Source organism: Geobacter sp. SVR (genome assembly GCF_016865365.1).
In the GTDB taxonomy this organism is placed as follows: domain Bacteria; phylum Desulfobacterota; class Desulfuromonadia; order Geobacterales; family Pseudopelobacteraceae; genus Pelotalea.
In genome coordinates, this window is sequence record NZ_AP024469.1 from 735,001 (window position 1) to 792,671 (window position 57,671).

51 protein-coding genes, 2 rRNA genes and 1 pseudogene (2 of these 54 only partly in view) are annotated in these 57,671 nt (G+C 57.9%); 15 read left to right on the top strand and 39 right to left on the bottom strand.

The annotated features are described in order from the left end of the window. A 23S ribosomal RNA gene (locus GSVR_RS03490) occupies nt 1–1,812 on the top strand (it extends 1,141 nt beyond the left edge of the window). A 141-nt stretch (nt 1,813–1,953) separates the two neighbouring features. Continuing rightward, nucleotides 1,954–2,070 (top strand): 5S ribosomal RNA (gene rrf, locus GSVR_RS03495). 408 nt (nt 2,071–2,478) lie between these two features. On the opposite strand, the gene GSVR_RS03500 is transcribed toward rrf, so the two are convergent. Beyond that, a complete protein-coding gene (locus tag GSVR_RS03500) occupies nt 2,479–2,841 on the bottom strand; it encodes a helix-turn-helix domain-containing protein (RefSeq protein WP_173202104.1) in 363 nt (120 codons plus the stop codon). 183 nt (nt 2,842–3,024) lie between these two features. Between GSVR_RS03500 and GSVR_RS03505 the strand changes: the two genes are divergently transcribed. The 11 genes from GSVR_RS03505 to hisB all read left to right on the top strand — a co-directional run bounded on the left by GSVR_RS03505 (nt 3,025) and on the right by hisB (nt 15,379). Next, complete coding sequence (locus tag GSVR_RS03505) at nt 3,025–4,662, top strand: methyl-accepting chemotaxis protein (protein ID WP_173202103.1); 1,638 nt, start codon at nt 3,025–3,027, stop codon at nt 4,660–4,662. Between the two features lie 82 nt (nt 4,663–4,744). Further along, the gene (locus tag GSVR_RS03510; protein WP_173202102.1) at nt 4,745–5,110 is read left to right on the top strand and encodes a response regulator; all 366 of its coding nucleotides are present in this window, start codon (nt 4,745–4,747) and stop codon (nt 5,108–5,110) included. Nucleotide 5,111: 1 nt separating this feature from the next. Then, on the top strand, nt 5,112–5,726 hold the full coding sequence (locus GSVR_RS03515) for a chemotaxis protein CheX (protein ID WP_173202101.1): 615 nt from the start codon (nt 5,112–5,114) through the stop codon (nt 5,724–5,726). After that, nucleotides 5,723–7,069, top strand: a complete 1,347-nt coding sequence (locus GSVR_RS03520) for a diguanylate cyclase (RefSeq protein WP_173202100.1) — start codon at nt 5,723–5,725, stop codon at nt 7,067–7,069. The genes GSVR_RS03515 and GSVR_RS03520 overlap by 4 nt, the downstream gene beginning before the upstream one ends. Nucleotides 7,070–7,189: 120 nt before the next feature. Then, nucleotides 7,190–7,618, top strand: a complete 429-nt coding sequence (locus GSVR_RS03525) for an NADH-quinone oxidoreductase subunit A (protein ID WP_173202099.1) — start codon at nt 7,190–7,192, stop codon at nt 7,616–7,618. A 94-nt stretch (nt 7,619–7,712) separates the two neighbouring features. Beyond that, complete coding sequence (locus GSVR_RS03530; protein ID WP_173202098.1) at nt 7,713–10,085, top strand: NADH-quinone oxidoreductase subunit B/C/D; 2,373 nt, start codon at nt 7,713–7,715, stop codon at nt 10,083–10,085. 335 nt (nt 10,086–10,420) lie between these two features. Beyond that, nucleotides 10,421–11,674 (top strand): UDP-N-acetylglucosamine 1-carboxyvinyltransferase, encoded by a 1,254-nt coding sequence (gene murA / locus GSVR_RS03535; protein WP_173202097.1) that lies wholly within the window; start codon nt 10,421–10,423, stop codon nt 11,672–11,674. A 94-nt stretch (nt 11,675–11,768) separates the two neighbouring features. Further along, complete coding sequence (hisG, locus tag GSVR_RS03540) at nt 11,769–12,410, top strand: ATP phosphoribosyltransferase (protein ID WP_173202096.1); 642 nt, start codon at nt 11,769–11,771, stop codon at nt 12,408–12,410. A gap of 18 nt (nt 12,411–12,428) precedes the next feature. Beyond that, nucleotides 12,429–13,727, top strand: coding sequence for a histidinol dehydrogenase (hisD, locus tag GSVR_RS03545; RefSeq protein ID WP_173202095.1), 1,299 nt, complete (start codon nt 12,429–12,431; stop codon nt 13,725–13,727). Then, nucleotides 13,727–14,779 (top strand): histidinol-phosphate transaminase, encoded by a 1,053-nt coding sequence (hisC, locus tag GSVR_RS03550; protein ID WP_173202094.1) that lies wholly within the window; start codon nt 13,727–13,729, stop codon nt 14,777–14,779. The genes hisD and hisC overlap by 1 nt, the downstream gene beginning before the upstream one ends. Nucleotides 14,780–14,791: 12 nt before the next feature. Further along, a complete protein-coding gene (hisB, locus tag GSVR_RS03555) occupies nt 14,792–15,379 on the top strand; it encodes an imidazoleglycerol-phosphate dehydratase HisB (RefSeq protein ID WP_173202093.1) in 588 nt (195 codons plus the stop codon). 88 nt (nt 15,380–15,467) lie between these two features. Here the strand turns inward: hisB and ybgF are convergent, their stop codons facing one another. Then, entirely contained in the window at nt 15,468–16,298 is an 831-nt protein-coding gene (gene ybgF / locus GSVR_RS03560) for a tol-pal system protein YbgF (RefSeq protein ID WP_173202092.1), read from the bottom strand. Between the two features lie 238 nt (nt 16,299–16,536). On the opposite strand from ybgF, the gene GSVR_RS03565 reads away from it, so the two are divergent. After that, a complete protein-coding gene (locus GSVR_RS03565) occupies nt 16,537–18,579 on the top strand; it encodes a sodium-translocating pyrophosphatase (RefSeq protein WP_173202091.1) in 2,043 nt (680 codons plus the stop codon). 118 nt (nt 18,580–18,697) lie between these two features. Here the strand turns inward: GSVR_RS03565 and GSVR_RS03570 are convergent, their stop codons facing one another. The 4 genes and pseudogenes from GSVR_RS03570 to GSVR_RS22325 form a co-directional block, all read right to left on the bottom strand. After that, complete coding sequence (locus GSVR_RS03570; RefSeq protein WP_173202090.1) at nt 18,698–19,018, bottom strand: cytochrome C; 321 nt, start codon at nt 19,016–19,018, stop codon at nt 18,698–18,700. 55 nt (nt 19,019–19,073) lie between these two features. Beyond that, complete coding sequence (locus GSVR_RS03575; RefSeq protein WP_173202089.1) at nt 19,074–19,571, bottom strand: ferritin family protein; 498 nt, start codon at nt 19,569–19,571, stop codon at nt 19,074–19,076. 95 nt (nt 19,572–19,666) lie between these two features. Continuing rightward, nucleotides 19,667–20,440 (bottom strand): ThiF family adenylyltransferase, encoded by a 774-nt coding sequence (locus GSVR_RS03580; protein ID WP_173202088.1) that lies wholly within the window; start codon nt 20,438–20,440, stop codon nt 19,667–19,669. A gap of 338 nt (nt 20,441–20,778) precedes the next feature. Further along, nucleotides 20,779–20,949: pseudogene (locus tag GSVR_RS22325) on the bottom strand (glycosyltransferase family 9 protein); the annotation flags it as partial. A 124-nt stretch (nt 20,950–21,073) separates the two neighbouring features. Between GSVR_RS22325 and tnpA the strand changes: the two are divergent. After that, a complete protein-coding gene (tnpA, locus tag GSVR_RS03590; RefSeq protein ID WP_173196373.1) occupies nt 21,074–21,511 on the top strand; it encodes an IS200/IS605 family transposase in 438 nt (145 codons plus the stop codon). A 51-nt stretch (nt 21,512–21,562) separates the two neighbouring features. On the opposite strand, the gene GSVR_RS03595 is transcribed toward tnpA, so the two are convergent. The 33 genes from GSVR_RS03595 to GSVR_RS03755 all read right to left on the bottom strand — a co-directional run. After that, entirely contained in the window at nt 21,563–22,264 is a 702-nt protein-coding gene (locus tag GSVR_RS03595) for a glycosyltransferase family 9 protein (protein ID WP_203978781.1), read from the bottom strand. Beyond that, nucleotides 22,261–22,872: a DUF4254 domain-containing protein gene (locus GSVR_RS03600; RefSeq protein WP_173202086.1), complete on the bottom strand. Its 612-nt coding sequence runs from the start codon at nt 22,870–22,872 to the stop codon at nt 22,261–22,263. The genes GSVR_RS03595 and GSVR_RS03600 overlap by 4 nt, the downstream gene beginning before the upstream one ends. A 15-nt stretch (nt 22,873–22,887) precedes the next feature. Beyond that, the gene (gene waaC, locus GSVR_RS03605) at nt 22,888–23,976 is read right to left on the bottom strand and encodes a lipopolysaccharide heptosyltransferase I (RefSeq protein ID WP_239077445.1); all 1,089 of its coding nucleotides are present in this window, start codon (nt 23,974–23,976) and stop codon (nt 22,888–22,890) included. A gap of 142 nt (nt 23,977–24,118) precedes the next feature. Beyond that, on the bottom strand, nt 24,119–25,159 hold the full coding sequence (locus GSVR_RS03610) for a hypothetical protein (RefSeq protein ID WP_173202085.1): 1,041 nt from the start codon (nt 25,157–25,159) through the stop codon (nt 24,119–24,121). A 9-nt stretch (nt 25,160–25,168) separates the two neighbouring features. Next, complete coding sequence (locus GSVR_RS03615; protein WP_173202084.1) at nt 25,169–26,638, bottom strand: MBOAT family protein; 1,470 nt, start codon at nt 26,636–26,638, stop codon at nt 25,169–25,171. A 15-nt stretch (nt 26,639–26,653) separates the two neighbouring features. After that, entirely contained in the window at nt 26,654–26,890 is a 237-nt protein-coding gene (locus tag GSVR_RS03620; RefSeq protein ID WP_173202083.1) for an acyl carrier protein, read from the bottom strand. 5 nt (nt 26,891–26,895) lie between these two features. Next, on the bottom strand, nt 26,896–28,503 hold the full coding sequence (locus GSVR_RS03625; RefSeq protein ID WP_239077446.1) for an AMP-binding protein: 1,608 nt from the start codon (nt 28,501–28,503) through the stop codon (nt 26,896–26,898). Nucleotides 28,504–28,555: 52 nt separating this feature from the next. Beyond that, entirely contained in the window at nt 28,556–29,422 is an 867-nt protein-coding gene (locus GSVR_RS03630) for a DUF6492 family protein (RefSeq protein WP_173202082.1), read from the bottom strand. A gap of 1 nt (nt 29,423) precedes the next feature. Continuing rightward, nucleotides 29,424–30,752, bottom strand: a complete 1,329-nt coding sequence (locus GSVR_RS03635; protein WP_173202081.1) for a glycosyltransferase — start codon at nt 30,750–30,752, stop codon at nt 29,424–29,426. After that, the gene (locus GSVR_RS03640; RefSeq protein WP_173202080.1) at nt 30,749–31,870 is read right to left on the bottom strand and encodes a glycosyltransferase family 9 protein; all 1,122 of its coding nucleotides are present in this window, start codon (nt 31,868–31,870) and stop codon (nt 30,749–30,751) included. Before GSVR_RS03640 ends, GSVR_RS03635 begins: the two co-directional genes overlap by 4 nt. Further along, on the bottom strand, nt 31,867–32,631 hold the full coding sequence (locus GSVR_RS03645) for a glycosyltransferase family 2 protein (RefSeq protein ID WP_173202079.1): 765 nt from the start codon (nt 32,629–32,631) through the stop codon (nt 31,867–31,869). Before GSVR_RS03645 ends, GSVR_RS03640 begins: the two co-directional genes overlap by 4 nt. Nucleotides 32,632–32,650: 19 nt before the next feature. Beyond that, a complete protein-coding gene (locus GSVR_RS03650; RefSeq protein WP_173202078.1) occupies nt 32,651–33,727 on the bottom strand; it encodes a glycosyltransferase in 1,077 nt (358 codons plus the stop codon). 74 nt (nt 33,728–33,801) lie between these two features. Continuing rightward, nucleotides 33,802–34,812: an NAD-dependent epimerase gene (locus GSVR_RS03655; RefSeq protein WP_173202077.1), complete on the bottom strand. Its 1,011-nt coding sequence runs from the start codon at nt 34,810–34,812 to the stop codon at nt 33,802–33,804. A 1-nt stretch (nt 34,813) separates the two neighbouring features. Continuing rightward, the gene (locus GSVR_RS03660) at nt 34,814–36,100 is read right to left on the bottom strand and encodes a nucleotide sugar dehydrogenase (RefSeq protein WP_173202076.1); all 1,287 of its coding nucleotides are present in this window, start codon (nt 36,098–36,100) and stop codon (nt 34,814–34,816) included. Between the two features lie 78 nt (nt 36,101–36,178). Next, on the bottom strand, nt 36,179–37,246 hold the full coding sequence (gene waaF, locus GSVR_RS03665) for a lipopolysaccharide heptosyltransferase II (RefSeq protein ID WP_239077447.1): 1,068 nt from the start codon (nt 37,244–37,246) through the stop codon (nt 36,179–36,181). Next, nucleotides 37,243–37,470 carry a Trm112 family protein gene (locus GSVR_RS03670; protein ID WP_203978782.1) on the bottom strand — a complete coding sequence of 76 codons (228 nt, stop codon included), beginning with the start codon at nt 37,468–37,470 and terminating at the stop codon, nt 37,243–37,245. The genes waaF and GSVR_RS03670 overlap by 4 nt, the downstream gene beginning before the upstream one ends. Before the next feature lie 92 nt (nt 37,471–37,562). Next, nucleotides 37,563–38,648 (bottom strand): tetraacyldisaccharide 4'-kinase, encoded by a 1,086-nt coding sequence (lpxK, locus tag GSVR_RS03675; protein ID WP_173202075.1) that lies wholly within the window; start codon nt 38,646–38,648, stop codon nt 37,563–37,565. After that, entirely contained in the window at nt 38,645–39,934 is a 1,290-nt protein-coding gene (locus GSVR_RS03680) for a 3-deoxy-D-manno-octulosonic acid transferase (RefSeq protein WP_173202074.1), read from the bottom strand. Before GSVR_RS03680 ends, lpxK begins: the two co-directional genes overlap by 4 nt. Then, entirely contained in the window at nt 39,922–40,629 is a 708-nt protein-coding gene (locus GSVR_RS03685; RefSeq protein ID WP_173202073.1) for a phosphatase PAP2 family protein, read from the bottom strand. Before GSVR_RS03685 ends, GSVR_RS03680 begins: the two co-directional genes overlap by 13 nt. Then, nucleotides 40,626–41,543: a lysophospholipid acyltransferase family protein gene (locus GSVR_RS03690; protein WP_173202072.1), complete on the bottom strand. Its 918-nt coding sequence runs from the start codon at nt 41,541–41,543 to the stop codon at nt 40,626–40,628. The genes GSVR_RS03685 and GSVR_RS03690 overlap by 4 nt, the downstream gene beginning before the upstream one ends. Next, a complete protein-coding gene (locus GSVR_RS03695) occupies nt 41,540–43,288 on the bottom strand; it encodes an ABC transporter ATP-binding protein (RefSeq protein WP_173202071.1) in 1,749 nt (582 codons plus the stop codon). Before GSVR_RS03695 ends, GSVR_RS03690 begins: the two co-directional genes overlap by 4 nt. Continuing rightward, a complete protein-coding gene (gene lpxB / locus GSVR_RS03700; RefSeq protein WP_239077448.1) occupies nt 43,285–44,448 on the bottom strand; it encodes a lipid-A-disaccharide synthase in 1,164 nt (387 codons plus the stop codon). The genes GSVR_RS03695 and lpxB overlap by 4 nt, the downstream gene beginning before the upstream one ends. A 90-nt stretch (nt 44,449–44,538) precedes the next feature. Continuing rightward, nucleotides 44,539–45,633, bottom strand: a complete 1,095-nt coding sequence (locus tag GSVR_RS03705) for a DegT/DnrJ/EryC1/StrS aminotransferase family protein (RefSeq protein WP_173202070.1) — start codon at nt 45,631–45,633, stop codon at nt 44,539–44,541. Nucleotides 45,634–45,714: 81 nt separating this feature from the next. Continuing rightward, entirely contained in the window at nt 45,715–46,653 is a 939-nt protein-coding gene (locus GSVR_RS03710) for a Gfo/Idh/MocA family protein (RefSeq protein ID WP_173202069.1), read from the bottom strand. Continuing rightward, nucleotides 46,650–47,429 carry an acyl-ACP--UDP-N-acetylglucosamine O-acyltransferase gene (lpxA, locus tag GSVR_RS03715; protein ID WP_173202068.1) on the bottom strand — a complete coding sequence of 260 codons (780 nt, stop codon included), beginning with the start codon at nt 47,427–47,429 and terminating at the stop codon, nt 46,650–46,652. The genes GSVR_RS03710 and lpxA overlap by 4 nt, the downstream gene beginning before the upstream one ends. Before the next feature lie 49 nt (nt 47,430–47,478). Beyond that, nucleotides 47,479–47,922, bottom strand: coding sequence for a 3-hydroxyacyl-ACP dehydratase FabZ (fabZ, locus tag GSVR_RS03720; RefSeq protein WP_173202067.1), 444 nt, complete (start codon nt 47,920–47,922; stop codon nt 47,479–47,481). A 128-nt stretch (nt 47,923–48,050) separates the two neighbouring features. After that, a complete protein-coding gene (gene lpxD / locus GSVR_RS03725; RefSeq protein ID WP_173202066.1) occupies nt 48,051–49,091 on the bottom strand; it encodes a UDP-3-O-(3-hydroxymyristoyl)glucosamine N-acyltransferase in 1,041 nt (346 codons plus the stop codon). Nucleotides 49,092–49,100: 9 nt separating this feature from the next. After that, complete coding sequence (locus GSVR_RS03730; protein ID WP_173202065.1) at nt 49,101–49,616, bottom strand: OmpH family outer membrane protein; 516 nt, start codon at nt 49,614–49,616, stop codon at nt 49,101–49,103. 29 nt (nt 49,617–49,645) lie between these two features. Continuing rightward, the gene (gene bamA, locus GSVR_RS03735) at nt 49,646–51,904 is read right to left on the bottom strand and encodes an outer membrane protein assembly factor BamA (RefSeq protein WP_173202064.1); all 2,259 of its coding nucleotides are present in this window, start codon (nt 51,902–51,904) and stop codon (nt 49,646–49,648) included. Nucleotides 51,905–52,003: 99 nt separating this feature from the next. Further along, on the bottom strand, nt 52,004–52,690 hold the full coding sequence (locus GSVR_RS03740) for an ABC transporter ATP-binding protein (protein WP_173202063.1): 687 nt from the start codon (nt 52,688–52,690) through the stop codon (nt 52,004–52,006). Next, nucleotides 52,683–53,945 carry a lipoprotein-releasing ABC transporter permease subunit gene (locus GSVR_RS03745; protein ID WP_173202062.1) on the bottom strand — a complete coding sequence of 421 codons (1,263 nt, stop codon included), beginning with the start codon at nt 53,943–53,945 and terminating at the stop codon, nt 52,683–52,685. The genes GSVR_RS03740 and GSVR_RS03745 overlap by 8 nt, the downstream gene beginning before the upstream one ends. Nucleotides 53,946–54,024: 79 nt before the next feature. Beyond that, on the bottom strand, nt 54,025–55,500 hold the full coding sequence (gene lysS / locus GSVR_RS03750; protein WP_173202061.1) for a lysine--tRNA ligase: 1,476 nt from the start codon (nt 55,498–55,500) through the stop codon (nt 54,025–54,027). A 124-nt stretch (nt 55,501–55,624) separates the two neighbouring features. After that, nucleotides 55,625–57,671, bottom strand: partial view of an Rne/Rng family ribonuclease gene (locus GSVR_RS03755; RefSeq protein ID WP_239077449.1) — the 3' portion only. The gene runs 182 nt beyond the window's last position; only the last 2,047 of its 2,229 coding nucleotides appear in the window; its start codon lies off the right edge, out of view; it ends in the stop codon at nt 55,625–55,627.

Here is a 57,671-nt window from a genome sequence, read left to right on the forward strand (position 1 = left end):
AATAGCTCACTGGTCGAGTGGGTCTGCGCGGAAAATGTAACGGGGCTAAGCGTAGTACCGAAGCTACGGGTTGGCGTCTTAAGACGCCAGCGGTAGAGGAACATTGTGTAAGCCTGTGAAGGTCGACCGTGAGGACGGCTGGAGGTATCACAAGAGATTATGCTGACATGAGTAGCGAAAATGCGGGTGAGAAACCCGCACACCGTAAACCCAAGGTTTCCTCCGTAAAGGTAATCTGCGGAGGGTTAGTCGGTCCCTAAGGCGAGGCCGAAAGGCGTAGTTGATGGGAAACAGGTTAATATTCCTGTACCACCTGTTGTTGCGATGGGGGGACGGAGAAGGGTAGGCGATCCGGGCGCTGGTTGTCCCGGTTCAAGCGTGTAGGCGGGAGAGGCAGGCAAATCCACCTTTCCATTAACGCTGAGACGTGATGACGAGAGCGTATGCTCACAAAGTCGTTGATCCCATGCTTCCAAGAAAAGCCTCTAAGCTTCAGACAGCAGGTGACCGTACCGTAAACCGACTCAGGTGGGTGAGGAGAAAATCCTAAGGTGATTGAGAGAACACTGGTTAAGGAACTCGGCAAAATGACACCGTAACTTCGGGATAAGGTGTGCCCTCATTAGGTGTAGCGATTCGCACGTGAAGCCGAAGAGGGTCGCAGAGAAATGGCGGTAGCGACTGTTTACTAAAAACACAGGACTCTGCTAAGTCGTAAGACGATGTATAGGGTCTGACGCCTGCCCGGTGCTGGAAGGTTAAGGGGATTTGTTAGCGCAAGCGAAGCTTTGAACCGAAGCCCCAGTAAACGGCGGCCGTAACTATAACGGTCCTAAGGTAGCGAAATTCCTTGTCGGGTAAGTTCCGACCTGCACGAATGGCGTAACGATTTCCGCGCTGTCTCAACCAGTGGCTCAGCGAAATTGAATTCTCGGTGAAGATGCCGAGTACCCGCGGTAAGACGGAAAGACCCCGTGAACCTTTACTATAGCTTGACAGTGACATTCGGAATAGCTTGTGTAGGATAGGTGGGAGACTATGAAGCTGGCACGCTAGTGTCGGTGGAGTCGTCCTTGAAATACCACCCTGGTTGTTTTGGATGTCTAACCTGGGCCCGTAATCCGGGTCGGGGACACTGTCTGGTGGGTAGTTTGACTGGGGCGGTCGCCTCCCAAAGAGTAACGGAGGCGCGCGAAGGTTCCCTCAGCCCGATTGGAAACCGGGCGTAGAGTGCAATGGCATAAGGGAGCTTGACTGCGAGACCCACAAGTCGAGCAGGTACGAAAGTAGGTCATAGTGATCCGGCGGTTCTGTATGGAAGGGCCGTCGCTCAACGGATAAAAGGTACTCCGGGGATAACAGGCTGATCTCCCCCAAGAGTTCACATCGACGGGGAGGTTTGGCACCTCGATGTCGGCTCATCGCATCCTGGGGCTGAAGTAGGTCCCAAGGGTTTGGCTGTTCGCCAATTAAAGCGGTACGCGAGCTGGGTTTAAAACGTCGTGAGACAGTTTGGTCCCTATCTACCGTGGGCGCAGGATACTTGAGAAGAGCTGTCCTTAGTACGAGAGGACCGGGATGGACGTACCGCTAGTGTTCCAGTTGTGCCGCCAGGCGCAGTCGCTGGGTAGCTATGTACGGAAAGGATAACCGCTGAAAGCATCTAAGCGGGAAGCCTCCTTCAAGATTAGGTATCCCTGGGTGTAACAACCCCTGAAGGCCCGTTGTAGACCACAACGTTGATAGGCTGGGTGTGTAATCACAGCAATGTGTTTAGCTGACCAGTACTAATCGGCCGTGAGGCTTGACCATAAAAATGAAATACGGCTCGGGGGAAGGTCTCCTTCCCCCAGGCCGGATATATCCACCAGATATACAGCCTGAACAAACACCACGAATGCAATTGATAACGATTTGTAGAGACGTTTGCCCAAATGTCTTTACTGCCGATTTCTCGGTGGCTATGCCGAGGGGGCCACACCCGTTCCCATCCCGAACACGGAAGTTAAGTCCCTCAGGGCCGATGATACTGCACGGGCAGCTGTGTGGGAAAGTAGGTCGCCGCCGGGAATAAATAGAGAAGCCCCCATCAGATCAGAACTGATGGGGGCTTTTTGTGTTTAAAGCCGCATATCTGACACAAGCAGGCGGTTTTTCATGGAGCACGGCAAGTCGGCCCTGATCCCGGCGTCCAATCGGATGCGGCCATGGTGCCACTCCTGTCCCTTCTGCCATCAGAAACGGGTGGTCGAATCCGGTGAATGATCTTGCCGCCGCCGTTTCCCATCAATAATCTGTTTTTCCCCTCTTCAGACTCACCCGCCGAAAACAGTCGTGATCTGCGCCCACAGCCGTATAATCGTGATAGTAGCTCCCCAAACCTACAAGCACAGAGAGGGACAGGCACGTTGCCTGTCCCTCTCTGCATTCAACGCCCGCTCTTCCTGGTAAGGGACGAGGCGGCTCGATGTGGTGATTTCAGGATTTTTCGGCGGCAAGGCGGGCGACGCTGACGATCACTGTCCGATCACGTCTGTCTGAAATCTTCCTGAAATATTTGAGAAGGTTTTTTTCCTCAGGGGCAGCGTACGGTGCTTGGGGTTCCGCAACGGCGGATACGGAAACCGAAGCAAAAAAAGAGGCCACCGGCAGACCCAGGAGATCGGCAATAACCTGGATGTTCTCTACATTGAGCTTGTTTGAGCCGTTCTCGTAGCGCTGCACCTGCTGATAGGAGACGTTGAGCATTTCGCCCAGGCGCTCCTGGGAAAGTCCCAGTTCCTGCCTGCGACGCTTGATCGTTTCACCGATCTCGCTGCTGGTGATGATTCTCTTTTTCATGGCAGTACTATACCAGAGATGTTTTCTCTGCAACTACCACACAAAAAGTGTTTAAATTCGTTGACTAAAACCACGTAAAAAGTGTATACACGCCACGTGAGGCATGTCTACAACGAGGCCGAAGGAGAGGCTTCATGACGGTTCCGAGTGTGTTTCGTTCATTTACATAATGAGGAGATACGGATGAAGTTCAAGCGCTATCGCAACTGGAGCATTTTCACCAAAACAATCAGTATCGCGCTGGTGTCCGCGCTGTTGCTGATACTGGCAGCAACCCTGCTGATACCCTTCACCCGCGACCTGATAATGAAGGAAAAACAGCATGCCCTGGCAATGTACCTCCAACAGGCGACGAGCCTGCTGGGCTCCTTTCAGAAGCAGGTCGAAGCCGGCAGCCTGACCGTGGACGAGGCCAAGAGGCAGGCTGCCGAACGTCTTGCCGCCATTCGGTACGACGGCGCGAATTACCTGTGGATACAGGATCTTGAAAGCAGGATGGTCATGCACCCCATCAAGCCGGAGCTCAATGGCAGGGACATGAGCCAGGAAAAGGACGTCAACGGCACTTATTTTTTCGTGAAGATGACCACAGTTTGCAAAGACAAGGGCAAGGGGTTCGTTCTGTACCAGTGGCCAAAGCCAGGAAATGCCACGCCGGTTCCCAAGCTCTCCTGTGTGGAACTCTTCCGTCCCTGGGGCTGGATTGTGGGAACCGGCATCTATATCGACGATATCAGCAGCCAGATGCACAAGATTCAGATCGGGATGGGCGCCGCATTATGCATCATGTTGGTGCTGACCATGCTGCTGACATATTTCATATCGCGCAGCATAACGGTTCCGGTCATCAGTTTGGCCGGTCAGGCAAAAAAGGTGGCCAATGGAGAGCTGAACATCGAAATATCCTCGTGTTCGGGAGACGAAATCGGGCAGTTGACCTGCTCCTTCAAAACCATGATCGAAAACTTGCGCACGATCATCGGCCACGTATCGGACACCTCCAGCCAAGTGGCTACAGCAGCCACCCAATTGAAGTCCACGGCCGGACGGATCGCCGCGGGCGCCGAGGAAATCGCCGCTCAGGCCGGCACCGTGGCCACTGCCAGCGAAGAGATGTCGGCCACATCGGGCGACATTGCCCGGAATTGCCAGATGGCCGCCGAAAGTGCCAAGAGTTCTTCCCAATCGGCTTGTAATGGTGTTGAGGTTGTCGAGAGAACAGTAGTGGTCATGGGGCAGATCGCCGACAAGGTGCAGGAATCGGCAAAAACGGTTGAAAGCTTGGGAGCCCGCAGCGACCAGATCGGGGAAATTATTGGAACCATCGAAGATATCGCCGATCAGACAAACCTGCTTGCGCTGAATGCCGCCATCGAAGCGGCCCGCGCCGGAGAGCAGGGCAGGGGCTTTGCCGTTGTTGCCGACGAGGTGCGCGCACTGGCGGAGCGCACGACAAGAGCCACCCGCGAGATCGGCGAAATGATCAAGACCATTCAGCAGGAAACCAGGGGGGCCGTGGCAGCCATGGAACAGGGGGTTCGTCAGGTGGAAAATGGCACCGCCGAGGCAGCCCGGTCCGGCGAAGCGTTGCAGGGCATCCTGACGCAGGTCAACGCAGCAGCCATGCAGGTCAGCCAGATTGCCACGGCAGCGGAGGAACAGACTGCCACGACAATGGAAATATCCGGGAACATATACCAGATCAATACAATCGTAGGCGATACCGCCGGCTGCGCCCACGAGGCGGCCACCGTTGCCAGCCAGCTCAACGGCAATGCCGAGGAGTTGCAACGGCTGGTGCGACAGTTCAAGTTATCGTAGGAAGGATACCTTGACAGATGCATTGCCCTGATGCAATAATTTCCCCCCTTTTTTGTCGAACCATATTCAAAGGAATCCGATCATGGCATTGATCCTCTTGGTGGATGATTCGAGCTTTGCCCGCAATCTCACCGGCAAGATACTCAAGAAGGCCGGGCACGAGCTGATGGAGGCGGAGGACGGGATAGCGGGGCTGAAAGCCCTGACGACGCGCACTCCCGACTGTATCATCGCAGACATGCTCATGCCGGGGATGGACGGCCAGAAGCTTCTGCTGGCACTGCGCAACGCCAATAACCGGATACCAGTCATCATCCTGACCGCCGATGTTCAGGAGAAGACCCGCAACGACTGCCTGGAACTGGGCGCCCGTGATGTGCTGCACAAGCCGCCCCGCCCGGAAACCCTCCTGGCTACCGTAGAGAATGTTCTGGCGAAGGGGGCGTAATGTGAACACAACATCCCCCGAACTGAAGGATGCGCTCCGCGAGATCATCAACATCGGCGTTGGCAAGGCTGCCGGGATGCTCAACGGGCTGCTCAACAACCACATCACCCTTGATGTTCCGCGCGTGGATATCATTCCATTCAGGGACATAGACCGCGAATTGGGCGTCGTGCGGTCAACCAGCGTATCGGCGGTCAGGCTCAGGTTCAGGGGTCCTATCACCGGCGTCTCTTCCCTGGTCTTTCCCCCTGATAGCGCCGCCAAGCTCGTTGATGTTCTCGTTGGAGAGGAGTCCTTTTCCGACGACCTGGATGCCATCAAGATCGGCACACTCAGCGAGGTGGGCAACATCATCCTCAATGCCGTCATGGCCGCATTCGGCAACATTCTGGAGACGCGCCTTACCTATTCCATCCCCTCCTATGTGGAGGGGAGCGTCTCTTCCGTGTTGCATATGGACTTGGAGGAAGACGCCCCGGTGCTCTCCGCCACCACCCGGTTCATCGTGGAAAGCGACCGCATCGAGGGGGAGATCATCCTGTTGTTCGAGATCGGGTCCTTCGACATACTCAAACGCGCCATCAATGCAGCCATGGAACCTGTACTCAAGCTATGAACGGCCACGCGAAAATCGACGATTGCTTCATCATACTCGATAATCTCCCCCTGGGGGCGATTGTGCTGAGCCGCGATTTCACTGTGATCTGCTGGAATGCGCTGCTGGAGGAGTGGACCGGCATCCAGCGGGGAGAGATCGTGGGAAAAACCATCACCGACTATTATCCGCATCTGGCGGACAGCCGTTATACCGACCGCATCATCCCCCTGTTCGACGGCGGACCGTCTGTTGTCTTCTCTTCCCAGCTGCACCGCAGGTTCATCCCCACGTCATTTCCCAATGCCAGGGAGCGCATCCAGCATACCACGGTGACCCCGCTGTTCCTTGGAGGGGAGCTCCATGCCCTTGTGTCCATCCAGGATGTGACCGACCTGACCAGGCTCGCCCAGAATTCCCGAACCCTGCACACCCAGGCGCTGCGGGAGATCGAGGAGCGGAAAAAGGCCGAGGTTCAGCTCAGGCTCGCGGCATCGGTGTTTGCCAGCACCAGCGAAGGCATCTTCGTGACCGACGCCAACGGGGTGATTATCTCGGTCAACCCGGCCTTTGAACAAATCACCGGTTACAGCGCGGCCGAGGCGGTGGGCAACACTCCGCGCATCCTCAAATCCGGGAAGCACGACCAAGCCTTCTACGCCCATATTTGGAACAGCATCCTCAAGGAAGGCCTGTGGACAGGGGAGATCTGGGAACGGCGTAAAAGCGGTGAGATCTATCCCCAGGACATGACCATCAGCGCCATCAGGGACGAGAACGGCTTTATCCGCAAATTCGCCGCCATTTTCAGCGACATTACCGAACGGAAGAAGATGGAGGAAGAACTCCGCTACCTCTCCATGCGCGACGGACTGACCGGTCTTTTCAACCGCCGCACCTTCGACGAGGAGTTGGAAAACGAGTGGCGCCGGGCACTGCGGGCACCGGCCCCCTTTTCCCTCATCATCCTGGACATCGACTATTTCAAGGATTACAACGATACCTACGGCCACCAGGAAGGTGACCGCTGCCTCGGAGCCGTTGCCAACGTAGTCAATTGTGCGGTGCGCCGACCCGGAGACCTTACGGCGCGGTATGGCGGCGAGGAATTCGTGGTGCTGCTGCCCATGACCACCTCCGCCGATGCGGCCATCATTGCCGAGGGGATCCGGAGGGACGTGGAGGCGCTGTCTATCGGACACAGGACATCAAAGGTGAGTGGGGTGGTGACGGCGAGTTTCGGTGTCGGAACCGTCATCCCCACGCGGGACCGCTCGTTTACCGAACTTATCAGGGTGGCCGATCATGCCCTGTATGTCGCCAAGTCAAAGGGAAGGAACCGGATCATGTGCCATAAGGCGTAAGATGTGACCGCGGCAACGACTACCCTGCTGCGTGCAGTGCTGCAACTCCCCGGCGTGCTCCTGAAACCCTGCCGTTAAATACTGTTTAATCGTCACCACACTTCTGATATACTTCTCAGCATGCTTGCCGATTCCTTCTATTCTCTTCTGATCTATGGAGCTGTCACGGTAGCCCTCATCGGCGGCCTGCTGATGGCTGCCTGGTGGCTGGGTGCCAAACGCCGGTCGGCAGCCAAGGGAAGTCCGTTCGAGTCGGGTGTATTTCCCAGCGGTTCGGCGCGTCTGGCTTGGCCAGTCCCTTTTTACCTGGTTGCGATCTTCTTCATCATCTTCGACGTCGAGACGGCCTTTATTTTCACCTGGGCCGTTGCCTGGGATCTTCTGGGACCGGTTGGCCTGATGCAGATAACTGTCTTTATTGTTTTGCTGACTGCTGGTCTGGTCTGGCTCTGGCTCAAAGGGGGACTCGACTGGGGACCGGCAAAAAGCAGTGATCAGGGATCAGGGACCGGGGACCGGGAAACCCGAAAGGCTTTTGGTTCTCCCTGAAAAGACTGCAACGTGTGTTCTCCATGTCTCTGTGTCTCCCTGTCATGCTACGGGTTTTTCCGGTCCCTGATCCCGGTCCCTGAAAGGCAGCCCAATGCCGGAACATCTTGAAAACAACATTATCCTCACCCGCCTGGATGACCTGATCAACTGGGGACGCTCCAATTCCCTCTGGCCGATGTTCTTCGGACTTTCCTGTTGCTTTGTCGAAATGATGACCTCCTTTACGTCTCGGCACGATATTTCCCGTTTCGGTGCCGAAGTGCTCAGGGGCACGCCGCGCGAGGCCGATCTGATGGTGATTGCCGGCACCGTCTTCACCAAGATGGCCCCCTCCATCCTGCACCTCTACGAACAGATGGCTGAGCCGCGCTGGGTGATTTCCATGGGCAGCTGCGCCAATTCCGGCGGCATGTACGATGTCTACAGCGTGGTCCAGGGGGTCAACCAGATTCTTCCGGTGGACGTGTATGTCCCCGGCTGCCCGCCGCGCCCGGAGGCCTTTCTTCAGGGGCTGATGCTGCTGCAGGAGAAGATCCGCAAGGAGGAACGTCCTGCCCGACCGGTGTTGCACATGCGTGGTGGCAATCAAGGGACCACGGTGCCGGTCCTCGTGCCCGGGGAGAGCAAGTTCAACGATCCCCGTGGGCCAGGCATGGAAGCGATCCCGGTCCGGGGTACGTCGGTCAGACACCCACATTTCTGGCTGCCTCGCTCCGACGAAATGTGGCGTCCGCCTGCTGCCCGGCATGAGTATTCGGACTTCGGACTGCCTCAGGAGGTGAGCGAGCTGTTTGGAACCGACGTTAGCGTTGATCCTGCGGCCACTGACATGCTCACCCTGCGCACCCGTCCTGACTTGGTTCCCCAGGTGCTGCAGCATCTCAAGAATCGTTCCGGTGCCCGTTTTCAACGTCTGGAAGACATTGCCGCCGTCGATGATTCGTGCAGACGCGACAGATCGCAATACCGAGACTTTACCGTCAACTATCACCTGCTTTCCTTTGACCAGCCTGGATATGTCCGCATCAAGACTGAACTTGAAGGCGATTCACCGGAACTGCCCAGTATCACCTCCCTGTTTCCAGCCGCCTCATGGTACGAGCGTGAAGTCTATGACATGTTCGGCATTCGTTTCAACGGTCACCGCAACCTGCGCAGAATCCTGATGCCCCATGACTGGCAGGGGCATCCTCTGCGCAAGTCGCATCCTTTCCGTGCCACCGAAATGCCCCCGTACACCGTGGAGGATGCCCGGCGTCACAAAGCGTTGCCTGCCAGCGACTTCTTCGAGCGCGTGTCCGAGGGGGAGCTGATATTGAACCTGGGACCGCAACATCCCGGTACTCACGGTGTTCTGCGCTGTATTCTCAAGCTGGATGGTGAGCAGATTACGGATGTCGATTTCGATATCGGCTTCCATCATCGCGGGGCCGAGAAAATCGCCGAACGCCAGCATTGGAACCAGTTCATACCCTACACCGATCGCATCGACTATCTGGCCGGGGTGCAGAATAATCTGGCGTATGTCAACTCGGTCGAACGTCTGTGCGGTATTCAGATTCCCGATCGGGCCGTATTCATTCGCATCATGCTGGCCGAGCTGTTCCGGATCGCCAATCATCTGGTCTGGCTGGGCACATTTGCCGCCGATGTGGGCGCCATGACGCCGGTTTTTTACACTTTTACCGATCGGGAGATGATTTTCGATATCGTGGAGATGATCACCGGCGGCAGGATGCATCCGGCCTGGTTCCGTATCGGCGGAGTGGCCGAGGATCTGCCCGAGGGGTGGCAAACGCCGGTCCAGGCTTTCCTGGCCTGGATGCCCGGGCGCCTCAAGGAGTACGAACAGCTTGTCAATGGCAACCCGATTTTCAGAAAACGACTGGAGGGAGTTGGGGCCATTTCATGCGAAGAAGCCAAGGAATGGGGGCTTTCCGGACCGAACCTGCGGGCATGCGGTATGGATTGGGATCTCCGCAAGAAGATGCCCTATGCCGGCTATGAACGGTTCCAGTTCGATGTGGCAGTGGCAGAGGGGGGGGATTCTTGGGCCCGTTATCTGGTGCGGATGGAAGAGATACGCCAGTCCTTGCGCATTGTGGAACAGGCCCTGCGCGGCATGCCAGGAGGCCGCTGGATAACGGATGATTACCGTTATGTTCTGCCTCAGAAGCCGGACACCCTGAAGGACATCGAGTCCTTGATCCACCATTTTGTCAACAGCACTCGCGGTATGGCCCCGCCGAGGGGAGAAAACTATAGCGCCATCGAGGCCCCCAAAGGGGAAAACGGTTATTTCGCCGTGTCTGACGGCCTGAATATCCCATACCGCCTGCGCATTCGCACCCCCAGCTTTCCTCATATCCAGGCCCTGCCGACGATGAGCCGTGGCTGGCTGGTGGCCGACTTCCTGGCTATCCTGGGCTCGGTCGATTTTGTACTGGCGGACCTGGACAGATAAGGAAGCGGACCATTGAGCTGAAGCCGCAACACCCGCTTGGCATGTCTGGCGCATGTTCCCATGCAGCCGCATACAAGCCTTCAACGTCGCTTCTTACCTTTATGATTATTATCCCAGGCAGGCTTCTGATACCTCTCCGATCGAATTCTTGACTCATTACAGGCCCCTGCGATACTCGGCTCACTAGGCCAGCCGCGTTCCGTGATTTCCCGGATGTTATCGCAGATATGTCGCGCACCTTTTTTGTACGCTGCAGCTGTTCGGGCTCATTTCCGTTTTACAACAGCAGGGGCATGGTCTACTATAGAAAAATTTATCGCAAAAGGTGACTCAGAGTGGACAAACTCATTATCAAGGGCGGCAACAAACTGAAAGGGGATGTGCAGGTCAGCGGCTCCAAGAATGCAGCCCTGCCCATTTTCGTTTCAACCATATTGGCCCCGGGCAAGAACGAGATCCGAAACGTACCGTTCCTGCGCGACATAAATACGACCATCAAGGTGCTGGAGAGCTTGGGGGCGCAGGTCGTGGGGAACGGCCATATCGTTACGATTGATACCGCCGGCATCAACAGCTGTGAAGCTACCTACGAGTTGGTCAAAACCATGCGCGCCTCGGTACTGGTGCTCGGCCCCCTGCTGGCACGCTTCGGCAAGGCCCGCGTCTCGCTTCCTGGCGGCTGTGCCATTGGAGCCCGGCCGATCAATCTCCACCTCAAGGGGCTCCAGGCTCTGGGGGCCGAAATAAACCTAGAGCACGGATATGTCGAGGCCAAGGCCAAGCGGCTCAAGGGTGCGCGGATCAATTTCGACATTTCCACGGTCGGAGGTACGGAACATCTGATGATGGCGGCAGCCACGGCCAAGGGTGAAACCATCCTGGAAAACGCTGCCCGGGAGCCGGAAATCGTCGATCTGGCGCAGATCCTCAACCAGATGGGAGCCAGGATCGAAGGAGCCGGAACCGATACCGTGAGAATTCAGGGGGTGACGGAACTTTTCCCGACCACCTATTCGGTCATGCCGGACCGGATCGAGGCCGGCACCTTCATGATAGCTGCCGCCATTACCGGCGGCGATATCAGGATCAGCGGTATGAAACCCGAACACCTCGATGCACTGGTGTTCAAGCTGCAGGATGCCGGCGTCGAGATCACCAGCCGGGACAACGTGGTGCGGGTCAAAGCACCCAAGAAGCTCAAGAGCGTCAACATCAAGACCAGGCCCTATCCCGGATTCCCGACCGACATGCAGGCCCAGTTCATGGCTCTGATGTGCCTGGCCGAGGGAGCCAGCGTCATTTCCGAGAATATCTTCGAGAACCGTTACATGCACGTCTCCGAGTTGCTGCGGTTTGGTGCGGATATTGTGATAGAGGGCAATTCAGCCACGGTCAAGGGGGTCAAAAAACTCTCCGGAGCGCCGGTAATGGCGACCGATCTGCGCGCCTCAGCTTCGCTGATCCTGGCAGGCCTGGCAGCCGCCGAAACCACCGAGATCTCGCGCATCTACCACTTGGACCGCGGGTACGAGTCGATCGAGAAAAAGTTGGCCGCCTTGGGTGCGGATATCGTAAGAGTAAAGGAGTGAGGAAACAGGGACCAGGGATTGGGGACCAGGTGTCGGCAACGTCAAAAGATCGTGCCGCTCCCGGTTCCCAGTTTCCGGTCCCCGATCCCTGAATATGAACGACTGGATTACCATTGCCATTCCCAAGGGACGCATTCTGGAGGAATCGGTCGAGCTGTTCGGCAACATCGGCATCGATTGCCGCGAGCTGCTCTCCGACTCCCGCAAGCTGATCTTCGAGAACCCGGCCCAGAAGATGCGTTACATGATCGTCAGGGCCACTGATGTGCCCACGTATGTGGAGTTCGGCAGCGCCGATCTGGGCATCGTCGGCAAGGACACCCTGATGGAGCAGGGCAAGGATGTCTATGAACCGCTGGACCTGAAATTCGGCTACTGCCGCATGATGGTGGCGGAACCTGCCAACCTTGCCAAGAATGACGATCCCTCGGGCTGGTCCCATATCCGTATAGCCACCAAATATCCCCATGTGGCAGAGAGTTACTTTGCTGCCAAGGGTATCCAGGTGGAGGTCATCAAGCTGTACGGCTCCATCGAGCTTGCGCCGCTGGTGGGGCTGTCCGAGCGGATCGTGGATCTGGTCTCCACCGGCGAAACCCTGAAACAGAACGGCTTGGTGGAGGTGGAAACAATCGCGGAAATCACCACACGGCTGATCGTCAACAAAGCCAGTCTCAAGACCAAACACACGCGCATTACCGAAATCATCCAGGGCCTGGAGCGGATCCTGCAATAATCCTGAAAAGGTGAATCCATGCTGTTCCTCGATATAGCCGATAGTAATTTCGATGCCCAATTTGCCGCAATCCTGGCGCGTAGCGAGGAGACCGGTCGCGAGGTTGAACAAGTCGTCCTGGACATTATTGCTGATGTACGTCGGCGTGGTGACGCGGCGGTGATGGACTTGACGAAACGCTTCGACAGACTCGAGGCGACTTCCCTGGCTGAGCTGGAAGTGAGTGAAACGGAGATCGAGGCTGCTTTCAGTCAGGTCGGAGAAAAGGACATCGCCGCCCTGCAGTTGGCGGTGGAGCGGGTGGCTAGGTTCCACGAAAAGCAGAAACAGCAGACCTGGCTTTCCACGGAAGAGCCGGATGTCATGCTGGGGCAGAAGGTGACCCCCCTGGCTCGGGTGGGGATCTATGTGCCGGGTGGCAAGGCCAGCTATCCCAGCAGCGTGATCATGAACGCCGTACCGGCCCGGGTGGCAGGGGTGGGCGAGATCATCATGGTTGCGCCGACGCCGGGGGGGGAGATCAACCCACACGTGTTGGTGGCTGCCAGGCTTTCCGGTGTGAACCGCATTTTCCGCATTGGCGGCGCTCAGGCTGTGGCGGCGCTGGCCTACGGCACCGAGACCATTCCGCGGGTGGACAAGATTACCGGACCGGGCAACATCTATGTGGCAACCGCCAAGAAGTTGGTCTTCGGCCAGGTCGGCATCGATATGATCGCCGGACCGAGCGAGATCCTGGTCATCAGCGACGGCAGCGGCACGCCGGCCCACATTGCTGCCGACCTTCTGTCCCAGGCCGAGCACGACGAGCTGGCCTCTTCTATTCTGATCACCACTGACCGTGCATTCGGCGAGCGGGTCGCTGCCGAAGTGGAACTCCAGCTGGCGGCGTTATCGCGGGAGACGATCGCCCGTGCATCGTGGGAACGCTACGGTGCGATCATTATTGCCGGTTCGCTGGACGAGGCCATCGCCTTCTCCAACCGCATCGCCCCGGAGCACCTGGAGCTGGCGGTGAGCGACCCCTTTGCGATCCTGCCGCAGATCACCAATGCCGGCGCCATTTTCATGGGGCACTGGACACCGGAAGCAGCCGGCGACTATCTGGCCGGTCCCAACCACACCCTGCCGACCGGCGGCACGGCGCGCTTTTTCTCGCCGCTCTCCGTGGATGATTTCGTCAAGAAATCTTCGATCGTCTACTTCTCGGAAAGCGGGCTCAAACGTCTGGGCGAAAAGATCGTCCGCATCGCCGGCCTGGAGGGGCTGGAGGCGCACGGGAAGTCGGTCAGCATCAGAACGGGGGATTTTACCTGATGATTACACTGCGCCCCACTATCGCCGCCATGAACGGCTACGTCCCCGGTTACCAGCCCCCTGACATCGCCTCATGGATTAAGCTGAACACCAACGAGAATCCTTATCCGCCGTCCCCCAGGGTGATAGAGGCGATCAGGGAGGAGCTCGGCAGTGACGGCGCCAGTCTGCGCACCTATCCCTGCGCCTCCAGCCAGAAGCTGCGCGAGACCGCCGGGGCCCTCTATGGTTTCGACCCCTCCTGGATCATCATGGCCAACGGTTCCGACGAGGTGCTCAACAACCTGATCCGTGCCTGTGCAGCGGAAGGGCAGGAGGTGGGGTACGTGCATCCCTCCTACTCGTATTATTCGACCCTTTCCGAAATCCAGGGTGCCGTGGTCCGTACCTATGGCCTGACCGGTGATTTTCGCATCCAGGACTTCCCGGAGCGTTACAGCGGAAGGATCTTCTTTCTGACCACTCCAAACTCTCCGCTCGGTTTCGCCTTTCCGATAGATTACATCGAGCATCTGGCACGGAGCTGCAGTGGCCTTCTGGTGGTAGACGAGGCCTATGCCGATTTCGCAGGGACCAACGCCCTGGAGCTGGTAAAACGGTACGACAACGTGGTCGTGACCCGAACGCTCTCCAAAAGTTATGCCCTGGCAGGCATGCGCATCGGGTTGGCCATTGCCCGCCCCGAGATCATTGCTGCACTGGACAAGATCCGCGACCACTACAACCTGGATCGTCTTGCCCAGGCTGCCTGTCTGGCGGCACTGCAGGATCAGGAATACTTTCGCGATGCCTGCCGTCGGATAATCGAAACAAGGGAATGGTTCACAACTGAACTGCGCGGAATCGGCTACGAGGTCATTCCCTCCCAGGGTAACTTCGTGTTTGCCGCCCCCCCTGACCGGAACGGTAAGCGGGTCTACGACGGTCTTTACACCAGGAAAATACTGGTACGCCTGCTCTCCGACTCTTTGCTGGCCCATGGCTTGCGCATTTCGATCGGGACACGGGAGGAGATGGAGCTTACTTTGGCAGCCATGGCTGAGATCGGATAACAGGAGGAAAGCATGTCACGAACAGTATCTCTGGAGCGTTGCACCCAGGAAACCAGGATCAAACTCTCGCTTGAGATCGATGGTACCGGTCAGGGCCGCATCTGCACCTCGGTTCCCTTCCTTGACCACATGCTCAATCTGTTTGCGCGGCATGGGCTTTTCGATCTGTCGGTGGAGGCCTGTGGGGATATCGATATCGACTTCCATCATACGGTGGAGGATATCGGCATCGTATTGGGAGATGCATTCAAGCAGGCGCTGGGGGATAAGAAAGGTATCCGGCGCTATGGGCAGGCCACGGTTCCAATGGACGAAACCCTGGCCAGTGTGGCAGTGGACATTTCCGGCAGACCCTACTTGGTCTACCACGCGACGCTGCCGAAGGTGAAGATTGGCGATTTCGACGTGGAGCTGGCCCGCGAGTTCTTCCAGGCCTTTGCCAATAATTGCGGGCTCAATCTGCATATCAATGTAATATACGGTGATAATGTACACCATATTCTGGAGGCCTGTTTCAAGGCCTTTGCCCGCGCAATGGACATGGCCACCCAGCAGGATGCAAGGGTGCAGGGGGTCATGTCCACCAAGGGAGTACTGTAGCGCAGGTTCTGCCGTCACGCCTGCAGTGGAGAAAAAAAAAGAGCGACCTTTTGCGGGCCGCTCTTTTTAATTCCAGTACCGTCGTCTTTCAGATTTCTTTCAGCAGTTCCTTTGCCTTCTTTGTCTCTTCGCTCTTGGGGTACATCTCGGTCAACTTTTTAAGGACATACCTTACGCTTTTTGCGTCGTTAATGGCACGGAAGGCCATGGCCTGCTTGAGCATGGCTGCCGGTACTTTTTCCTTGTTCGGAGAACCTTTGATGACTTCCTGGAAGGCAAGAATAGCGGCTTCGTAATTCTTCTCGCTGTAGTAGGTTTCACCGATCCAGTAATTGGCGTTCGAGGCCAGGTCGTGTTGGGGGTGTTGCTCGAGGAACTTCTGGAAGAGCTCCCGCGCCCCTGCCATGTCACCACTCTTGAAGGTATCCAGCCCCTTGAGGTACAGCGCATCGGGCGAGGTGGCAGCTTCCTTGGACGTTGGTTGCTCGGCCAGTCTTTTGGCAATGTCGTCCAGGGTTTTTTGGAGCTTGAGGGTGCGGTCCTCCAACTGGATTATGCGTTTATCCACATCTTCGCGGTAACGGCTGAATTCCTCTGTCGGTTTCTTAAGGGCTTGCGTGGCATCGTCCACTTTGCCGCTCAGGGCCTGGATATCCCCTTTGGTGCCGTCGATGGTGGCCTGAATATCCGCAGCTATTCTGCGAACAGCGGCCACATCACTCTTGAAGGTCTTCTCAATCGAACCGAGCCCGGTTTTGGATTCATCACGAACCCCCCCCAGGTCTTTTTCCACTGAAAAAAGGCGGGTCTTGACCGCATCCATGTCGTTTCTCACGGCATCCAGTGCACCCTGACTGGCGCATCCGGATAAGGCGCCCAAAACAAGAGACAGCGCGGCGACACGGACGGTAATTCTCATAGGAATATCTCCCTTGGCTGAGATGAATGGTATTTATATAGCATGGAGCGCCGGTCGATACAAGACCGGGAAGAACTGCGGGCAAGGGGAGCTGTCTGATGAAGGGCGCTGTGTGCCCGGCTGGCTACCGATAAACAAAACGGTTGACAAATAAGGCGATTTCCATTAACAATTTTCCGTTTTGCATTCGATTGGAAGACCGCCTTACGGCTACCATATAAAGGGAGGAATCGACACAATGGAACAGTATGCAGTCTACTTTGCCTTGGCTTGTGCCGCAGCGGCCGTAGCCTATGGTCTGATCTCCGCACAATGGATTCTGGGGCTGCCCCAGGGCAACGAGCGGATGAAGCAGATCGCCGCAGCGATCCAGGAAGGGGCCGGCGCCTACATGAAGCGTCAGTACACCATCATTGCCGTGGTCGGTGTGGTCATGTTCGTAGCCCTGTTTGCCACGCTGGGTGTAAAAACCGCCATCGGCTTCGCTATTGGCGCGATCTTTTCTGGTCTGACCGGTTTCATCGGCATGTTCGTATCCGTCCGTGCCAATGTGCGCACCACCGAGGCTGCTAAAAGCGGCATCGTCAAGGCACTCGATGTCGCCTTCAAAGGTGGCGCCATCACCGGCATGCTGGTGGTCGGTCTGGGGCTTCTGGGCGTGGCCGGGTACTACATGGTGCTGCAGAAACTGATGCCGGACGCTCCGGTCAAGGAAGTGGTCAGCCAGTTGGTCGGTCTCGGCTTCGGCGGTTCGCTGATCTCCATCTTCGCCCGTCTGGGTGGCGGTATCTTTACCAAGGGCGCCGATGTCGGCGCCGACCTGGTGGGCAAGGTCGAGGCCGGCATACCCGAGGATGACCCTCGTAACCCGGCCGTAATCGCGGACAACGTGGGCGACAACGTCGGCGACTGCGCCGGTATGGCTGCCGACTTGTTCGAAACCTACGCAGTAACCCTGATCGCCGCCATGCTGCTGGGTGCGATGGCCTTCAACAACTTTGCCGGAGCAGTCAGCTATCCGCTGATCCTGGGTGGCATCTCGATCGTTGCCTCCATCATCGGCACCTTCTTCGTCAAGCTGGGGGGCAGCCAGAAAATCATGCCTGCTCTCTATAAAGGTCTGATCGCCTCCGGCGTTCTGGCCTGTATCGCCTTCTGGTTTGTTACCGCCCAGATGTTCCCGGTTGGCAACCCGACCGGTTATTCGGCCACCAATATCTTCATCTCGGCCATCGTCGGCCTGGTAGTAACCGGCGCCATCTTCTGGATCACCGAGTATTACACCGCCACCGAATACGGCCCGGTCAAGCACATTGCCCAGGCCTCCACCACTGGCCACGGCACCAACGTCATTGCCGGTCTGGGCGTGTCCATGAAGGCCACCGCGGCTCCGGTCATCGTCATTGCTGCCGGCATCATCGTCGCTTTCCAGTGCGCCGGTGTCTACGGCATTGCCATCGCCGCCGTCTCGATGCTCTCCCTCACTGGTATTGTCGTTGCCATGGACGCCTATGGCCCGATCACCGACAACGCCGGCGGCATCGCCGAGATGTCCGAACTGGATGACTCGGTCCGTGCCGTTACTGATCCGCTCGACGCGGTCGGCAATACCACCAAGGCCGTCACCAAGGGCTATGCCATTGGCTCGGCTGGTCTGGCCGCCGTGATCCTGTTCACCTCCTACGTCGACGAGCTGAAGATGGCCGGAAAAGCGATCACCTTCGATCTTTCCGATCCCTACATCATCGTCGGCCTCTTCATCGGCGGCATGCTGCCCTATTACTTTGCCGCCATGTGCATGGAAGCGGTCGGTACTGCCGGCGGCGCCGTTGTCGTCGAAGTTCGCCGTCAGTTCCGCGAGATCAAGGGCATCATGGAAGGTACCGGCAAGCCGGACTACGCCTCCTGTGTAGATATCGTCACCAAGACAGCCCTCAAAGAAATGGTCATCCCCGGCCTGATCCCGATCCTGGCCCCGGTCATCGTCGGTTTTACCCTCGGCCCCAAGGCGCTGGGCGGCGTAATCGTCGGCACCATTGTTACCGGCATTTTCGTGGCTATCTCCATGACCACCGGCGGCGGCGCCTGGGACAATGCCAAGAAGTACATAGAGGACGGTCATCATGGCGGCAAGGGGGGCGAAGCACATAAGGCCGCCGTTACCGGCGACACCGTGGGTGACCCCTACAAGGATACTGCCGGCCCTGCTGTCAACCCGATGATCAAGATCATCAACATCGTATCGCTTCTGATCGTGCCGCTTTTGGCAAAAATGATGTAAAAGGTATCTCCGGTCTTCCGGAATATGGATAAAGAAAAACGGCCCGAGTGATCGGGCCGTTTTTTTAGGTGAGTGGAAAAGACGTAGAATTAAATGATGCCTTGGCTGTGAGATCAGATTACTTTTTCTGTTTGAGTGGCGTTTGCTGCTTCCAGTAAATACCCAGCACGTCGCGTTCTTCGGCGCTCAGCGCGGCGCCCCGTTTTTCCATCTCCCGTTCGATTCTCATCATATCCTTGCGCGCATGCAGGGCTGTATCGATCACTGCTGCGCTGTGACAGCGGGTGCATTTACTGGCAATGATACCCTGAGCTGCAGAGAAGTCGCCCCCTTTTACACTGCCCAGGTCAGTGCCGGCCGGAGGCGGCTCCACTGCCGGCAGAGTGGTTGCAGAAGCGATGGATACGATGGTCAACAGCGTTGCAAACTGCTTGTTCATTGGGTAACTCCCGCAGGTAAAGACTGACGGCCGAGCCGGCAGGGGTATCGGGCCACTATTCCCGAACGTAAATGTTCTGGTCGGTTTCATGCACCATGGTCATGACATGGGCATATTCCGATTCGATCATATCGTAGTGCGCCTGTGTCTCCTTGACCACCCGCTCGAAAATGCCCCTGACCATCGGATCGACTACACCCTGGGCCATCTGGGTGTAATGCCCGACGCATTCCCTTTCTTCGATCATTGCCAACTCCAGTGCCCGCTTCTCGATTATCTCCCCATCGATTGCCTTGATCAGCTTTATGTAAGTGGGATTCATTTCGTCGGGGGGCGAATTGATGAAACTGGTGATGTCGCCGAACTCCTGGCCCTGATAATGCGAGAAAAAGGCCTTGATATGGCCGATCTCTTCATTGGCAAGCAAATCGAATACTTTTTTGGCACGTTCATTGGTGGTGAGTGAGGCAGCTTTGCGATAGAAATCCATGCTGTCCTTTTCGGCTTGAATAGCGAGCTTCAATGCTTCCTGGACGGTGTATTCCTTCCCCATGTTCCCTCCCCGTACATAGATTAAAGTGTTCTCTAAATTATAATCTTAAAAAACAAATCTTCAATACAAAATGCGCACGGGGGTGTAACGGCATCTCAAGGGTGGCTTTCCAATAGGTGGTTTATCACCACTCCGGCCATGGTCAGGCCGAAGATGGAAGGGATGTAGGAGATCGTACCCAGGATCACCCGACGGTGTTCGCAACGGAAGACTTGGTCTTCGCGATTAGGGCAGATGCAGTCGGCACCGCAGGCGCTGGAGCTGGCGGGATCGAGTTCGCGGTGTTCCTCGGTGGAATAGACCACCTGCACTCCGCCGGCAATACCGGCCTGGCGCAGTATCTTGCGCATGCTACGGGCCATGCGGCAGTTGTGGGTGGCAGAAATATCGGCCACGTGGATCTTGGTCGGGTCGAGCTTGTTGGCGGCCCCCATGCTGGAGATGACCGGGATGTCCCGACGGATGCATGTGGTGATCAGGGCACTTTTGGCGGTGAAATGATCAATGGCATCCAACACGTAGTCCGGCCGCGGTGCAAGCAACTCTTCGGCATTTTCCGCAGAGAAGAACGCCTTGACCGGCATGATATCAGCTTTGGGATTGATGTCGGCCAGACGCCGGGCCATGACCTCGACCTTGGGCTGGCCGACGGTGCTGGTGAGGGCATGCAGCTGGCGGTTGATGTTGGTCAGGCAGACGTCGTCGAAGTCGACCAGGGTGATGTGCCCGACGCCGGCCCGTCCCAGGGCCTCAGCGGCATAACTACCCACGCCGCCGACACCGCAGATCATCACCCGCTTGTCGCGAAGAATATCAAGGCCGCTACGGCCGATCAGCAGCTCGCTGCGCGAGAAACGATGCAAGCTCATGGTGCTATCTCCTGTGGTACTGATATTCGATAAATGGTAGCTGGGAATAATACGGAGAAACGACAAGGCGGAACATATCAAAGTCTGAAAGGGAACGCTGCAAGGCCGGGCGAATCCGAACGTGGATCTGCCAAAACAGCGTGCCGGTTACTCCGTTTCTGGCATCAGATGCTACTTCACGATCCTGTCAGCAGTTTCCGCGCCAGCCGGGCAATCTCTTCGGCGGGGATGCGGCTGACCGAATCGTCCCGGGAATCGGGTTTACGCAGATTGATAGCGGATGCAGTTTCCAAGATCAGGTTGCGTTCCGTGGGACAGATGCAGACCGGTGTGGCCCCGAACAGAGTAATGGAGGGGATCCCGCAGGCCCAGGCGATATGGGTTGGTCCGGTATCCCCGCCGATGACCAGGTCTGCCCGTCCGATGGCTGCCTTGAGCTGGTTGAGTGTCAGGGGCGGCAGGACCCGGACATGGGGCGACTGCTCCGCGATCTGTTCCGCAACGGCGCGTTCCTGTTGATTTCCTTAGGGTAAACCCCGGCTCTGCCGGGGACCCCAATAGTTTGACAGTTCCTGAAATATGTAGAAGCCTCCCTAACGTGAACCGCTCAAAGTACACGAAAAGGAGGCTTCAATGGACGACACACAAAGTTTATGCCACACGAAATGGGATTGCAAGTATCACGTTGTATGGATTCCAAAATGTCGCCGCAAGGTGCTGTTTGGTCGAATCCGGAAATATCTTGCCGACTTGTTTCATAGTCTAGCCAGGCAGAAAGAGTGCAAGATAGTGGAAGGGCACCTTCAACCTGATCATATTCACATATTGATATCGATCCCACCAAAATACTCCGTTGCACAGGTGATCGGTTTCATCAAGGGCAAAAGTGCAATCCATATTGCGCGAATGTACCTTGGTCAGAAGAAGAACTTTGCTGGTATGAGCTTTTGGGCACGTGGCTACTTTGTATCCACTGTCGGTGCTGACGAGGAAACAATTGCCAACTACATCAGGAACCAGGAAGACGAAGACAAACGTCTGGATCAATTGACATTTTTGCCCGAAGAATGACCACCACTCGTGGTGGTCAGATAATCTTTTGAAAAAACCGCTTCGAGCGGTTCACGACTTTGAAAGCCCCCGGCTTTGCCGGGGATGCTTACTGCCGTGGCAAACGAGGATGTTTTCCCCCAGCAGTTCCGCCAACTGGACAAAGCCCTCCGCTGGATAGTTCTTGTAACCGGCGCTGGTCCCGACCACGAAGATGATGTTGCGCCGTTCCCCCGAGAAGTACCCGGCCGTTGCTGCCCCGTCCTCCGGTCCCCAGAACAGGTAGGGCTGGGGAGGAGAGAGGTCGCTTGGCCGGAACTCCAGCCCAATGCTGCGGGCTGCCAAGGTGGCGTAGCGACAGGTTGCCGGTTCTTCCAGAGGGACCGGGATGGTGTGATTGTAAAACAGTCCGGCCAGCGATTCCTTGCGTATCGTGCGACTGAAACCGTAGCGGGGGCCCCCCAGAACAGTAGCGACAGCCGCCGATTTTATCATGCCGTGCAGATCGATGACTGCATCAAAGGGGCCGTGGGCGGCCAGGGTACGGTAGGCGGCGGCCAGGGCAGCCGCGAGGGGGCGCCGCGATTTCAACCCCTTCAGATCGACCTTCACGACCTGTTGGATATCGGGATGGTGGTCGAGAATCTCGGCAAAACGCTGGTCAGCCACCCAGGTGATGCGGCACTCCGGCAGGCTGCGGCGGATGACCTGCAGCGAGGACATGGCGAGAATAATGTCCCCCAGGGAGGTCAGCCGGACAAGGGCGATATTCATTCCTGGTCCCGCGTGCGGTACAATTCGGGGTTCAGGGCAGGGTCGTTGTACATTTTGAACTGCTTGTAGAGTTTCATTCGCTTGCGGCCGGCCCGGTAGTCCTCCAGCAGATAACCAAGGGCCTCGTAAAGGTCGTGGCGCTGGAGTCTGAGCACTCCCAGACGGTGCAGCGAGCGCTGACGATGCTGTTCGTCGATGTCTTCGCGGCGGCTGTCCTCATCCATATGGTAGACCTTGAGCGACATGATCGATATGCGGTCAACGATGCTGCCGGGGGTCTCGGAATTGATCACTTCCGTCGGAGATTCGGGAACGGTTTTCGAAAGCTCCTCCAGAATAGCCTCATCCAGTTTTTCGATCAGGTCGTTGCGCTGCTGGTTGAGCCGGTCAATGGCCCGTTTGACGGCAGCAATGGCGCTGTCGTCCACGTCGGTACGGCGCGCCTTGTCTTCCTCGTGCCACAGCAGGTAGTTGCGCCAGGCCAGTTCCAGGGCGATCGGGTTGACGGCTACATCCAACCCGTCGAATGTTTCGGGTTCAGTGTGCCAGAAGGTCAAGTATCGATCGAAGCTCTCTTCCAGCTTCGTAAGGTTTAGTCGGGTCAGCATGCCAATCCTTTCGTTTCAGACATCAGGTATCAATTCTACTACAGCGCCGAAGACGGCGTCCACGGAAATGCTGGCACGACACTCTTCGTCCCGTTCGCAGGAGGTCCGGCCACAGCCCGAGCACTGCATGGGCGCCTGTATGGAGCGATGCATATCTCCGGAGGGGGCATAGGCTGCCCCATTAGTGGCGCGGTAATAGGAAACGGTGGGGGTGCCGACTGCAGCGGCCATGTAGACCGGGCCGGTATCGCCGCCGATCACCAGATCGACCCGCTTGATCACCGGAATCAGCTCGCGCACGGTCAGCCAGGGTAAAAGTCGCACGGAGTCGCCTATCTTCTGTACTATCTCTTCTCCAAGAGCCTTTTCTGCCGGGCTTCCCCAATTGATCACAATGGTCGCTCCGGGATATCTCTCGCTGATTTTGCGGGCCAGGTCGCACCATCCCTGGGGATTCCACAGCTTTGTGCTCCAGGTGGTCCCAACCTGGAAAAAGAATACCAGGCCATCCGGCAATCCCACCATAAAGCGGTCGGCTGAATCTTCGTCTTCCTGTGCCGAGTAGATCATGCCGGCCAGCTGCATCTCCCGGTAGTCGCGGCCAAAGGGAACGCTGACCACGCGCAGGTAGCGATCAGTGACATTGCGGTCGCAACTGCGGAACGGTATCTTGCGCGTGGTGAACAAGGCATTCAGCTTTTCCTGCAGCACTTCGCGGGTAAAACCGATTCGGTGGGCGGCACCGCTGAGCCAGGCGATCAGACCACTTTTCAGGTTACCCTGAATGTCGAAGACCAAGTCGTAGGGCTGCCTCTGGAGCGCCTCCCGCAAATCTCGCAGATCCTGGCGCGTTTCGCGGGAGAAGGGGGCCTTGCGCCACTTCTTCGTCCTGACGGCATGGATGCGGGTCAGCTCCGGATTGTGCTCCAGAACCGGCAGGAACTGCTCCTCGACGACCCATTCGATCTCAACAGTGGGAGAGACCTGCCGCAGATAGTCGATGATCGGCAGGGCGTGGATGACGTCGCCAAGGGATGAAGTTTTAACGATCAGGATGCGCATGTAATAGAAAAGGGGAATTCCGTTCGATTTTTTGTTACGCAAGGCCTGCATTGCGCCATTTTACAAAATAAATTAGTAAACCAAGTACAGGTTCCGGGACAAGGGCAATGACAGAAAGAATTACCTGGGAGTTCATCAATCGGTTCACAATTTTCGCATGTGAAAATTGTCGGAACATGGCCACTCATTTGGGGAATCGTACGGAAGAAAAAATCTTCCATGCGGCTTTCCAGCTCGAATGGGTATCATCGGCATAGTACACATCTTTCTCATCCCGTTCCAGTTCTTCTCTCAACAGAGCTTTGGAATCGATGAAGGTGTAACGCTTTGGTAACGGACGAAGAAGTTCAAAGAAAGCGCTCTCAGGATAAGGCTTGGTTTCCAGCCAAGGGGCATACAGGGTGTACTTGTTGACGAATGGCAGAAACACAAGGCGAATACCCCGCGAGGTCAAACGGTCAGAAAGCTCGTTCAAATTGTCATTTATCCGTCTTACGTCCTCGGCAGAGGGTAGTGAACGGTAGGGTAGATACAGAAGTTGGTTGGCGGCATGCGCCGAAAAAAAGGACCTTGTCAGTCTCGCCTTGTAGACCTCGCCGAATAGTGCATGCTCTGATGCGGGATAAAGCATATTGAATGTCAGGAATTTGAGGTTACCACTGTTGATGAAGGGGACCTGGGGGAGTCTGCCATAATGATCCACCCTTGGGCGCTTTTCCAGTTCGCTCATACTGATAGTCTGATCGAAATCAATATGACGGGCAAAATTTTTCCAGCTGGTTTCCGTGAAACTTACCAGGACGTAGCGTGCGTGCGAGTGTTCGATGAAACCGTTGTTCAGCAACGTCACAATGGTTGAAATAAAGTCCATGCCCTCAATGGGGTTGGTGAGATTCAGTACTTCCAAATTGTTGATGCTGGCAATGTAGTCCTGGTAGAAACGGTTGTATCCCTTTCCACCGCCATTCGAAAAAGAATCGCCGATGGTGATCATGTCGACCCGACGGCCATCGTAGTCCTTAAGGTGTATGTGCTGGCGGGGGAGATCCGTCGTGTTATGACGGTACATCTTGGACTCGGGGACATATCCCATGCGGGAGAGGTCGCCGCCATCATAATTGCGGTCGGTTATCAGGTCTTCAGTGGCCGACTTCCAGATTGCGTAATTGCCTGCCACGAAAAGGGCCAGAGCTGTGACAAAGGTGAGAACTAAGCGACGATACATGTGTGGATCCTAGAACTGGAAGTAAAGGAATTCGCTCACCTTGTTCATGCCGAGAAGCGACCAGAAGGTGACGATCAGCAGCAGGGTGAGCCAGCTCCAGGTGGGCCGCACGCGGGACACGATTTCCAGGGAGTTTTTCCAGCACACGGCGATCAGGAGCGCGCAGAGGACCATGATCCAGGTCTGGTCGTTCCCCTTGATGGCGTCGAGCCAGCCCCCGAAGGTGATTCCCAGCTTCGCGAGGAATGTGATCTTGGCCAGCGAGCGGTGCAGCATGACCCCGTTCATGCCTGCCATGCCGTGCAGGATGGCCAAGGCACTATCAAGAGATTTGGCACGGAAGAAGATGAAGGATATGTTGACGAAGTTGAAGGTGATCAGCCATCCCAGGAACCGGGGCATGGGCAGTTTGCGCTTCTTCCAGATGTGATTCACCACCAGCCCCAGCCCGTGCATCCCCCCCCAGATGATGAAGGTCCAGCCGGCGCCGTGCCAGAAGCCGGAGATCAGCATGGCCAGAAAGACGGCCACCAGCGAACGGGCGAAAGTGACGCGCCCGAAGGCACGCAGGATGGGGGTATACAGATAGGTGGTGATGAAATTGGTCAGGGTGATGTGCCAGCGTTTCCAGAAGTCGATCATCCCGGTGGCTTTGTAGGGGCTGTTGAAGTTTATCGGGAGATTGATGTTGAACATCCAACCGATGCCCACGGCCATATCGCTGTAGCCGCTGAAGTCGAAGTAGAGTTGAAAGGTATAGGAGAAGCTTGCCAGCCAGGCCGGAAACAGGGTCATTGGCTGGGTAGCATCGAAGCCGGCCGATGCCCATTGGGAGAATGTGTCGGCCACGACCACCTTCTTGAAGAGTCCCAGGGAGAACAACATCAGTCCCAGGTACAGGTTTTTCCAGTTGACCACCTTGTTCCGCAGGCGCTCGAACTGGGGCATCATCTCTTTGTGGTGGAGGATCGGGCCTGCCAGCAGATGGGGGAAAAAGGTCACGAACAGGGCATAGTTGAGGAGATTTCTTTCCTCCACCAGCCCCTCATAGGCGTCTACCAGAAAGGCGATCTGGGTGATGGTGAAGAAGCTGATTCCCAAGGGAAGCACGATCCTCAGGAACGGCAGGTGCGTCCCCAGGAGCCCATTGGCGGTGCCGATGAAGAAGTCCATGTACTTGAACCAGCAGAGCAGGGCGATGTTGGCAACGATACCGGTGACGAAGATGGCACGCTTTGAGACGGCCTTTTGCCCGTTCTCGTCGTATTCGACCAGGAGTCCGCCAATAGTATAGTTGAACAGGATCGAGCCCAGGATCAACGGCAGGTACTTCACGTTCCACCAGCTGTAGAAGAAGAGCGAGGCAAAGAGCAGCCACGATTTGGCCGCGATGGTCAGCCGCCTGCGCAGCAGTGCAAAGTAGACCAGCAGCGTCAACGGCAGAAAGAGAAAGAGGAATTCGAAGGAGTTGAAGAGCATTGGCCTGTGTGTTCCTTATTTAGCCAATTTCTTGTTGATCAGGTCCAGCATGTCACCGACGTTTTTCAACTGTTGCAGTTCACCCAGGGCAAACTTGACCTTGAATGCGAGTTCAAGGGCAATTACCAGGTTCATATGGGTCAGGGAGTCCCAGGCCTCGATGTCATCAGCCGTGGTGCCGCGTTGCAGGGTTATGGCGGTGTCGTCGAAGACTTCACGGAATATGGGGTCCAGCATGTCCAGGGTCACCATGATACTCACTCCTCCAGTGTGGATGTATCCCCGGCATCCTGGCCGAGGTAGCGCGCTTTGAGGACGCGTCGCATGATCTTGCCGCTTTTGTTCTTAGGCACTGCTGCCACCGGCAGCACCTCTTGGGGAATGGCAATCGACGACAGACGATTGGCTATGTGCAGACGAATCTTGAGCTCAAGTTCGGGGGTATAGTTTATACCGGCGTGGAAGGCGACAAAGGCAACCACCTTTTCGAAGAGCAGGTCGTCCGGCGCGCCGATCACCCCGGACTCCGCCACCTCGGGCAGTTCCAGCAGGGCGCTCTCTACCTCGAAGGGGCTCACCAGGTGGCCGGATGTGTTGATGACGTCGTCGCTGCGCCCCAGGAACCAGTAGTAGCCGTCCCGATCACGCCACGCCATGTCACCGGTGTGATACCAGCCATTCCTGAACTTGCTGGCATAGGCTGAATTGTTATTGAGATAGGAGACGAACATGGAGTCCCATCCCGCCCGGAGACAGAGATGCCCGTGCTCGCCGTCGGGGAGTATGGTGCCGTCATCGGCCAGGATCGCGGGTTCGATACCAGGGAGCGGTTTCCCCATCGAGCCGGGGCGGATTGCCAGGCCGGGGCGGTTGGCGATCATGATGGCGCCGGTTTCGGTCTGGAACCAGGTGTCGTGGATATCCTTTCCCAGCATCTCTCTCCCCCACGTCATGACCTCCGGGTTGAGCGGTTCTCCGACGCTGAAGATGCTGCGCAATGCGCTTATATCAACCCTGCCGAAGATCTCCTGTTCCTCGCGCATCAGCATGCGCAGCGCCGTTGGGGCCGTATACCAGACGGTAATTCGTTCGTTCTGCAGCAATTCGAACCAGTGAAGGGCGTTGTAACCGCCGCCGAAATGAACCTGAGTTACCCCCAGGCTCCAGGGACCGATGATGCCGTAAGAAGTGCCGGTAACCCATCCCTGGTCGGCTGTACACCAGAAGACGTCGTTGCTGTGTAGTCCCAGCACCTCTCGCGTTGTGCGGCTCTGGTGCAGGATACTGCCGTGACGGTGCAGCACCCCCTTGGGCTTGCCGGTGGAGCCGGAGGTGTAATGCAGCATTGATGGCGTGTCGGGGGGCGTGAGCGGCACTGCGAACCCGTCGGATGACGCGCCCATCAGGCGCTGCCACGAGAGAACGTCATCGCCAAGATCTTCGGTGATGTCGGTGAGGATAACGGCCCTGAGGGCCGGCAGCTGGCCGCGGATGCGTTCGATTTTGCGGTACAGGGACTTACGGGTTATCACCAGCCGGGCACCGGAGTCACCAAGCCGGTCGAGTAGGGCATCCTCGCCGAAATTGGAAAAGAGGGTCCCGGTGATGCACTCTGCCTTGAGGCCGCCCAGAACGGCGGTGAACTGCTCGGGCGACTTGGGGAGGAAGGTGAAGATCACCTCTCCCCTGGCCACGCCCAAGGACCGCACCACATTGGCAAAACGGTTGGAGAGTCTGTCCATATCGGCAAAGGTATAATCGGTTCGCTCGAAATGGGGCGAGACCCAGCGCATAGCTACCTTGTCACCCAAGCCAAATTCGTATTGCCGACCGGTGCAGAGGTAACCGATATTGCAGTTTCCCATGTCTATCTCATTTTTGTCATGAATCATTATGGGGCCGAAGGAATTACGCAGGTTACCTTTTCAGCCAGAGCGACTTCCAGGATCGCTTCTTTCTTGGCACGAGATCCAAAGAATAATCCCAGTTCGATTGCTTGATTATGCCGAGATAATTCTGTGCGAGGATCTCCTCGTTTTCGCCGATCTCCAGGCTTTCCTGATACTGCTCCTTATAATGGTATACCTTGAAGAGCGGCTCAATCGGCATCAGGCGTATGGGGGCATAATGGAGCACCGCCTCCCCGTACCAGAGCATCTCATTGGGAAACTCCCGGATCAAATCGGCAAAACTTTTGTTTGCTGGCTCAGCATACCCTTCCGTCAAGCGTTGCCAGACAAGTGACGAACAGATGAGCGGCGTGGGGCCGAAGTCGTAGATGCGCCCTGGGCGATTGAAATTTTCTTTGGCCTGGAGGCGATCCTTTGCGAAGTTGTTTCTGATCTTCTGTTTGTCACTGCGCGCTGCAAAATCGAGGAGGTCTCTTCCCTCGTGCATGACGGTATAGGGCGTCTCCCCATCAAACATGAAATCTGCAAGAGAAAACGGTCTGATAAAATAGGAATCCGAATCGATCATCACATAATTGCGGCTGATTCCCAGGCGCCAGAATTCCGACTTCACCACCTGTTGGAGGAGCCCGCCCCGCATTTCGTGCATCAGATCCAGGGAGTGCCGGGGGTTTGCCGCAAGTATCTCCTCATCCCTCAGCACCGTGCAGTCCAGCCCTTTGAGCTGCTCCGTGAACAGTTCCATGTCGGCTGTCGGCACGGAAACGTAAAAGGGGATATGATCCGCGTTAAACCTCTGGATGCTCTCCGCCAGGGCTTTGGCGCGCAGTACGTCGTTTCTGTAGGATTTGCAGTAAAGAACCAGCGTCTCCATGTCAGGCCGCTCCCTTTTGAACACGCCCCGCCAATGCCACGATCTGCGCGACCGCATCCTCAACCGTGAACGGATTGGAGAACTCCGTATCCTTCAGTTCATCGCTTTCCCATTGCCTGAAAATCTCCAGAAGTGCAGCCTGCAGTCCCTGGACATCCAGCGCATTGACCGCATGATGCCCCCGCTCCGCCATGATCCGCTCCAGTTGAGGGTTGCGCCAGATCAGTCCTAGCACCGGTCGTTTTGTCCAGAGGTACTCGAACAGCTTCGAGGGGATGTATTCCTCGCAGAACGGATCGCTGCCGTGCAGGAGCAGCAGCACATCGGTCTGCCGCATCGCCTCCAGAACCTGTTGGCGTCCGCTCTTACCGGTTGCGGGATCGGTCTCCAGCCGACCGTGCTCCTTCACTGTGCCGGGGAGAGGAAAGCGTTCCAGGGCTGCCCGGGAGACCCCGTCCAGCTTTGAACTGTACACATCAATCTGCACCATGTCCCGATACTGCGGGTGCTGCTCAAGGAGGCCGTGCAGCGCTTCGAAGAAGATGGCCAGGTTGCGGCTCTCTGCCAGGGAACCGCAGTGTGCGAAGTGCAGTTTATCCCGCTTCCGATAGGCAGCACTCTGGAAGTCGGGGGTGCCCACTCCGGGGATGATCATGTGTCCCCGTTCCCCCAATACCGGATTGCGCTCTCTGGCCCTGGCCAGCGCCATCTCGGTGAACCACCAGGCCGCGGAGGCATGACGGCAGATCATGCGCTCCAGATATGCGGCCCATCGATAGGCCATCCGGCTTCCCCTCCACTGATCATGGATCATCGGGTCATGCAGCTCGGCGATCCATGGAATGCCAAAGTGCCTCGCAAGCAGATAGCCCGCGAAATGGGCGGAGTTTGCCCCTCCAGTGGAATAGATGATGGCGGGCTTGTGCTGTTTGATGAGACGAGCCCCTGTGAAGTAGGCCATGACGAACCAGGACCACTGGCTTTCCAGGTGAATGATTGCCCGCTCCAGCAGGTAAAACGGCAGCAGTACCAGCGACACCAGTCCTTTGACAATCTTGAATGCGGTCCGGTTGCGGATGTGCTTCCTGAGTATGTGCCGCATGTCGAACTTGAGGCCAGACGGGGCGATGGCCGGCACTTGGTGGTGCTCGACGACACTATCCTTTGTCCCGGTCTGGGCGCTTACCACGACGGGGGTGACCCCCTGGGCAATCAGGAGCGGAATCTTATCGGTGATGGTCTGGCTGGCAGCCCGGCCGTCCATATTGAAGCCGTGGGACAGGATCAACCATGTTCCGCGGTAGCCCGGTTTACCGGCATCATTGTTCATAACGGAATTCCCTTTTCTTTTCCTGTGGCAAGGCTGGCATCCACCGCCGCCAGCACCTCTTCCACCGAGATCTCCTGCAGACAGGGACTGGGGGACAGTCCATCGTCGTTGCACCCGGCCTTGCCACAGGGGACACAGGCCAGATCCTTCTGCACCACCACGATCTGCCCCCGTTGCAGCAGCCCCCTGGTCGATGGGCTGGCCTGATCGTCGGGGGCGTTGTTGCACCAGGGGAACCAGCGGGTCGTAAAGGTCGGGCCGTAGAGCGCAACCAGCGGCACCCCGGTGCTTGCCGCCAGGTGGGTGACCGCCGTGTCCAGCCCCACATAAAGTTTTGCCTTCCCCAGCAGGCAGGTCATCTGGTTGAGGTCCAGCTCTCCGGCGATGATGGTGGGCCTGTGCCGGCACAGCCCAGCGGCCGTTGCGAGCTGGGCCTTCTCATCCCGAGATGGGGACGAGGTCCACACCGGGTGCAGGCCGTAGCGTTCGACGATCTGATCGCTCACAGCGGCAAACCGTTCGAAGCTCCAGAACTTGTAGATCCACCGGGCAAAGGGGTGCAGTACGAAGAAATGGTCCGCTACCCCGCGTTCGTCCAGGATGCCGCGTACCATGGCCTCATCGGATTCGTCCCAGTACACTTTGACCGTGAGCCGCTCGTGGGGGATCTCCAGCGCCTGGGCAACGGCCCGACAATGCCGCGCCACCGGAACGTCCTCCGGGAGCGGGAGCGGATGGGTCAGCAGGAGTCTCTTCCACACCCCTTTCCAGAAGCGTCCCTGGTCATAGAAGCCCACGCGGCTTTTCCTGCCTGCCAGGAGCACCGCAATGGTGCCGCGGTCCGAGGCGTTCATGGTGATGGCCAAGTCGTACTGACCGAATATCTCCCTCTGATATGTGTTCCGTTGTCGTTCAGTCTTCGATCCGGTATGGGCATACAGCACCCTGCGTACCCGTGGGTCCCGCTCCAGGAATTCGCCGGTACCGCGGGCCACCAGGAGGTCAATGGCAGCTTCGGGGAATGCCCCCTTGAGCAGCCCGATCAGCGGGGTGGTCAGGATGACATCCCCGATCAGCCGGATGTTGACGATCAGAATCGACCGGGGTGCCGGGATCATGGTCTGCTCCCGCCTTGCAGCTCACGCAGTTTCATATACTTGGCAAAGGTCAGCACCGCAGTGGTTACGGCTATCTCGAAGCCTTCGACGCCGTCCATGAAGCCCCGGCGCAGCAGATAGGTCTTGAAGAACGCGAACAGCGGCCGTACCGTCAGGTCGAATACGGTGCAGCGCTTGCCCCGGTCGAACATCTGGCGGGCCGAGAGGTCGCTGTAGTGGTTCAGCTTGACGAACAACTGGCCGAGCCCGCTGAAGGAGTAGTGCAGCAGGTGCCCACGACAGTCGGCGGTGGTCCCCTCGGTCACCACCCGCTCATGGACCGGGCTGTCGGAAAATTGTGCATTTCTGCGGTTGAAAAACCTGATGGTCCGGTCCGGATACCAGCCGCAATGTTTGATCTCCTTGCTCCCCAGGAAGGTTCGGCGAGGCACCGTGTAAGCGTCACACGTGGTTTCCTGCGAGAGGATCATGGAAATTTCCGCCGCAAGCTCCGGCGTGACCCGCTCGTCGCAATCCACGTTCAGGATCCAGTCGTGGCTGGCCAGATCGACCCCTGCCTGTTTCTGGGGGCCGAAACCGCGCCAGGGTATGAAGTGGACCCCGGCGGTAAAGCCGCGAGCGATATCGCAGGTGGCATCGGTGCTGCCCGAGTCGATCACCACGATTTCATCTGCCCATGCCACGCTCTGCAGGCATGCCTCTATGCGCTCTGCTTCATTTTTTGCGATAATGACAACCGAGATGGGCCGCCGGTTATTCATACACTCCCCTGAGTTGTTATCAGACCGTCAATTCCCGGAACAGATACTCGGCGCTGTTTCTTTTCTGTAATTCGCGGCCGGCGACAATGGCATTGTCGCGATAGTACTCATAACGCTCCATGACGCGCTGTACAGCGGTCAGCACCACTTCAGGTGCCGATGATTCAATCACTGCACCGGCGTCGAATTCGGCAACAACACGGCCCATCCATGTCCCGGACAGGGTGACCACGGGGCTGCCTGCACTGAGTGCATCCAGCGTTACGCCGCTGATGCGGTCGGCAAAATCCTGGCGCGAATAGAGCTGCAGGCAGATCGCCCCGCTGAAGAGCCGTCGGTACTCGGCCTGATGCAGGGTTTCGGCATACCGTTCAAGGTTGGGGTAGGCGATGGCCTCCAGCCGCGCGAGGTCCTGCATGGTCGTATCATCAAATTTGGCGTAGTGAGCGGAGGATGTTTGCAGGCTAACAGGAATATGTTGCCTTGTTTGTGCCAGCAATGCCACGAAATCGACCACCGCGCTGAATCCCTTGTCGCGCCTGGCAGCGCCTGCAAACAAGAGGCGCCTGAATGCCTGATGCTCCGCCGGAACCTCTCCTGGAGCGAGCGGCGTGATCGGATAGGGGACAAGGCGCGTATGGGCGAAACCGGCAGCTCGGAACTCCTCAAACACCGAGGCTGTGGGGGTGAGGACAGTGATCCCGGGTTGGCGCTCAGCCAGTTTTTCGAGCTGGCGGCGCTTGCCCGGTGAAGGTCTGAACCAGTGAATATACAAAAAAACCTTGTGAGGCGGTATTTCTCCCCGGCATGCCAGATTAAGCAGTATCAGGTCTGTTCTGCCGGCTGTCGAGATAAAGAGACGCCCCGGTTGCCGCAGCAGGGTATGGTACAGCCAGAATGCCTGCAGTCTTCTGAATGTGCGAAAAAAGAAGCGTCTGGTACAAACACCCGGGGGGAGTGAGATAACGGCTCTGTTTCCGTACCATACGGTGAGGGGATAGGTGCCTGCCGCTTGACACAGGCTGGTCACGAAACTATAGCAATGCCCCGCTTCTCCCTCCAGAGTCGGTTCAATGATGTGGAGCATCTCCTGCATGTGCTACATCCAGTCGTAGCTGATAATAGTTGTGGAGAGGATAACCCTGGCCCCGGCAATACGCCTGACGCATATCAACATGCGTAGTACCACCGGTACCATTCCACAAACCGCCCGATCCCTTCCTCGAGCGGGGTGGCCGGGGCAAAACTTACATCGCGCATCAGATCGTCCACATCAGCATGGGTGGCCGGAACATCGCCCGTTTGCATGGGTAGGAGGTTTTTCACCGCGGCTTTGCCCAGGCAGCGTTCCAGTGTTTCGATGAAGTGCATCAGTTCCACGGGGGTGTTGTTGCCGATGTTGTAGATGCGATAGGGGGCATAGCTGCTGCCGGGATCGGGGGCATCACCACGCCATGCCGGATTGGCCGTCGCCGTCTTGTCCGTGACTCTGACCACTCCTTCCACGATGTCGTCGATGTAGGTGAAGTCCCGACGCATTTTGCCCTCGTTGAAGACGTCGATGGGTCTTCCTTCGAGTATTGCCTTGGTGAACAGGAACAGGGCCATGTCGGGCCTGCCCCAGGGGCCATATACGGTGAAGAAACGCAGACCCGTGGTGGGCAGGCCATACAGGCTGGAGTAGGTATGGGCCATCAGCTCGTTGGACTTTTTCGTTGCCGCGTAGAGCGATACCGGGTGGTCGACATTGTGGTGAACCGAGAACGGCATGGTGGTGTTGGCCCCGTAGACCGAGCTGGACGAGGCATACACCAGATGCTTGACACTGTTGTGGCGGCATCCCTCCAGGATGTTCATGAATCCGACGATATTGCTGCTGATGTAGACGTGGGGATTTTCCAGTGAGTGGCGTACCCCGGCCTGGGCGGCCAGGTTGACTACTTTCTCGAACCGCTCAGCCTGGAAGAGCTTTTCAAGGGTCTCGCGATCCTCAAGGGAGCACTTCACGAACCGAAAGCCCGGTGTCCCTTCCAACTGCGCCAGACGAGCCTGTTTCAGGCGCACGTCGTAGTAGTCGTTCAGGTTGTCGAGTCCAACGACCTCATCACCCCGCGCCAAAAGGCGCTTGGAGAGGTGATAGCCGATGAAGCCGGCCGCGCCTGTTACGAGTATCTTAGCCATATCAAAGCCTCCAGAGGCGAATACCGCCGTCCTCGACGGCCCGCCGGTCATAGATCCCCTTTACATCCACCAGGACCGGAGCCGATTTCAACAGGTTTTTGAGATCTTCCACCCCTAGCTCGCGGTACTGTTGATGGGCCACCGCGAGGATCAGGGCATCGGCGGGCATCAGGTGCCGGAAGGGGGTCAGGGAGAGGCCATATTCATGCAGCGCTTCCTCCTGGTTGGCCAACGGGTCGTGCACCTGAACAGTGACGCCATAATCGCGAAGTTCCGCGATGATATCAACTACTTTCGAGTTGCGCAGGTCGGGACAATTTTCCTTGAAGGTCAGGCCCAGAACCGTGACTGTCGAGCCCCGCACGTTGTGACCGGCATGGATCATCTCCTTGACGGTCCTTTGAGCAATGAAATGTCCCATGCCGTCGTTGATTCTGCGTCCGGCCAGGATTACCTGCGGGATATAGCCGATCTTTTCAGCCTTGTGGGTGAGGTAATAGGGGTCCACGCCGATGCAGTGGCCTCCTACCAGGCCGGGGGTGAAACGGAGAAAGTTCCATTTGGTGCCGGCCGCCTCAAGCACGTCGTTGGTGTCGATTCCCATGTGGTCGAAGATGATGGCCAATTCATTCATCAGGGCGATATTGAGGTCCCGTTGGGTATTTTCGATAACCTTTGCCGCTTCGGCCACTTTGATGTCGGCTGCCCGATGAACTCCAGCGGTCACCACCGATCCGTAGACCTGTGCTACGACATCCAGGGTCCGGGTATCCTGCCCCGCCACGACCTTTTTGATCTTGGTAAAGGTGTGCTCCTTATCGCCGGGATTGATGCGTTCCGGGCTGTAAGCGACCGAGAAATCTACGCCGCAGCGCAGCCCGGAAACCCGTTCCAGGACCGGCGCACACACCTCTTCCGTGACACCGGGGTACACCGTTGATTCATAGACGACTATGTCGCCGACCTTGAGAGCCTGGCCGACCGTTTCCGATGCCCGGAGCAAGGGCATTAGATCAGGCTGGTGGGCATCGTCGATGGGAGTCGGGACCGCTACAATATGGAAATCCGCCTTCCGCAGGTCCTCGATCAAGGCGCTGAAGAGGATATCGGCATCACGCAGATCCTCGGCGGAAACCTCGCCGGTGCGATCGATGCCGTCGCGTAACTCGGCGATACGCGAGGCGCTGATATCGAATCCGATAGTCTGCCGCACCTTGCCGAAGGCGACGGCTACCGGCAGTCCCACATAGCCGAGGCCGATCACTGAAACCGTGCGTTCATGTCCCATTGGTACACTCCATTCCTAGAGGGCCAGCAGCAGGGTTCCCCCGGATGGCATCACAGGTGATGACGGTCGACGAGAGTTTCATTTCAGCATCTCTTTGCCAGGAGCTTCGTTCATCAGCCGGAGTGCCGCCTGCACCACATCCCCGGCCGTTACCGCTGTCATGCATCTGTGATCGGTCGGGCACTCCCTGAGCTTGCAGGGGGCGCAGGGCACATCTCTGCGGACAACCACGGCCTTGTCCGTGAAGGGGGCGGTCCCGGTATGATCGGTAGGACCGAAGATGGCCACCAGCGGGACGCCAAAAGCGGCAGCGATGTGCATCGGACCGGAGTCGTTGGTGACGAAGAAATTGCAGCGTTTGATCAGCGCCATCAGTTCCCGTACGTTGGTTTGCCCGGCCAGGTTCAACCCCGTGCCTTCCAGGCGTGCCGCGATGTCGTTGGCGATGTCCCTCTCACCCGGTCCGCCGAAGATCACCACCCGCGCCGACCAGTGGGTAGCCAGTTGCCGGGCGACTTCCGCAAAGCGTTCCGGGTACCAGCGTTTGGCTGAGCCATAGGTCGCGCCGGGGTTGATGCCCAGTACGGGCTCTTCGGGGCGGATGCCGTGGCGAGCCAGCAGCAGGTTTGCCTCGTGCTGCTCCTCTGGCGTGACCATCAGATAGGGGCTGCGGACGGAGCCGGTGATACCGAAGTGGCGCACCAGCTCCCGATAGTAGTCCACTTCATGCCCCGTCCATTTTCGCTCGTTCGGGGAATAACGCTTCGAAAGCAGCAGTCCTCGCCCATCGCTGCTTTTACCAAACCGGACCGGTATGCCAGCCAGCCAGGGTATCAGGGCGGAGTCGAAGGAATTCGGCAGGATGATGGCTGCATCGAAGGACTGCCTGCGTAGTTCCGCCGCCAGTCTCAGCCTTCCGGCAAAGCCGCGGTGGGCGCCAGTGCGGTCGAAGGTCATGACACGATCGATCCCGGGGTGGGGCGAAAAGAGTTGTGCCACCAACGGGTTGGCCAGCAGCGTGATCTCGGCATCATGAAAGTGTTCCCGGATCAGGCCGATGGCCGGGGTGGTCATGACTGCGTCGCCGATCCAGTTGACTGCCCGTACCAACAGCCGGCGAACGGGGTTGCGGCTGCTGGGGCTCACAGGGGCGTAACCTTCCTGCCATCTTCGGAAGAGAGTGACGTCACAGTTTCCGGAGCGGTTCCATTGGGAAAGGCCTCCTCCAGCAGCATGACCGGGATGCCGTCTCTGACCGGAAAATTCAGGTTGCAGCTCTGGCAGTACAGAACTTGCTTGCTGTCATCGCGGGCAAGGTCACCTTTGCAGGCAGGACAGGCAAGTATGTCGAACAGGTCGTGTGAGAGCATTATGATGTTGCTTGGCCTCGCGGAAACCGATTATGGGCTTGGTCGAGGGAAGAACCCAGAATCGAAATCTTGTTATAATGCCACAGACAGCTTTATTTTTGAAGCAAATTGCTCAGCATTGCCAACAGCGGGGTAGGGTCGTCGATGATCAGGTCGAGGGGGGCAATCAGGATTCTGCGGGCCAGTTCCCGGGGCAGGCGCTCCAGTTTGACACCATCCTTGCCGGTCGTGAGGGCGATTTCAGCTCCGGACCGGCGCATGGACTCTTCTATTTCGGCTGTCCGGGCATCGTTGTAGTCGACGTGGTCCGGCAAGGGCAGGGTGGATACCAGATCGAGGCCGAGCTGCCGCAGTCCATCGAAAAAGGCCTGCGGTTCGGCTATTCCTGCAAAAGCCAGCACCTTCCTGCCGGCCAGCGCTGTCAGCGGCATTGTTTCCCCTCCCATCAGCGGGACCGCTCCGCCCAGTTCATGGCGGGCGCGGCAGACAGTAACTACAGGGGCAAACGGCACAGTCGTTTGCCCGGGCAGGCAGCGGGTGAAGATTACAAGGTCGGCGCGGGCGGCAGCGCTGGCAGGCTCCCGCAGCAACCCGGCCGGCAGAGTCCAGCCATTGCCGAAAGGGAGGTTGCAGTCGAGCAGCAGAATGTTCAGGTCGCGTTCGAGGCGCATGTGCTGGAAACCGTCGTCCAGCAGGAACAGGTCCGGGGCAAGATGTTCCATGGCCAACTGTCCGGCACTGTGGCGATCGCTGCCGATCACCACCATCAGCCCCGGTACCGTGCTGGCCAACAGGCGGGGCTCGTCGCCGCACTCACCTGCCGTCATGGTAATGGTACGGCCGTCGGAAACGATAGCGGGGCGCCCTTCGCAGGTGCCGCCGTAGCCGCGCGAGAGTACCGCCACCTTGAACCCCTGCGCCAAGAGCAGGCGGGCAATATGGGCTGTGACCGGCGTCTTGCCGGTGCCGCCGACCGTGAGGTTGCCGATCGAGATCACCGGGCGCGGCAATTTTTTCGCCCTGATGATGCCGCTGCGGTACAACAGGGCGCGCAGGTGCTGAACCAGGGCGTAGGGCAGGGAGAGGGGTACCAGCAGTGCCAGCAGCAACCGGTCGAGCGGTCCCTTTCTCGTCCCGTTGGCCAGGGCGCGCCAGTATGCGGCGAATGAGGATCTCATAGATAACCGGCAATGACCTGCAGGTGCCTTTCGGTGGCACCTCCGTTTTCCTGCATCATCCGCAATCCATTCTCTCCCATGGCCTGTTGCCGGTTGCGGTCTGTGATCAGGCTGCGGCAGGCAGCAGCCAGCCCGGCGGGGGATTCGATCTGGACTCCGGCATCGCAGTCCAGGGTGAGCGCGGCGATTTCCCGGAAGTTGGTCATGTGGGGACCAAAGATCGAGACCACCCCCACGGAGGCCGGCTCCAGCAGATTGTGGCCGCCGGTCGGCACCAGGCTGCCGCCGACAAAGACCAGGTCGGACAGCGCATACAATCCCATCAGCTCGCCGATCGTATCCACCAGCAGCACCTCTCCCGGATGGAACCGATAACCGGCGGAGTCCCGCAGTGCCGTGCGGCGGCGGTAAGGCAGGTTATTCCGCTCCAGAAGAGCCGCGACCGCATCGGCCCGTTCCGGATGGCGCGGTACGAGTATCAGGAACAGGGGTAAGCCCTCTGCCAGCAGCGCACGGTAGGCCTCCAGTACGTACTCTTCTTCGCCGGGATGGGTGCTGCCGGCGCAGAGTGCGGTCAGATCGCGCGGGATGGCGTAGCGTTCCCTGAGTTCGGCCCGCTCTTTGGCCGGTATCCGGCGGAAGGGAATGTCGTACTTGAGGTTGCCGGCAACCAGGGTACGCTCTGCCGGTGCTCCGATGGCGACGATCCGGTCGCGGTCGGTTGCGGTTTGCATGCAGAGCGCCGAAAACAGCCGCAGCGGGTGGCGGAAAAACCAGCTCAGGCGCAGGTAGCGGCCGAAGGAACGGTCCGATATGCGACCGTTGGCCAGCAGCACCGGAATACCGCGCCGGCAGGCCTCGCGGGTGAAGTTGGGCCAGATCTCGGTCTCCATGATGATCACCAGTTCCGGCCTGATGATGTCCAGCGTGCGCCGCACAGCCGGCAGAAAATCGAAGGGGAAGTAGATGCAGAGATCCCTTTCCGGGAATCCCTCGGCAATGGTGCGTCCGGTTTCGGTGGTGGTGGAGACAACCAGGGCATGGCCTGGGTAGCGTGCACGGAGCGCCTTGAGCAGCGGCCGACTGGCAATGGCTTCGCCTACCGATACGGCATGCAGCCAGATTACCGGCCGGCCGTTGGCTTTCAAAAGTGCCTGTGCGGGAATGAGCCCGAAACGTTCGCCAAAGGCGGGGCGGCGGCCGCGGCTGACGGAGCGGTACAGGTGGTAGGCGCAGACCGGGAACAGCAGGAAGAGGGAGAGTATGTTGTAGATCAGGTAGAACATGAAGGTTGCCGGTCAGCGCCCGGCCGGCCCGGAGATTCCCGGTCGAGTTTCATCAGGTAGTACAGCGATGCCGCGGTCAGGTGCACCATGCCCCAGGCCCACAGCGTATCGCTCAGGAAATGCCCCCCCTGGGTGATGCGGGCGAAGCTCATCAAGACTCCGAATGCCAGCCCTCCAGTCAGCCAAGCTAATGCTAAACGTGGCCTGCGGCGGCGCAGCGGAAAATACGGCGCAGCCAGGTAAAATGCGGCGGCCGAATGGCCAGAGGGAAAGGAACGACCATTGTGGGGCGTGCCCATCTGCCACGGCTGAAGGAACTGCTTCTTGCCGCCGAACTCAACGACCTCCCGTGGGCGCGGCCTGCCCCAGTACTCCTTGAAGACGCTGTTGACCAGCAGCCCCGGTCCCAGCAGCGCAAGTATCACCAGAAAGACTCCCTGTCTGCGCCACTGCCGCCAGGCCGGGTTGACCCTGCCATACAATGCCAGGGCCAGCCCCGCAACGGCCATCGCGAAGACCGGAGTACGGTTGAGCAGGTACAGAAAGTGCCAGAAAGGGCGATCCCCCACTGCCCATCCCTCAGGGCGGAAGAACAGCGCCGACAGTTTCAGGTCGGCGCCTGTCGCGCCTATGATGGCGGTGGCAATCAGCAGTACCAGCAGCGGCAGGCCGAAATCTACATACTTTCGGTTCATTGTGTGCTCTCCCCGGCCCGTTTCCAACGGCGATGTACCCAGTACCACTGGGTCGGATGGGAGACGACAAAATCCTCCACATAGCGCGACAGGGCCTGAACTTCCTCTCTTATGCCATCTTCGCTCTGATCGCTGCCAAAGACATGCGGAGGGTTGATGGTAATCACGAAGCGGTCCCCTTCACGGTGGATGAAGGAAGGCAAAAAGGCCGCGCCGGTTTTGTGGGCGATGATCACCGGCGCCTTGGATGCCCAGGCCTTTCTGCCCAGCATATCGATCAGCGCCCCTTCCTCGGGGAATACCGCCTGGTCGGCCAGGAGGCCTATGTTATCCCCCTTTTTCAGCACCGATAAAATACCCCTCAGAGCCCCCTGCTTATAGATGATGTTGTTGTCGTAGCGGCTCCGCATTTTCTCCACCATGCGATTGAGATAAGGATTGTTCTGGCGTCGGGCCACCACCGACATCCTGCCGCGGAAAAACCGCCAGAAGGCCAGGGCCACCAGTTCCCAATTGCCGCAATGTCCGGTCAGGAAAACGACCCCTTTGCCCCGGGCGCTGGCCGCCTCGAAATGTTCAGCGCCACGCAGCTCGATCCTGCCGAGTATGTCCTCACCTCTGCCGTGGTACAGGCGGCATACCTCCACCAGCGATCTGCCTAGGTTGCGGAAGGTCTCTTTGACCAGTTCCCCGGCGGTCCGTTCGCCCGACGTCCATAGAGGGTGGGACTTCATAAACGGCAGGGCCCGGCTGATATTATCCACGGCAATGGCTTTACGCTTCGGAAGCAGCAGCATCAGAAACATTCCGACGCTGGAGCCGAGGCGGTTGGCAACCGGGGCCGGCAGCATCGCCGCCAGCAGGGTCAGTACATAGAACAGAGCGGCCTGAACGGCCCAGAACAGTCTCTTCATTGTTCGATCATCCCGACCGTGTCCCGGTCGTTGAACTGCAGGGAGTGCAGACGGCTGTAGAGACCGCTGTTGCTCAGCAGATTCTCGTGAGTGCCGCTTTCCACGATCCTTCCCCCTTCCAGCACCACGATCCGGTCTGCGTGCAGAACCGTGGAGAGCCTGTGGGCGATGACAAAGGTGGTGCGGTTGACCATCAAATTGTCCAGGGCCTGCTGCACCATCTGCTCGCTCTCAGTGTCCAGGGCGCTGGTGGCTTCGTCCAGTATCAGGATCGGAGCGTTTTTGAGCAAGGCTCGAGCGATGCAGATGCGTTGCCGTTGTCCTCCGGAGAGCCGTACTCCCCGATCACCGATGTTGGTGTCGTATCCCTCGGGGAGCTGCATGATGAAATCGTGGGCAAAGGCGGCTTTGGCTGCTTCGATCACCTCGTCCAGGTTGGCACCCGGCTTGCCGTAGCGGATGTTGTTGGCGATGCTCTCGTTGAACAGGGTCGTTTCCTGATCGACCAGGGCGATCTGCGCCACCAGTGAGTTAAGAGTCAGATCGCGGATATCGTGTCCGTCGATCAGGATAGCCCCATCAGTGACATCGTAAAAGCGGGGCAGCAGGGAAACCAGGGTGGTCTTGCCCCCGCCCGAGGGGCCCACCAGGGCGATCATCTGGTTGTTGGCAGCTTTCAGAGATACATTCCGGAGAACCGGCTCTTCGCCATAACTGAAGGAAACATCACGGAATTCCACCATGCCTGAGGAACGGCCGAGATCCAGTGCACTTGGGCGCTCCACGATGCTGCGCTGCCGATCCAGCAGTGCAAAAACGCGTTCCGCGGCCCCGGCCGAGCGCTGCAGCACGTTATAGGATCCTTGGAGTTTCTTGATGGGCGTGAAGACCATGACCATGGCAGCAATGAACGAGAACAGCTCCGAGGCGGTCATGCGGCCCGACATGACTTGGCTGCCGCCGAAATAGATTACGCCGGCCACACCAAAGGAGATGATTGCCTCAGATACGGGCATGGCCAGGGATTCGTATTTGATGTATCGCCGCATCTGGTTGAAATATTCCAGATTCACGCGGTGAAAGCGCTCGATGGTCTTATTCTCCAGGCCAAAAGCCTTGATTACCTTGATGCCGGAGAAGGTTTCCTGCAGGATGGCGGTCAGGCCTCCCATCACATTCAGGCTGCGGCCTGAGGCGTTCTTGATCTTTTTGCCGATCAGCTGCGCCGGATAGGCTGTGGCCGGAATGACCACAAAGGTGATGATGGCTAGTTGCCAGTCCCGGTAGAAAATGACGCCCAGGAGCGACAGGGCCGAGATCAGATCCCGGAACAGGCCGCAGACGACGTTGGCGATTCCCTCCTGCATGGCACCGATATCGTTGGTCATGCGCGACATCAGCTCGCCGGTGGCGCGGTTATGAAAAAAACTCAGATCCTGCCTGACATTGCCGGCATAGGCATCGTTGCGGATGTCCTGGACCGCCTTCTGCCCCGCCAGTTTGAGGGTCGTATCGTAGGTGTAGCGGGCGAACCCGCGGATGATGAATAATATGATAATCCCTATCGGGACCAGCAGGAAGATGGTGGTGTCCTTGCCGGCAAAGATCTTTTTGAGGACCGGTTCCACCAGCCACGCAAAGGCGCCGTCCAGACCGCCGACGATCATCGAGCAGAGTGCGGAAACCAGCATCAGGCCCCAATAGGGCTTGAAATATCCGAGGGTACGTCTGAGTATCGGGTTCATGTGCGTTCCAATTCTGTAAGTAACAGGCGGGCGATGTTTGCGGAGGCCCCCCCACCGCCTAGCCTTTGCCGTATCAGGGCCAGACGCCCCCTGACGGCTGTTGTGTAAGCGTCGTCGTCAAGAAAACGACCGATCTCCGCTGCAATGGCAACAGGATTAGCCTGTTCCTGGATCAGTTCCTGAACGACCGTTTCCCCTGCCACGATATTGCAGAGACCGATATTGTCGATCTTGACCAGCCGTTTTGCCAGTTGATAGGTGAGCGGTGAGAGCTTGTAGATGATCACCATTGGCGTTTCGACCAGGGCGATCTCGAGGGTGACCGTGCCGGACACGGAGATGACCGCATCGCAGGCGCGGATCAGGTCGTGGATGCGTTCGTGGGTGATGGTGACATTCAGTCCGGCCGCCTTTAGCTGAGGGGTGATATGGTCGGCGCGCAGGGTGGAGGCCAGCGGCAGGACGAACTGGACGCCGGGGAAGCGATCCCGCAGCAATCCTGCAGCAGCGACGATGACCGGCAGCAGCCGTTCGATCTCGTTTTTGCGGCTGCCGGGAAACAGCCCGATGATTTTTTGCTGCGGATCGAGCCCGAAGCTGGTCGCTGCTGCCGCACGGTTCATCTCCACCTTGACGAGATCCAGCATGGGGTGCCCGACAAAGGTGGCCGGTACGCCAGCCCCCTGATAGAAGGGGAGCTCGAACGGCAGGATCACCGCCATGTGGTTCACCAGACGGGCGATCTTTTTGACCCGTCCCTGGCGCCAGGCCCAGATCTGGGGGCTGATATAGTAAAATACCTTCACTCCCGATTTTCTCGCCACCTTGGCCAGCCGCAGGTTGAAACCCGGGTAATCGATCAGGACCAGAATGTCGGGCGGGTCGTTCAGCAGGATCCGTTTCAGCGTGATGAAGGCGGAGGAGATCACGTCAAAATGCTTTAGCACCTCCACCAGCCCGACCACGGCCATGTCGGCCGAATCGACCAACGTTTCGACCCCTGCTTCGCGCATCCTGGCACCGCCGATGCCGAAAAAACTGAGATGCGGGTCGAGCTTGAGCGCCTCGCGGGCCAGCTCCGCCCCGTAGATGTCTCCGGATGCCTCACCGGCCACGATCATTATTCTGCGATGTGCAGATTGTAAAACCGTTGCTGTCATAAAAAAAAGACCCCCTTTACGACAGGGGGATCGAGAGGATATGGCTGCTGCGTATTTTTCGGAGTGGCACCGCTTGTCCCGGCCGATGGACTAGCCAAGTAGTGACTCCCTGACCGCCTCCGCCACCACGCGTACGGATTCCTCCGGCATCTCCGGATAGATCGGCAGGGACATGCAACGGCTGGCAACATTTTCAGCTATTGGTAGGGAAATGCCGGCACAGGCGGCGGCGAAGACATCCTGCCTATGCAATGGAATCGGGTAATAGACGGCGCATGCGATCTTCCGTTCCGACAAATGGGCCATAACGGCATCGCGGCGGTCGGTCAGCAGGGTGTACTGGTGATAGACATGTACTCCTTTGCCATCCTCGTACGGCACGGTCGCTACATCCCTGAGCAGCTCCGAGTACAGGTGCGCCACTCTTCTGCGTCCGTTGTTGAACTGATCGATCCGCTTCAGCTTGACGCGCAGGATCGCGGCCTGGATGTCGTCCAGACGGCTGTTGAAGCCGATCACGCTGTGATGGTAGCGTACCCGGCTGCCGTGATTGCGTAGCACCTTGAGCTGTTCGGCCAGCTCCGGTGTGGCGCAGGTGACCAGGCCTCCATCGCCGTAGCAACCCAAGTTCTTGCTGGGAAAGAAGCTGAAACAGCCGAGGCTGCCATGGGTGCCGGTCATGCTGCCACCGGTGGCGGCACCGAAGGATTGGGCGCAATCCTCGATCAGCTGCAGTTTGTGGGCTTCGCAGATGGCCTTGATTTCACTCAGCTCGGCGGGTTGGCCGAACAGGTGCACCGGAATGACCGCCCTGGTGCGAGGCGTGATGGCCGCCTCGATCAGGGTGGGATCGATATTGAAGGTCTGCGGATCGATGTCGACGAAAACCGGGGTGGCACCGGCGTAGCAGATCGCTTCGGCCGTGGCGATAAAGGTGAAAGGGGAGGTGATGACTTCGTCACCCGGGCCGATGCCGGCGGCCAGAATTGCCAGGTGCAGGGCATCGGTGCCGGATGCGCAGGATACGGCATGGGCAGCGCCCAGATAGGCGGCGCTCTCTTGTTCGAAAGCAGTGACATTGGGTCCCAGGATGAATTGGGAGCTCTCGATGGCATCCAGCACGGCCCGATCGATTTCCTGCTTCAGGTCGTGATATTGGGTTTTAAGGTCCACCATTGGAATCATTTTGAAACCTCCAGGTTGAGGCTGAGGTTGAGGTTAAGGACTCTCATTTATCCTCAACCTTAACCTCAACCTGTTTTTCTGTTATTTCCGCCCCAGGGCCTGATTGATCTTGAGCGCGGTTTCCAGCGCCATGCGGCCGTCGTGGCCGCTTACCTCGGGCGGATTGCCGGTGCGTACGGCAGCGATGAATGATTCGATCTCGCTCCGCAGTGCATCGGCTTCGCCCAGCTCACGCTCGTCAACCTTCACGTTGGGTACGCCGGGGAACAGCTCGCCATTTCCCTTGCGGGCCACAAGCAGTTTGCGATTCTGGAAATCGAGGGTGATGTAGGCGTCGCGCTGAAAAATACGCATTTTGCGTTCGCTTTTGAGGCTGATGCGGCTGGCGGTGACATTGGCCACGCAGCCGTTTTTGAAGAGGATGCGGGCATTGGCGATGTCCTCTTCACCAGTGAAGACCGGCGATCCGATGGCATCGATGCGCTCGACCGGTGACTTGACGATATGCTGGATGATGTCGATGTCGTGGATCATCAAATCGAGCACGACATTGACGTCGGTGCCGCGGGGCTTGAAGGGCGCGATGCGTACCGACTCGATGAAGAGCGGCTGCTGCAGGACACCGTCCAGGGCCATCAGTACCGGATTGAAGCGCTCCAGGTGTCCGACCTGGAATACGGCCCGGTGCTGTTCCGCCAGGGTGATCAGGTCATCCGCCTCTTCGATTGTGACGGTGATCGGCTTCTCGATCAGGACATGAACGCCGGCTGCCAGGAAATCCCGGGCCACCTCATGGTGATGCTGGGTCGGAACCACGATACTGACGGCATCTACGCGGCCGATCAGTTCCCGGTAGTCGCTGAAGGGGGTGGTTCCCAGCGCTGCTGCGATCTCTGCGGCACGGGCGGGGTTGCTGTCAACGACCCCCACCAGTTCCACATCGGATAGCGAGGCGTACTTCTGCGCGTGGAAGTTTCCCAGATACCCTACGCCGATGACGGCTGTCCTGAGGGCGCTCATCCGCGGCAGATTCCACGCTTGGAGTTCTCGATGAACGCCAGCAGGTAGTCGACTTCGGGGCAGCCGCCGAGTTCGCTCCTGATGCGGGCAACCGCCTCTTCGAGTTTCAGATCAGCCATGAACAGGGTTTTGTAGGCTTTTTTGAGGCTGTTGATGGTTTCATCCGAGAAGCCGCGCCGCTTCAGGCCGATCAGGTTCAGGCCGCGCAACTGTGCATCCCGTTTTCCGGAAGTGGCGATGGTGTAGGGGAGGATGTCCAGGCCGACCAAAGTGCCGCCACCGATCATGGCATGGGCTCCGATGGTTGAAAACTGGTGTACGGCTACAAGGCCCCCCAGAATGACATGATCCTGGACGGTCACATGCCCGGCCAGGGTGGCGACATTGGCCATGACAACGTTGTTGCCGATACAGCAGTCGTGCGCGATATGGGAATAGGCCATGAAGAGATTGCCGCTGCCGACTACCGTCTTGCCGTGGCCGGTAACCGTGCCGCGATGAATGGTGGCAAACTCGCGCACCACGTTATTGTCTCCCAAGTGGGTCCAGGTCTCCTCGCCGCGATACTTCAGATCCTGGGGGGGGGCGCCCACCGAGGACTGATGGAAGATCTGGTTATTTTCGCCGATCGCGGTCCAGTCGCCGATCACGGCGTGGGCACCGATTTTCGTGCCCGCGCCGATCGTGACCTGCTTGCCGATGATCGCATAGGGACCTATCTCGACCCCGGCAGCCAGTTCTGCGCTCTGGTCGATAATTGCACTGGGATGAATCATGGTGTTCTCCTGACGGCGACGCAACAATGCGCCGCGGCAAACATGTGAGTTAAGCGGCTGCGTCGGCGAAGGTGGCCTTCAAGGCCGCCTCGGTAACCAGGGTAGTGCCGACGAATGCCTTGCCGTTAACCCCCCAGATGCCACGGCGGTTGAAGGTCGTTTCGACCTCGATGCGCAGCTGATCGCCGGGGAAAACCGGCTTTCTGAATTTTGCGTTGTCGATGGACATGAAATAGCTCACTTTTTTCCTGGTTTCATCATCCGATGCCAGGTAGGCCATGATGCCGGCCACCTGTGCCATGGCCTCCACGATCAGCACGCCCGGCATGACCGGATGCTGCGGAAAATGCCCCTGGAAGAAAGGCTCGTTGATGCTGACATTTTTGAGTCCCACGCAACGTGTGCCGTGTTCCAGTTCAATGATGCGATCAACCATCAGGAACGGATACCGATGGGGCAGTATCTTCATGATTTCATTGACATCCATTACCATTGTCCCACCTCATTTGAATTCAAATTGGATACGAGTGTAATATACGGAACAGGATAAAGACAAGCTTTACGGATGCACGGAAGAACAGGAAGAGGGGCTCCGTAAGCGATATCGGCCATGGTGCTACTTCAGGCTGGCCGGATCTGTTCCTCCAGCTCTATGATCCTTTTCTCCAGTGCTGTGATGCTTTTGCGCAGTTCCGGAAGCTTCGGCACGATCGCCATGGCCTTGAGCCATTCCTTGTGGGGCATGGCCGGAGTGCCGCTGTAACCGGCATTGGCAGGCAAGGAACCGGGAATGCCCGACTGGGCACCTACCATGACATTGTCACCAATGCTGAGGTGACCGGCCACTCCTACCTGGCCCGCCAGGGTGACATGGTTGCCGATTCTGGTGCTGCCCGAGATCCCTACCTGGGAGACGATCATGCAGTCCTCGCCGATCTGGCAGTTATGGGCGACCTGTACCAAGTTGTCCAGTTTCGTCCCGCGCCTGATCAACGTGACCTCCAATGCTGCCCGATCGATGCAGGTGTTGGCGCCGATCTCGACATCGTCCTCAAGCACGACAATGCCGATCTGGGGAATCGGATAGTAATGGTTCCCGTCGGGGGCATAGCCGAATCCGTCGCTGCCGATCACCGCCCCCGGCTGGATGACACAACGGTTGCCGATGCGGCAGCGTTCGCGGATGACGGCGTTGGCATGGATGACGGTCCCTGCCCCGATACTGACGCCGGCATAGACGACCGCCCCGGGGTGGATGATGCAACCGTTGCCGATGGTAACCTGCTCGCCGATCACGGCACCCGGATGGACCGTTATGCCACTGCCGAGCGTGGCCGAAGCGGCGACGCTGGCACCGGGCAAAATTCCCAGCGGCGCTGGCACCTGCACGTAAAACAGGTTCAACAGCTTGGCAAAGGCCAGGTAGGGATTGGATACTTCGATCACGTTGCGGCCGTAAGCTTCGCCCCCCGGCGCCATCAGCACCGCGCCGGCCTGGGTTTCTGCCACTTTTGAGGCGTATTTCGGATTGGCCAGAAAGGTGACCTTGTCCGGTCCGGCCATGTCGAGCGGAGCCAGGCCGTTGACCTGGCAGCCTTCATCCCCTCTGACAGTCCCACCCAGATAGTCTGCCAGTTCCTTGAGCGTTTTGGCTTCAGTCATCGGCTCGGCCTATTTTTTCCGGCTGGCATTGAACAATTTCAGCACTTCATTGGTCAGATCGGCCTTATCGTCGGCATACAGCATGCCTTCGTTCTTCACAAAAATGAAGGTATAGCCGTTGTTGCGACCGAACTCCTGAATGACCTTTTCCATCGCTTCCAGGATCTTGCGGGTATATTCCTCGTCCTTGCCTTGCAGCTCGTCCTGGGCATCCTTGGTGAAACGCTGGAACTCTTTCAGCTTCTGCTGGTAATCCTTCTCCTTGGAGGCCCGGGCCGTCTCTGACAGCAGCACGCCCTGTTTTTCAAGCTCCTCCTTCAGACGCTTCAGGTCGTCCTGACGAACGTTTATTTCGTCCTGATACTTCTTCAGGCGGGCTGCCAGTTGCTCCTTGGCCTCTTTGCCCGCTTCCGAGGTATTGATCGCCCGCTGCATGTCGATGTAGCCGATTTTGCCGTCCGCGGCAAAAACAGTGCCCGCAGCCATGCAGCTAAGCAGTAGTGCCGTTAACAGGATACGTTTCATGTGGTTTCTCCTTGTATGGAAATTGATTTCTAAAACATGCTGCCGATGGAAAATTCCAGCCTGCCGCTATTGCTGTCGATACCGTTGCGCGGGTTGACCGGAATGCCGTACTCGAGACGCAGCGGACCGATGGGGGAGGCCCAGCGGATACCGCCGCCATAGCTCATCAAAATGGAGCTGAACATGTTCTGCCCGTAGCCGTAGGAATTACCGTAATCGAAAAAGGCGACCCCTTTCAGCCCGAACTCGGACAGCAGGGGGAAGGTCAGCTCGACGTTGCCGAAGGCCTCTTTGTTACCACCCAGGTAGACTTTCTCGTCGCTGATTGTCTGGGCGGTGCCCAAGGTAGATGGCTGGATTTTTACGGGAGATACCGTGCGGGCCTTGTAGCCGCGCAAGGAGAAAATGCCCCCCAGGTAGAATTTCTCGTCGATCGGCACCGGCGAGCTGCCGACTGCCTGGATGTATCCCAGGGTCAGCTTGGTGGAAAACACCACCTTTTTGGTGAGAGGGTGGAACCACGTGTGGTCGGTGACATAGCGCGCAAACTTGTTGTTACCCCCTAGACCTGCGAACTCCGCGGAAAACGAGTTGATCATGCCGGTGGTCGGGTCGAGCCGGTAGTCGGTGACGTTGCGGGTAATGCTGCCGAGGATCGAGCTGGTGGTCGTGGTGCCGAGCGGGTAGGTGACCGGGTCCTGGGTGTTGAGGGTTTGATATGCCACGATCGGATTGAAGATATCCTTGATCTCGTATTTGTACAGGAAAAAGGTACCGATGAAGTCGTTGATGGGGTAGCCCGCCTTGATGTCGCCACCGGTCAGCCGGCGGCTGTAGTCGATGTAGTCGCGCTCCGAGCGGTAGATATCCATTCCCAGGTTCCACTTGGTATCCATGAAGTGCGGATCGGCTATGCCCAGCGAATAGGTCTGGGATTTGCCGCCGATGGAGGCGGAAACATTGGCCCTGAGTCCCAGCCCGAGGAAGTTGGCCTGCTGGACCGAGCCCTGCCCGATAAGGCCGTCCAGGGAGCTGTAGCCGCCGCCGATGCTGAAGGTGCCGGTCGGCTTCTCCTTGACATCCACCGTAACGTTCAGCTTGTCGCTGGCGCTTCCCTTGGCCGTAGCCACGTTGGCCTCCTCAAAGAAGCCGAGGTTCATCAGGTTCTGCTTGCTGCGTTTCATGCCGGTGGCGCTGTATGTCTCTCCCTCGGTTACGCGCAGCTCGCGGCGGATGACCTTGTCGCGGGTTTTGGGATTGCCGGCGATGGCGATTCTCTCGATATGGACCCGTTGACCCTTTTCCATATCAAAGGTCAGATCTATGATTTTTTTGTCAGCCTCGATCTTGGTGACCGGATTTACGTTGGCAAAGGCATAGCCTTTGTCGCCGTAGACATCGGTCAGGGTGGAGATGTCGGCTCGCAGAACAGCCCGGCTGAAAACTTCGCCCTGCTCGACCTTGAGCTTCTTGCGCAGTTCTGAAGCCGGCTCCAGCAGCTCGCCTTTGAAATCGATTTCACCGACGCGGTACTGGTCACCCTCGGTTATGCCGACGGTTACCTCCAGGGCATCCTTGGCCTCGTTCATTTTTACGACCGGCTCGCCCACCTTGATATTGACGTAGCCGTTGTTCAGGTAGTGGTCGGCAATGAGCAGGGCATCGTTTTTAAGCACCTCTTCCTTATAGGTGCCGGCGCCGGTCAGCCACGAAAGAAACCACTTCTCCTTGGTTTCCATCACACCGCGCAATTTGCTGTCCGAAAAGGCCTGATTGCCGTCAAAACGGATCGAGCGGATCAGGATCTTTTTCCCTTCATTTATTTTGAAAGTAACGGCAAGTTCGCCCGCGTTCTGTTTCTCGATCACCGGTGAGACTTCCACCAGATAAAACCCTTCGTCAGCATAGAGCTTCTTGATCCTGGCAACGCTTCTGTCCAGGTCCTTGGTGGAAAAGACGGAATTCTGTCTGAGTTCCATTCCTTCCTTGAGCTTGTCGGCCTTCAGTTCCTTGTTGCCCTCGAACCTGATATCCCGTACCACCGGTTTTTCCTGCACGGTATAGATCAGCACGACTCCCTGGGCGGTTTCCTCGGTCGATACCTGTACATCCTGGAAATGCCCCAGTCGGTAAATGGCACGCAGATCGGCATCGGTCTTATCGCTGTACAGGCTGTCGCCGGGCTTGAGCGTCAGCACGTTCAATATGACGGCGGCCTCTATGCGCCGGTTGCCCTTGACGCGAATATCGGTGATTTTTTCGCCTTCAGCATATGCTGCACCCATCATGAAAACCTGCAGTGCAAATGCAACCAAAACGACTAGCCTTGAAATGGGCACGCTTCCCTCGAATATGCTGAAAATAGTAAACCTAAAAAGGGGATTGCATCACAATCGGAAATCAGACTCCAATGCGCCGTCAACCAGCCGGATCGTCCGTCCCATGGCGGCAGCCAGCCGTTCGTTGTGGGTAACGACGATCATGGTCAAGCCCCGTTTTTGCTGCAGTTCGTCCAACAGAGCATGAATCCCTTCGCTGGTCTTCATGTCGAGATTGCCGGTCGGTTCGTCTGCCAGAAGCATCTCCGGCGACAAAGCCAGTGCCCGGGCAATGGCAACACGCTGTTGTTCCCCGCCGGACAGTTCTCCGGGACGGTGGCTCAAGCGGTGGGACAATCCGACGTCCGACAGGAGCTCCGCGGCAGCGGCCGCAGCCTGGGCACGGGGTGTCCTGGCGATCAAGGCCGGCATCATAACATTTTCGAGGGCAGTGAACTCCGGCAGCAGGTGGTGGAACTGAAAGACGAACCCGATGCTCTTATTGCGGAATAGCGCCAGATCATGATCGTTTTTACTGAAGAGGTTTTCGCCTCGGAAAAGGACCGTTCCCTCGGATGGGCGATCAAGTGCCCCCAGCAGTTGCAGCAGCGTACTTTTGCCCGCGCCCGACGCGCCAATCAGGGCGGTGGTGGTGCCCTGCTGCAGGTCCAGGTCAATGCCTTTCAAGACCTCGATCCTGTTGTGGCCCCTGAGGTAGGTCTTGCCGAGGGCTCTCGCTTCCAGCAGGTTACTCATAGCGCAGGGCCTCTGCCGGCAACATCCTGGAGGCTTGCCAGGAGGGATAGAGGGTGGCGAGAAAGGAGATCAGCACGGCTGTGATCGAGATGAGCACCACATCGGAAGGGATGACCAGTGAAGGGAAATGGTCCAGGTAGTAGATGTCCTTGCTGAAAAAATTCTGACCGGTCACCTTCTGGATCACATCGATGATCGGTTCCAGGTTGAGCGATATCAGTAGCCCTGAAACGACCCCCAGGATGGTGCCGACCACGCCGATTATCAATCCCTCCAGCACGAATATCTTCATGATGCTGCCGCCGCTGGCCCCCATCGACTTGAGTATGGCGATATCCCGGGTTTTTTCCATCACCACCATAAACAGGGTCGAGGCGATGCCGAAGGCTGCCACCAGCACGATCAGGGTCAGGATGATGAACATGACGATCTTTTCGGTTTTGAGAGCGAACAGGATGTTCCGGTTCATCTGCATCCAGTCGCGGGCGGAATAATCGGGCCCCAGCGTATGGTTGATGGTGCGCGCCAATTCGCCGGTGCGATAGACGTCGGCAGCTTTCAGCTGAATTCCGGTGACGGTGTCGTCAAGGTCGAAAAATGTCTGGGCCTGGGAGATGCTGACGTAGGCCAGGGTGGAATCGTACTCGAACATGCCGGTGTTGAAGATGCCGGTCACCCGGAAGGGTTTCATCTTGGGCATCATCCCGAGGGGGGTGATGGTGCCCATCGGTGAAATGACGTTGATCTTATCGCCCACATACAGGTGGAGGTGCTTGGCCAGTTCCTTGCCCACCATAAGACCCGGCAGTTCGCCAGGGCCGGTAGATGCACCCGGCTTGAGACTTTCCATGGTTCCGTCGACCAGCGAGTTGCTGAGCCTGGTCACCTGACGGTCGGTCTGGACATCGATCCCCCGCAGTACCACGCCGGAGACATTTGTGCCGGAAGATAGCATAACCTGGTTGTAAATGAAAGGCGTGGCCGCGACGACACCCGGCAGAGCCTTGAGTTTCTCCATGATCCGGGGGTAGTCGCTCATCGGCGCGCCGTTGCGGACAACAACCACATGGGCATTGGTCCCCAGGATCTTTTCCTTGAGATCCTCTTCGAACCCGGTCATGACGGCCAGCACCACGATCAGCGCCATGACCCCCAACGTCACTCCGGCGGTGGAAATAAAAGTGATGATCGATATGAAGGTCGATTTCCGTTTTGCCTTCAGGTAACGCAGGCCTATGAACAATTCAAATGGCATTTCAAATTCGGGGACTGGTGATTGGGGGCTAGGGACTGGTAAAAGCTTCTGCCAATCACCAGCCCCCAATTACCAGCCCCTACTTTTCCTTTCGCAGTTGCGGAAACAGGATCACGTCACGGATCGAGGCGGAATCGGTCAGCAGCATCACCAGGCGGTCGATGCCGATGCCTTCGCCCGCGGTGGGGGGCAGGCCGTATTCCAGGGCACGCACGTAATCCTCATCCATGTAATGGGCCTCTTCATCCCCCTTGTCCTTTTCGGCTACCTGGGAGAGGAAGCGCTCTTTCTGATCGACCGGGTCGTTCAGCTCAGAAAATGCATTGGCGATCTCGCGGCCGCCGATGATCAGTTCGAAGCGATCCACGATATCGGGATTATGGTCGTTTTTACGCGACAGGGGTGATACCTCGGTCGGGTAGGCGGTGATGAAGGTCGGCTGAATCAGTTTGTGCTCGGCTACCTCTTCGAATATCTCCATCAAAAGTTTGCCGTATCCGATGTCCGAAGGAAGGTCCAGTCCAATACTGCGGCCATAGGCCAGAGCCAGTTCGCGGTCGTCGAGCTGGCGCGGTTCGATGTCGCCGTACTCCAGGATCGCCTCACGCACGGTCAGGCGTTTCCAGGGACGCTGGAAACTGATCGGGAGTCCCTGGTAGCTGAAGTCGAGCGTACCGAGCACCTCCTGGGCAACGTGGCAGAAGAGCTCCTCGGTCAGGTTCATCAGGTCTTCATAGGTGGCATAGGCCTGGTAGAACTCCATCATGGTGAACTCGGGGTTGTGGCGCACCGAGATCCCCTCGTTCCTGAAGTTGCGGTTGATCTCGAATACCCGCTCCAGGCCGCCGACCACCAGGCGCTTCAGGTACAGTTCGGGAGCGATGCGCAGGTACAGCTCCATGTCCAGTGCGTTGTGGTGGGTTATGAACGGCCTGGCGGTGGCGCCTCCGGGAATCTGCTGCATCATGGGGGTTTCCACTTCCAGGAAATCCCGTCCGGTCATGAAGGCCCGAATCAGATTGACGATGCGCGAGCGCTTGATGAAAATCTCGCGGGATTCAGGATTGACGATCAGGTCCACATAGCGCTGGCGGTAGCGGGTTTCGACGTCGGTCAGACCGTGAAATTTCTCGGGCAGGGGGTGCAGCGACTTGACCAGCAGGCGGATGCTGCGGGCATGCAGTGACAATTCGCCGGTCTTGGTGCGGAAGGGAAACCCTTCGGCCCCGACGATGTCGCCGATATCGAAGGATTCGAAATTATCGAAAGCCTCCTCACCGATCTCGTCCTTCTTGACGTAGAGTTGTATCCGGCCCTTGCGGTCCTGGAGCTGAATGAAGGCTGCCCTGCCAAAAGAACGCCGAGCCAGGATACGGCCGGCAACGACAAACTTTTCGGAGTCCGCTTCGATGGTTTCCTTGTCGCCATAGGCGGCGATCACATCAGCCGAGGTGTGCAGCTGCCTGAAATCATTGGGGTAGGGATTGATACCTGCCTCCCAGAGGCTATCCACCTTGCGTCGTCTCTGCAGAAGCAATTCGCTTAATTCTTCCATTCGTCTCGGGGCCTTTCTCGGCAACGTAGTGTGAGTGTAGGAAAGACTGGTAAAAATATCGCCGTAAGGACTCTTCGTCAAGTAAAAAAGGGGGGGCGACCGGAATGGGCGCCCCCCGCTTAATTCATTGATTTTCGGTGTCCTTTTTCTTGCGGCGCGTTCGCTTGACCGGTTCCGGTTGCTCGGACGGCTCTGCTGGAGGGACAGCGCCCGGCTCGGCTTCTTTCGGTGCTTTCCGCCGGCGCGGTTTCGGTGCCGCGGGCGCCGCCGGCTTCGGTTCCGCTGGTGCCGGCGGCGCAGGGGACTCGATGGGTGGGGCCGCTGCTTCGGGTGCTGCTTTCTTTTTGCGCGGTGCTCTCGCCTTTTTCGGTTTTTCGGCAGGTGTTTCAGGTTCCGCCACCTGTTCAGGGGCTGGGGCCGACTGTGGCACTGCGGTCGGTTGTGGCGCTGCTGCCGGTTCGACAGTCGTCTCCGCAGCTGTGGTCGGCAGGGACTCCTCTGGCGCATGGGCGCCCTTGCGCCCCCTGCGGCGCCTGCGCTTCTTGGGTTTCGCGGCAGTTTCCCCCTCGCCGGCTTCGCCAATGGCTGTCTCCGGCTCATGGGGCGGTTCTGAAACCGGTTCGGTCTGCTCCTCTGCCGGGAGCTCGGCCGGATGATCGGCCTGTATGGCCTGCTCGGCAGAGCCCTTTTTCTTCTTGCGGCGGCGCTTGCGCTTTTTGCCCCCTTCCGCCGGAAGGGGCTCATGGGGCTGCGGTGTCTCGCCGGCCTGCTCTTCGGCGATTTCGGAGCTCACTGCCGGTGCCGTGGGCTTTTCCTCTTTCGCTTCAAGGACCGGAATTTCCTCGATCAGCTGCTTTTCGCGCTTGAAGACCTCCAGTTCCACCTGGTTGAGCAGGAAAGAGGTTTTGCCCTTGACCGTCACCTCGATATCGTAGTCGTTCTCGATCTGGACCAGTTCGCGCTTCTTGCGGTTGAGGAGATAATAGGCCACCTCCAGCGGCAGCCCCCCCTGCACCCGGGCGATATTCCCCTTGGCTGCGGCTCCGTGTACCTTACGCAGGAAGGAGAGCGCCATAGCCTCGACCGATTTGACCTTGCCGCGCCCCTCGCAGTGCGGACACGCCAGGTGGATGGCATCGTTGAGGGTCTTGGCAATGCGCTGTCGGGACATCTCCATCAGCCCGAAATCCGAGATGCGCCCCAGATTGACCCGCGCCTTGTCCATCTTGAGCGCCTGCTTGAGGGTCTTTTCCACTTCGATATTGTGCTTGCGGTCGCGCATATCGATGAAATCGATCACGATCAGTCCGCCCAGGTCCCGCAGCCGGAGCTGGCGTGCCACCTCTTCGGCCGCTTCCATGTTGGTCCTGAAGGCGGTGTCCTCGACCCCTTTTTCGCCGCTGGTCTTGCCCGAGTTGACGTCGATGCTGACCAGTGCTTCCGTGGGTTCGATAATCAGCGAGCCGCCGGACGGAAGGCCTACCCGTTTCTCATAGATCTGGTCAATCTGTTCTTCCAGTTGATAACGTGAAAAGATCGGCCGCTTTTCCTTGTGCAGCTTGACCCGTTTTTCGCACTTGGGCATGTTTTCGCGGAAAAACTCCTTGGCCTCGCGATAGGCTTCCTTGCTGTCCACCAGCACTTCATCGATGTCGTCGGAGAAGTAGTCGCGCAGGAAGCGGATGACCAGCCCACTGTCCCGGTAAACCTCGCCGGCTCCCTTGATGTCGGCGGCGGTTTCCTTGATGGTGTTGTACATTCCGATCAGGTTGTCCAGGTCCTTCTGGAGTTCCTCCTGCGGCCGGCCGACCGCCTCGGTGCGGATGATGTACCCGACCTTCTCGGGGATGGTCATTGCGGCAACGATTTCCTTCAGCTGCTTGCGGGCTCCCTCCTGCTCCACCTTACGGGAGATGCCGTGGGAATCGCTGCCCGGCATGACCACCATGTAGCGCCCCGGCAGAGAGATATAGGTGGTCAGGGAAGACCCTTTGTGGTCGCGTTCGTCCTTTTCGACCTGTACCAGCAGCTCCTGGCCCCGGCGCAGCACTTCCTGTATGCGGGGGCGGCGCTTGCGCTGCTCCTCGGGCACATCGTCGCGCCACTGCCAGAAATCGGGATGCAATTCCCCCATTTGAAGGAATCCCGGTTTTGCCCGGCCGATATCAACG

What these genes read in the sequence shown, in the direction of transcription:
- GSVR_RS03650 (WP_173202078.1), bottom strand. Translation starts at nt 33,727, where the DNA reads ATGCAGGAGATGCTCCACATCATTGAACCGACTCTGGAGGGAGAAGCG.
- GSVR_RS03655 (WP_173202077.1), bottom strand. Translation starts at nt 34,812, where the DNA reads ATGGCTAAGATACTCGTAACAGGCGCGGCCGGCTTCATCGGCTATCAC.
- hisG (WP_173202096.1), top strand. Translation starts at nt 11,769, where the DNA reads ATGAACGACTGGATTACCATTGCCATTCCCAAGGGACGCATTCTGGAG.
- GSVR_RS03685 (WP_173202073.1), bottom strand. Translation starts at nt 40,629, where the DNA reads ATGAACCGAAAGTATGTAGATTTCGGCCTGCCGCTGCTGGTACTGCTG.
- GSVR_RS03680 (WP_173202074.1), bottom strand. Translation starts at nt 39,934, where the DNA reads ATGTTCTACCTGATCTACAACATACTCTCCCTCTTCCTGCTGTTCCCG.
- hisC (WP_173202094.1), top strand. Translation starts at nt 13,727, where the DNA reads ATGATTACACTGCGCCCCACTATCGCCGCCATGAACGGCTACGTCCCC.
- GSVR_RS03625 (WP_239077446.1), bottom strand. Translation starts at nt 28,503, where the DNA reads ATGGGAAACTGCAATATCGGTTACCTCTGCACCGGTCGGCAATACGAA.
- GSVR_RS03645 (WP_173202079.1), bottom strand. Translation starts at nt 32,631, where the DNA reads ATGAATAACCGGCGGCCCATCTCGGTTGTCATTATCGCAAAAAATGAA.
- GSVR_RS03525 (WP_173202099.1), top strand. Translation starts at nt 7,190, where the DNA reads ATGCTTGCCGATTCCTTCTATTCTCTTCTGATCTATGGAGCTGTCACG.
- GSVR_RS03635 (WP_173202081.1), bottom strand. Translation starts at nt 30,752, where the DNA reads ATGAACAATGATGCCGGTAAACCGGGCTACCGCGGAACATGGTTGATC.
- GSVR_RS03565 (WP_173202091.1), top strand. Translation starts at nt 16,537, where the DNA reads ATGGAACAGTATGCAGTCTACTTTGCCTTGGCTTGTGCCGCAGCGGCC.
- lpxK (WP_173202075.1), bottom strand. Translation starts at nt 38,648, where the DNA reads ATGAGATCCTCATTCGCCGCATACTGGCGCGCCCTGGCCAACGGGACG.
- GSVR_RS03510 (WP_173202102.1), top strand. Translation starts at nt 4,745, where the DNA reads ATGGCATTGATCCTCTTGGTGGATGATTCGAGCTTTGCCCGCAATCTC.
- tnpA (WP_173196373.1), top strand. Translation starts at nt 21,074, where the DNA reads ATGGACGACACACAAAGTTTATGCCACACGAAATGGGATTGCAAGTAT.
- bamA (WP_173202064.1), bottom strand. Translation starts at nt 51,904, where the DNA reads ATGATGGGTGCAGCATATGCTGAAGGCGAAAAAATCACCGATATTCGC.
- GSVR_RS03570 (WP_173202090.1), bottom strand. Translation starts at nt 19,018, where the DNA reads ATGAACAAGCAGTTTGCAACGCTGTTGACCATCGTATCCATCGCTTCT.
- hisB (WP_173202093.1), top strand. Translation starts at nt 14,792, where the DNA reads ATGTCACGAACAGTATCTCTGGAGCGTTGCACCCAGGAAACCAGGATC.
- GSVR_RS03520 (WP_173202100.1), top strand. Translation starts at nt 5,723, where the DNA reads ATGAACGGCCACGCGAAAATCGACGATTGCTTCATCATACTCGATAAT.
- lpxD (WP_173202066.1), bottom strand. Translation starts at nt 49,091, where the DNA reads ATGACTGAAGCCAAAACGCTCAAGGAACTGGCAGACTATCTGGGTGGG.
- GSVR_RS03600 (WP_173202086.1), bottom strand. Translation starts at nt 22,872, where the DNA reads ATGCTGACCCGACTAAACCTTACGAAGCTGGAAGAGAGCTTCGATCGA.
- GSVR_RS03610 (WP_173202085.1), bottom strand. Translation starts at nt 25,159, where the DNA reads ATGTATCGTCGCTTAGTTCTCACCTTTGTCACAGCTCTGGCCCTTTTC.
- fabZ (WP_173202067.1), bottom strand. Translation starts at nt 47,922, where the DNA reads ATGGTAATGGATGTCAATGAAATCATGAAGATACTGCCCCATCGGTAT.
- GSVR_RS03505 (WP_173202103.1), top strand. Translation starts at nt 3,025, where the DNA reads ATGAAGTTCAAGCGCTATCGCAACTGGAGCATTTTCACCAAAACAATC.
- GSVR_RS03640 (WP_173202080.1), bottom strand. Translation starts at nt 31,870, where the DNA reads ATGATCCCGGCACCCCGGTCGATTCTGATCGTCAACATCCGGCTGATC.
- GSVR_RS03580 (WP_173202088.1), bottom strand. Translation starts at nt 20,440, where the DNA reads ATGAGCTTGCATCGTTTCTCGCGCAGCGAGCTGCTGATCGGCCGTAGC.
- lysS (WP_173202061.1), bottom strand. Translation starts at nt 55,500, where the DNA reads ATGGAAGAATTAAGCGAATTGCTTCTGCAGAGACGACGCAAGGTGGAT.
- GSVR_RS03630 (WP_173202082.1), bottom strand. Translation starts at nt 29,422, where the DNA reads ATGGAGACGCTGGTTCTTTACTGCAAATCCTACAGAAACGACGTACTG.
- GSVR_RS03500 (WP_173202104.1), bottom strand. Translation starts at nt 2,841, where the DNA reads ATGAAAAAGAGAATCATCACCAGCAGCGAGATCGGTGAAACGATCAAG.
- GSVR_RS03745 (WP_173202062.1), bottom strand. Translation starts at nt 53,945, where the DNA reads ATGCCATTTGAATTGTTCATAGGCCTGCGTTACCTGAAGGCAAAACGG.
- GSVR_RS03705 (WP_173202070.1), bottom strand. Translation starts at nt 45,633, where the DNA reads ATGATTCCAATGGTGGACCTTAAAACCCAATATCACGACCTGAAGCAG.
- GSVR_RS03670 (WP_203978782.1), bottom strand. Translation starts at nt 37,470, where the DNA reads ATGCTCTCACACGACCTGTTCGACATACTTGCCTGTCCTGCCTGCAAA.
- GSVR_RS03710 (WP_173202069.1), bottom strand. Translation starts at nt 46,653, where the DNA reads ATGAGCGCCCTCAGGACAGCCGTCATCGGCGTAGGGTATCTGGGAAAC.
- hisD (WP_173202095.1), top strand. Translation starts at nt 12,429, where the DNA reads ATGCTGTTCCTCGATATAGCCGATAGTAATTTCGATGCCCAATTTGCC.
- GSVR_RS03595 (WP_203978781.1), bottom strand. Translation starts at nt 22,264, where the DNA reads ATGAATATCGCCCTTGTCCGGCTGACCTCCCTGGGGGACATTATTCTC.
- GSVR_RS03695 (WP_173202071.1), bottom strand. Translation starts at nt 43,288, where the DNA reads ATGAACCCGATACTCAGACGTACCCTCGGATATTTCAAGCCCTATTGG.
- ybgF (WP_173202092.1), bottom strand. Translation starts at nt 16,298, where the DNA reads ATGAGAATTACCGTCCGTGTCGCCGCGCTGTCTCTTGTTTTGGGCGCC.
- GSVR_RS03660 (WP_173202076.1), bottom strand. Translation starts at nt 36,100, where the DNA reads ATGGGACATGAACGCACGGTTTCAGTGATCGGCCTCGGCTATGTGGGA.
- lpxA (WP_173202068.1), bottom strand. Translation starts at nt 47,429, where the DNA reads ATGATTCATCCCAGTGCAATTATCGACCAGAGCGCAGAACTGGCTGCC.
- GSVR_RS03690 (WP_173202072.1), bottom strand. Translation starts at nt 41,543, where the DNA reads ATGAAGAGACTGTTCTGGGCCGTTCAGGCCGCTCTGTTCTATGTACTG.
- GSVR_RS03730 (WP_173202065.1), bottom strand. Translation starts at nt 49,616, where the DNA reads ATGAAACGTATCCTGTTAACGGCACTACTGCTTAGCTGCATGGCTGCG.
- GSVR_RS03620 (WP_173202083.1), bottom strand. Translation starts at nt 26,890, where the DNA reads ATGGTGACCCTGGACATGCTGGACCCCATATTCCGTGAAGTCTTCGAC.
- GSVR_RS03740 (WP_173202063.1), bottom strand. Translation starts at nt 52,690, where the DNA reads ATGAGTAACCTGCTGGAAGCGAGAGCCCTCGGCAAGACCTACCTCAGG.
- lpxB (WP_239077448.1), bottom strand. Translation starts at nt 44,448, where the DNA reads ATGACAGCAACGGTTTTACAATCTGCACATCGCAGAATAATGATCGTG.
- GSVR_RS03530 (WP_173202098.1), top strand. Translation starts at nt 7,713, where the DNA reads ATGCCGGAACATCTTGAAAACAACATTATCCTCACCCGCCTGGATGAC.
- GSVR_RS03575 (WP_173202089.1), bottom strand. Translation starts at nt 19,571, where the DNA reads ATGGGGAAGGAATACACCGTCCAGGAAGCATTGAAGCTCGCTATTCAA.
- GSVR_RS03615 (WP_173202084.1), bottom strand. Translation starts at nt 26,638, where the DNA reads ATGCTCTTCAACTCCTTCGAATTCCTCTTTCTCTTTCTGCCGTTGACG.